53 protein-coding genes and 3 riboswitches (1 of these 56 running past the window's edge) are annotated in these 56,183 nt (G+C 73.8%); of the genes, 20 read left to right on the plus strand and 33 right to left on the minus strand.

Annotated elements, in window-relative coordinates:
* Positions 1-80: 80 nt before the first annotated feature.
* The 3 genes from ABT093_RS21860 to ABT093_RS21870 all read right to left on the minus strand — a co-directional run bounded on the left by ABT093_RS21860 (position 81) and on the right by ABT093_RS21870 (position 2,326).
* On the minus strand, positions 81-470 hold the full coding sequence (locus ABT093_RS21860) for an SCO2097 family morphological protein (protein ID WP_350566687.1): 390 nt from the start codon (positions 468-470) through the stop codon (positions 81-83).
* A gap of 429 nt (positions 471-899) precedes the next feature.
* On the minus strand, positions 900-1,652 hold the full coding sequence (locus ABT093_RS21865) for a methyltransferase domain-containing protein (RefSeq protein ID WP_350566689.1): 753 nt from the start codon (positions 1,650-1,652) through the stop codon (positions 900-902).
* A gap of 89 nt (positions 1,653-1,741) precedes the next feature.
* Positions 1,742-2,326 (minus strand): SAV_6107 family HEPN domain-containing protein, encoded by a 585-nt coding sequence (locus ABT093_RS21870; protein WP_350566691.1) that lies wholly within the window; start codon positions 2,324-2,326, stop codon positions 1,742-1,744.
* 480 nt (positions 2,327-2,806) lie between these two features.
* Here ABT093_RS21870 and ABT093_RS21875 point away from each other — a divergent pair, with 480 nt between their 5' ends.
* Positions 2,807-3,439, plus strand: coding sequence for a DUF4126 domain-containing protein (locus ABT093_RS21875; RefSeq protein ID WP_350566693.1), 633 nt, complete (start codon positions 2,807-2,809; stop codon positions 3,437-3,439).
* A 25-nt stretch (positions 3,440-3,464) separates the two neighbouring features.
* On the plus strand, positions 3,465-4,970 hold the full coding sequence (locus ABT093_RS21880; RefSeq protein WP_350566695.1) for a phytoene desaturase family protein: 1,506 nt from the start codon (positions 3,465-3,467) through the stop codon (positions 4,968-4,970).
* A gap of 156 nt (positions 4,971-5,126) precedes the next feature.
* On the opposite strand, the gene ABT093_RS21885 is transcribed toward ABT093_RS21880, so the two are convergent.
* Together ABT093_RS21885 and metF are read right to left on the minus strand one after the other, a co-directional pair.
* Positions 5,127-5,984: a hypothetical protein gene (locus tag ABT093_RS21885; RefSeq protein ID WP_350566697.1), complete on the minus strand. Its 858-nt coding sequence runs from the start codon at positions 5,982-5,984 to the stop codon at positions 5,127-5,129.
* Between the two features lie 144 nt (positions 5,985-6,128).
* Complete coding sequence (gene metF, locus ABT093_RS21890; RefSeq protein ID WP_350566699.1) at positions 6,129-7,043, minus strand: methylenetetrahydrofolate reductase [NAD(P)H]; 915 nt, start codon at positions 7,041-7,043, stop codon at positions 6,129-6,131.
* 241 nt (positions 7,044-7,284) lie between these two features.
* Here metF and ABT093_RS21895 point away from each other — a divergent pair, with 241 nt between their 5' ends.
* The gene (locus ABT093_RS21895; protein ID WP_350566701.1) at positions 7,285-8,391 is read left to right on the plus strand and encodes a polyprenyl synthetase family protein; all 1,107 of its coding nucleotides are present in this window, start codon (positions 7,285-7,287) and stop codon (positions 8,389-8,391) included.
* Positions 8,392-8,434: 43 nt separating this feature from the next.
* On the opposite strand, the gene thiE is transcribed toward ABT093_RS21895, so the two are convergent.
* From thiE to ABT093_RS21910, 3 genes are read right to left on the minus strand one after another with little or no spacing between them, the layout of a single operon-like run.
* A complete protein-coding gene (thiE, locus tag ABT093_RS21900) occupies positions 8,435-9,109 on the minus strand; it encodes a thiamine phosphate synthase (protein ID WP_350566703.1) in 675 nt (224 codons plus the stop codon).
* Complete coding sequence (locus ABT093_RS21905; protein WP_350566705.1) at positions 9,106-9,471, minus strand: Rv2175c family DNA-binding protein; 366 nt, start codon at positions 9,469-9,471, stop codon at positions 9,106-9,108. Before ABT093_RS21905 ends, thiE begins: the two co-directional genes overlap by 4 nt.
* 48 nt (positions 9,472-9,519) lie before the next feature.
* On the minus strand, positions 9,520-10,749 hold the full coding sequence (locus ABT093_RS21910) for an NAD(P)/FAD-dependent oxidoreductase (RefSeq protein ID WP_502884279.1): 1,230 nt from the start codon (positions 10,747-10,749) through the stop codon (positions 9,520-9,522).
* 113 nt (positions 10,750-10,862) lie between these two features.
* Positions 10,863-10,976, plus strand: a riboswitch (TPP riboswitch).
* Here ABT093_RS21910 and thiO point away from each other — a divergent pair.
* From thiO to pknB, 4 genes are all read left to right on the plus strand, one after another.
* The gene (gene thiO, locus ABT093_RS21915; RefSeq protein WP_350566709.1) at positions 10,967-12,130 is read left to right on the plus strand and encodes a glycine oxidase ThiO; all 1,164 of its coding nucleotides are present in this window, start codon (positions 10,967-10,969) and stop codon (positions 12,128-12,130) included. It overlaps the preceding riboswitch by 10 nt.
* Positions 12,127-12,345 (plus strand): sulfur carrier protein ThiS, encoded by a 219-nt coding sequence (thiS, locus tag ABT093_RS21920; protein WP_350566711.1) that lies wholly within the window; start codon positions 12,127-12,129, stop codon positions 12,343-12,345. The genes thiO and thiS overlap by 4 nt, the downstream gene beginning before the upstream one ends.
* A 3-nt stretch (positions 12,346-12,348) precedes the next feature.
* Complete coding sequence (locus ABT093_RS21925) at positions 12,349-13,146, plus strand: thiazole synthase (protein WP_350566713.1); 798 nt, start codon at positions 12,349-12,351, stop codon at positions 13,144-13,146.
* A 139-nt stretch (positions 13,147-13,285) separates the two neighbouring features.
* Positions 13,286-15,076, plus strand: a complete 1,791-nt coding sequence (gene pknB, locus ABT093_RS21930) for a Stk1 family PASTA domain-containing Ser/Thr kinase (RefSeq protein WP_350566907.1) — start codon at positions 13,286-13,288, stop codon at positions 15,074-15,076.
* A 15-nt stretch (positions 15,077-15,091) separates the two neighbouring features.
* On the opposite strand, the gene ABT093_RS21935 is transcribed toward pknB, so the two are convergent.
* Positions 15,092-15,721 (minus strand): sulfite oxidase-like oxidoreductase, encoded by a 630-nt coding sequence (locus ABT093_RS21935; RefSeq protein WP_350566715.1) that lies wholly within the window; start codon positions 15,719-15,721, stop codon positions 15,092-15,094.
* Positions 15,722-15,968: 247 nt separating this feature from the next.
* Between ABT093_RS21935 and bfr the strand changes: the two genes are divergently transcribed.
* A complete protein-coding gene (bfr, locus tag ABT093_RS21940; RefSeq protein WP_350566717.1) occupies positions 15,969-16,448 on the plus strand; it encodes a bacterioferritin in 480 nt (159 codons plus the stop codon).
* A 33-nt stretch (positions 16,449-16,481) separates the two neighbouring features.
* Here the strand turns inward: bfr and ABT093_RS21945 are convergent, their stop codons facing one another.
* On the minus strand, positions 16,482-16,751 hold the full coding sequence (locus tag ABT093_RS21945; protein WP_502884280.1) for a (2Fe-2S)-binding protein: 270 nt from the start codon (positions 16,749-16,751) through the stop codon (positions 16,482-16,484).
* Positions 16,752-16,936: 185 nt separating this feature from the next.
* Positions 16,937-18,274, minus strand: a complete 1,338-nt coding sequence (locus tag ABT093_RS21950) for a class II 3-deoxy-7-phosphoheptulonate synthase (RefSeq protein WP_350566720.1) — start codon at positions 18,272-18,274, stop codon at positions 16,937-16,939.
* Between the two features lie 301 nt (positions 18,275-18,575).
* Here ABT093_RS21950 and ABT093_RS21955 point away from each other — a divergent pair, with 301 nt between their 5' ends.
* The gene (locus ABT093_RS21955; RefSeq protein WP_350566722.1) at positions 18,576-20,519 is read left to right on the plus strand and encodes an anthranilate synthase family protein; all 1,944 of its coding nucleotides are present in this window, start codon (positions 18,576-18,578) and stop codon (positions 20,517-20,519) included.
* A 42-nt stretch (positions 20,520-20,561) separates the two neighbouring features.
* Here ABT093_RS21955 and ABT093_RS21960 read toward each other — a convergent pair whose 3' ends face one another.
* From ABT093_RS21960 to ABT093_RS21970, 3 genes are read right to left on the minus strand one after another with little or no spacing between them, the layout of a single operon-like run.
* Positions 20,562-21,260 (minus strand): response regulator, encoded by a 699-nt coding sequence (locus tag ABT093_RS21960; RefSeq protein WP_350566724.1) that lies wholly within the window; start codon positions 21,258-21,260, stop codon positions 20,562-20,564.
* 55 nt (positions 21,261-21,315) lie between these two features.
* On the minus strand, positions 21,316-22,587 hold the full coding sequence (gene macS / locus ABT093_RS21965; protein WP_502884281.1) for a MacS family sensor histidine kinase: 1,272 nt from the start codon (positions 22,585-22,587) through the stop codon (positions 21,316-21,318).
* A gap of 37 nt (positions 22,588-22,624) precedes the next feature.
* On the minus strand, positions 22,625-23,452 hold the full coding sequence (locus ABT093_RS21970; RefSeq protein ID WP_350566912.1) for a lysophospholipid acyltransferase family protein: 828 nt from the start codon (positions 23,450-23,452) through the stop codon (positions 22,625-22,627).
* Positions 23,453-23,719: 267 nt separating this feature from the next.
* Here ABT093_RS21970 and ABT093_RS21975 point away from each other — a divergent pair, with 267 nt between their 5' ends.
* Together ABT093_RS21975 and ABT093_RS21980 are read left to right on the plus strand one after the other, a co-directional pair.
* Positions 23,720-24,514, plus strand: coding sequence for an alpha/beta hydrolase (locus ABT093_RS21975; protein WP_350566726.1), 795 nt, complete (start codon positions 23,720-23,722; stop codon positions 24,512-24,514).
* A 10-nt stretch (positions 24,515-24,524) separates the two neighbouring features.
* Positions 24,525-25,286: a hypothetical protein gene (locus tag ABT093_RS21980; RefSeq protein ID WP_350566728.1), complete on the plus strand. Its 762-nt coding sequence runs from the start codon at positions 24,525-24,527 to the stop codon at positions 25,284-25,286.
* Between the two features lie 248 nt (positions 25,287-25,534).
* On the opposite strand, the gene ABT093_RS21985 is transcribed toward ABT093_RS21980, so the two are convergent.
* The 5 genes from ABT093_RS21985 to ABT093_RS22005 all read right to left on the minus strand — a co-directional run bounded on the left by ABT093_RS21985 (position 25,535) and on the right by ABT093_RS22005 (position 29,766).
* Positions 25,535-26,296, minus strand: a complete 762-nt coding sequence (locus tag ABT093_RS21985; RefSeq protein WP_350566729.1) for an endonuclease/exonuclease/phosphatase family protein — start codon at positions 26,294-26,296, stop codon at positions 25,535-25,537.
* 126 nt (positions 26,297-26,422) lie between these two features.
* A complete protein-coding gene (locus tag ABT093_RS21990; RefSeq protein ID WP_350566731.1) occupies positions 26,423-27,367 on the minus strand; it encodes an ROK family glucokinase in 945 nt (314 codons plus the stop codon).
* 192 nt (positions 27,368-27,559) lie between these two features.
* Positions 27,560-27,934 carry a DUF5304 family protein gene (locus ABT093_RS21995; protein ID WP_350566733.1) on the minus strand — a complete coding sequence of 125 codons (375 nt, stop codon included), beginning with the start codon at positions 27,932-27,934 and terminating at the stop codon, positions 27,560-27,562.
* 165 nt (positions 27,935-28,099) lie between these two features.
* On the minus strand, positions 28,100-29,275 hold the full coding sequence (locus ABT093_RS22000) for an ArsA family ATPase (protein ID WP_350566735.1): 1,176 nt from the start codon (positions 29,273-29,275) through the stop codon (positions 28,100-28,102).
* A 35-nt stretch (positions 29,276-29,310) separates the two neighbouring features.
* Positions 29,311-29,766, minus strand: coding sequence for an SRPBCC family protein (locus ABT093_RS22005; protein WP_350566737.1), 456 nt, complete (start codon positions 29,764-29,766; stop codon positions 29,311-29,313).
* A gap of 340 nt (positions 29,767-30,106) precedes the next feature.
* On the opposite strand from ABT093_RS22005, the gene ABT093_RS22010 reads away from it, so the two are divergent.
* On the plus strand, positions 30,107-31,900 hold the full coding sequence (locus ABT093_RS22010) for an AMP-dependent synthetase/ligase (RefSeq protein ID WP_350566739.1): 1,794 nt from the start codon (positions 30,107-30,109) through the stop codon (positions 31,898-31,900).
* A 115-nt stretch (positions 31,901-32,015) separates the two neighbouring features.
* On the opposite strand, the gene ABT093_RS22015 is transcribed toward ABT093_RS22010, so the two are convergent.
* On the minus strand, positions 32,016-33,152 hold the full coding sequence (locus ABT093_RS22015; RefSeq protein WP_350566741.1) for a glycosyltransferase family 4 protein: 1,137 nt from the start codon (positions 33,150-33,152) through the stop codon (positions 32,016-32,018).
* Positions 33,153-33,406: 254 nt separating this feature from the next.
* Between ABT093_RS22015 and ABT093_RS22020 the strand changes: the two genes are divergently transcribed.
* Positions 33,407-34,846, plus strand: a complete 1,440-nt coding sequence (locus tag ABT093_RS22020; RefSeq protein WP_350566742.1) for a glycosyltransferase 87 family protein — start codon at positions 33,407-33,409, stop codon at positions 34,844-34,846.
* Positions 34,847-34,874: 28 nt separating this feature from the next.
* On the opposite strand, the gene ABT093_RS22025 is transcribed toward ABT093_RS22020, so the two are convergent.
* The 6 genes from ABT093_RS22025 to ABT093_RS22050 all read right to left on the minus strand — a co-directional run bounded on the left by ABT093_RS22025 (position 34,875) and on the right by ABT093_RS22050 (position 42,255).
* Positions 34,875-35,819 (minus strand): hypothetical protein, encoded by a 945-nt coding sequence (locus tag ABT093_RS22025; RefSeq protein ID WP_350566744.1) that lies wholly within the window; start codon positions 35,817-35,819, stop codon positions 34,875-34,877.
* Positions 35,820-36,055: 236 nt separating this feature from the next.
* Entirely contained in the window at positions 36,056-37,120 is a 1,065-nt protein-coding gene (locus tag ABT093_RS22030; RefSeq protein WP_350566746.1) for a C40 family peptidase, read from the minus strand.
* Positions 37,121-37,370: 250 nt separating this feature from the next.
* Entirely contained in the window at positions 37,371-38,558 is a 1,188-nt protein-coding gene (locus tag ABT093_RS22035) for a C40 family peptidase (protein ID WP_350566748.1), read from the minus strand.
* A 10-nt stretch (positions 38,559-38,568) separates the two neighbouring features.
* Positions 38,569-38,721: riboswitch (cyclic di-AMP (ydaO/yuaA leader) on the minus strand.
* Between the two features lie 346 nt (positions 38,722-39,067).
* Positions 39,068-40,111, minus strand: a complete 1,044-nt coding sequence (locus ABT093_RS22040) for a C40 family peptidase (protein ID WP_350566750.1) — start codon at positions 40,109-40,111, stop codon at positions 39,068-39,070.
* Between the two features lie 210 nt (positions 40,112-40,321).
* The gene (locus ABT093_RS22045) at positions 40,322-41,854 is read right to left on the minus strand and encodes an NYN domain-containing protein (protein WP_502884286.1); all 1,533 of its coding nucleotides are present in this window, start codon (positions 41,852-41,854) and stop codon (positions 40,322-40,324) included.
* Between the two features lie 137 nt (positions 41,855-41,991).
* Positions 41,992-42,255, minus strand: a complete 264-nt coding sequence (locus ABT093_RS22050) for a hypothetical protein (RefSeq protein WP_350566752.1) — start codon at positions 42,253-42,255, stop codon at positions 41,992-41,994.
* Positions 42,256-42,456: 201 nt separating this feature from the next.
* Between ABT093_RS22050 and ABT093_RS22055 the strand changes: the two genes are divergently transcribed.
* On the plus strand, positions 42,457-43,305 hold the full coding sequence (locus tag ABT093_RS22055) for a rhomboid family intramembrane serine protease (protein WP_350566754.1): 849 nt from the start codon (positions 42,457-42,459) through the stop codon (positions 43,303-43,305).
* Positions 43,302-43,583, plus strand: a complete 282-nt coding sequence (locus ABT093_RS22060) for an Lrp/AsnC ligand binding domain-containing protein (RefSeq protein WP_350566755.1) — start codon at positions 43,302-43,304, stop codon at positions 43,581-43,583. The genes ABT093_RS22055 and ABT093_RS22060 overlap by 4 nt, the downstream gene beginning before the upstream one ends.
* Positions 43,584-43,612: 29 nt before the next feature.
* On the opposite strand, the gene ABT093_RS22065 is transcribed toward ABT093_RS22060, so the two are convergent.
* From ABT093_RS22065 to ABT093_RS22075, 3 genes are all read right to left on the minus strand, one after another.
* A complete protein-coding gene (locus tag ABT093_RS22065) occupies positions 43,613-45,025 on the minus strand; it encodes an aminotransferase class V-fold PLP-dependent enzyme (protein WP_350566757.1) in 1,413 nt (470 codons plus the stop codon).
* Between the two features lie 51 nt (positions 45,026-45,076).
* Positions 45,077-45,194: riboswitch (SAM riboswitch) on the minus strand.
* A gap of 107 nt (positions 45,195-45,301) precedes the next feature.
* Positions 45,302-46,378 carry an anthranilate phosphoribosyltransferase gene (gene trpD / locus ABT093_RS22070; protein ID WP_350566759.1) on the minus strand — a complete coding sequence of 359 codons (1,077 nt, stop codon included), beginning with the start codon at positions 46,376-46,378 and terminating at the stop codon, positions 45,302-45,304.
* 148 nt (positions 46,379-46,526) lie between these two features.
* The gene (locus tag ABT093_RS22075; protein ID WP_350566760.1) at positions 46,527-46,952 is read right to left on the minus strand and encodes a DNA-binding transcriptional response regulator; all 426 of its coding nucleotides are present in this window, start codon (positions 46,950-46,952) and stop codon (positions 46,527-46,529) included.
* 392 nt (positions 46,953-47,344) lie between these two features.
* Between ABT093_RS22075 and ctaE the strand changes: the two genes are divergently transcribed.
* From ctaE to ABT093_RS22100, 5 genes are all read left to right on the plus strand, one after another.
* Complete coding sequence (ctaE, locus tag ABT093_RS22080; RefSeq protein ID WP_350566761.1) at positions 47,345-47,965, plus strand: aa3-type cytochrome oxidase subunit III; 621 nt, start codon at positions 47,345-47,347, stop codon at positions 47,963-47,965.
* Positions 47,966-48,152: 187 nt separating this feature from the next.
* Positions 48,153-48,962, plus strand: a complete 810-nt coding sequence (gene qcrC / locus ABT093_RS22085) for a cytochrome bc1 complex diheme cytochrome c subunit (protein ID WP_350566763.1) — start codon at positions 48,153-48,155, stop codon at positions 48,960-48,962.
* Positions 48,959-50,029, plus strand: a complete 1,071-nt coding sequence (gene qcrA, locus ABT093_RS22090) for a cytochrome bc1 complex Rieske iron-sulfur subunit (RefSeq protein WP_502884283.1) — start codon at positions 48,959-48,961, stop codon at positions 50,027-50,029. Before qcrC ends, qcrA begins: the two co-directional genes overlap by 4 nt.
* Positions 50,026-51,687, plus strand: coding sequence for a cytochrome bc1 complex cytochrome b subunit (gene qcrB / locus ABT093_RS22095; RefSeq protein ID WP_350566767.1), 1,662 nt, complete (start codon positions 50,026-50,028; stop codon positions 51,685-51,687). The genes qcrA and qcrB overlap by 4 nt, the downstream gene beginning before the upstream one ends.
* Positions 51,688-51,805: 118 nt before the next feature.
* On the plus strand, positions 51,806-52,189 hold the full coding sequence (locus tag ABT093_RS22100; RefSeq protein ID WP_350566769.1) for a GntR family transcriptional regulator: 384 nt from the start codon (positions 51,806-51,808) through the stop codon (positions 52,187-52,189).
* Between the two features lie 46 nt (positions 52,190-52,235).
* Here ABT093_RS22100 and ABT093_RS22105 read toward each other — a convergent pair whose 3' ends face one another.
* The 4 genes from ABT093_RS22105 to ctaC all read right to left on the minus strand — a co-directional run.
* The gene (locus tag ABT093_RS22105) at positions 52,236-53,495 is read right to left on the minus strand and encodes a L,D-transpeptidase (protein WP_350566771.1); all 1,260 of its coding nucleotides are present in this window, start codon (positions 53,493-53,495) and stop codon (positions 52,236-52,238) included.
* 171 nt (positions 53,496-53,666) lie between these two features.
* A complete protein-coding gene (locus ABT093_RS22110; protein WP_350566773.1) occupies positions 53,667-54,083 on the minus strand; it encodes a cytochrome c oxidase subunit 4 in 417 nt (138 codons plus the stop codon).
* Entirely contained in the window at positions 54,083-55,858 is a 1,776-nt protein-coding gene (ctaD, locus tag ABT093_RS22115; RefSeq protein WP_502884284.1) for an aa3-type cytochrome oxidase subunit I, read from the minus strand. The genes ABT093_RS22110 and ctaD overlap by 1 nt, the downstream gene beginning before the upstream one ends.
* Positions 55,855-56,183, minus strand: the end of a protein-coding gene (gene ctaC, locus ABT093_RS22120; RefSeq protein ID WP_350566775.1) for an aa3-type cytochrome oxidase subunit II. The gene runs 526 nt beyond the window's last position; the window shows 329 of its 855 coding nt (coding positions 527-855); its start codon lies off the right edge, out of view; it ends in the stop codon at positions 55,855-55,857. Before ctaC ends, ctaD begins: the two co-directional genes overlap by 4 nt.

Here is a 56,183-nt window from a genome sequence, read left to right on the forward strand (position 1 = left end):
CGCCCGCGACGAGGGCGGGCAGTCGCTCGACTGCCCGCCCTCGTCGCGTCCGTACCGTCCGCCGGTACGGGCGGGAGGTCTCAGAATCCGCCGGTCTGCTCGTCCCGCCGGCGCTGCCAGCGCTGCTCGACCCGGTCCATCATCCCGGCCTTGCGGCGGGGCGCGGCGGCCGGACCACTGGCACGCTGCGCCTGGCCCGCGGGCCCGCGGCGCCAGCCCGTCACGGCGAAGACTGCGCACCCGAGCATCACCAGGAAGCCCACCACACTGACCCAGATCTGGTCGACGACCATGCCGCCCATCAACAGGCCGATGCCGACCACGAAGCCGCCGATGGCCAGATAGACCCGTCGACGGGTGTAGGTGCGCAGACCGGTTCCCTCAAGCGCCGACGCGAATTTGGGATCTTCGGCATACAGCGCTCGCTCCATCTGGTCGAGCAGTCGCTGCTCGTGCTCCGAGAGCGGCACGGAGTCCTCCTACTCGTCGGTCGCCGGTGCGACCGGTCCGCCGCCCCGGTCGGGGTGGCAAGTCCAATCAGCCTTCAGAACACGCGGTCGGACGCCTGTGCGGGGGCCCGGGCCCGTGTCGTCCATATGCCCCGAGCGTCCGGCGGTCATGCTTTCCGGCTTTACCCAGATCATACGGTCCACGGGCCCTTCGCGGAGTGGTCGACCACGCGTGGGCCCGGCCACTTCGGCGGCTCCTCGCCGCACCCTCCTCAACGCGGAGGGGTGCGGACAAGTGCCCGATCCGTTGGAATCGGCCCGGACCTGGGGAGATCCCGAGGAGAAGGCGGGGAGACGAGTGGAAGACGCGCCGACGGTGCGCCGGCGAACGGCGGGAATTCCGTCGGCGAACGGCCGGAGGTCGGCCGGCGAACGGCGGTGGCCGGCCGGTCAGCCCAGGGTGGCCAGCAGGTGGAGCTGGGTCGCCACCGCGTGGAAGGCCGGCTGCCCGGCGGCGGCCTCCTCCAGCTTCAGCAGCGCGTCCAGCGCGCCCGGCTCGGTGTCCACCAGGACGCCCGGCACCAGGTCGGCGAAGACCCGCACGCCGTGCACCGACTCCACCCGCAGACCGGCGCCGGCCGCCAGCCGGTCCAGCTCCTCGCCGGTGAAGCGGCGCGGCATCGGGTCGTTCGCGCCCCAGCGGCCGTCGGCGGCGCCCAGTACCGCGCGGGCGTCGTCGAAGTGACCGCCGAGCGCGCGGGCGAGCACGGCGCCGTTGCGGTTGGCGGCCAGCAGGCTCACGAAACCGCCCCGGCGCAGGGTGCCGGCCAGGCTGCGGAGCGCCTCGGCCGGGTCGTCGACGACCTCCAGCACGCCGTGGCAGAGCACCGCGTCGACGGTGCCGGGCGCGACCAGCTCGGGGAGCGTCTGGGTGTCGCCCTGCACGGCGCGGACCAGGTCGGTCACGCCGGCCTCGGCGGCCCGCCGCTCCAGCGCGAACAGCGCGTCCGGGCTCGGGTCGACCACGGTGACCCGGTGGCCCAGCCGGGCCACCGGCACGGCGAAGTTGCCGGTGCCGCCGCCGGTGTCGACCACGTCGAGCACCGGCTGGTCCAGCTCGGCCACCCGCTTCTCCAGGGCGGCGCGCACCACCTCCCACACCACGGCGGTACGCAGGGCGCTGCGGGGACGCGTCGGGTACAAGGCGGAACTCCTTGGCACGTGCAGTGTCGATCAGGTTGTCTCCACCTTAGGCCCTCTGCACCCCGGCCCCCGCTCGGCCGCCCCCGCGCTCACCCGGCCACGCGTGCCTCCCCCTGCTGCCCGTCCAGGCCGTCCAGCGGGAGCCGCGGGGCGGGCGGGGCCGCGTGCAGGCCGAGCAGGCGCTCGACCAGGCGGAGGAACAGGGCCGAGTTGCGGACCAGGTCGTCCGCGTCGCGGGCCGAGGCCGCGCCCCGGATGCCCGCCTCGGCGGCCGCCCGGCGGCGCGCGCCCGCCGCGAAGTACGGCGCCCACTCGGCGAGCTCGGGCGCCACCTCGGGCAGGACCTCCCAGGCGCTGCGGATCGCCCGGCGGCGCCGTTCGCTCTTCTCCGGGCGCCCGCGCACGGCGAGCACCGCCGCGACGCTGCGCAGCGCCGCGAGGTGCGCGGCGGCGTACCGCTCCAGCGGGTCCTCCAGCGAGCGGGCCCGGGTGAGGGTGCGGTGGGCCTCGGCGAGCAGGTCCAGCGCGGCGGGCGGGGCGGCGGCCCGGCGCAGCACCGGGTGCACGTCGGCGCCGGCGGACGGCCGGTGGGCGGAGGAGCGCGGCGCGCTCCCCGGTCGGTGGGCGGCGGAGTGGAGGCGGGCGGTGACGGGCTCAGGACGGCTGACGGTCATGGTCTCCCCCGTTCCGAGGCAGCGCACGGTCCGGGTGGTCCGTGCCCCTCCATGGTGAACGGCACCACTGACAATCGGGCCGGGCGGTGGTCCCGGACCCCTCCCGACCGCTCACTTCCGGCCGGTCCCGCCCGGCGGCCGAAGCGCCGCCCCCCACGGACGGCGCTTCGGTACGCCCGGTCCCCCCGGAGTCGCCGGTCCCCCCGGGGCCCCGCTCCGCCGCCCCGTGCCGGCGGTGCGCGGCCGCCCTGACCGGCGCCGGGGCGGGGCGCCCGACGCGCCGCCGTCCCGGTGCCCACCACTGTGGCGTCCGCGCGGGCCGCGGGACATCCGCGCCGGTACTCAACCGGCCGTCTGAGTATCCGTACTCAGACGACCGGGACCGGGAACCGCCGCTCCCGCCGCCGGCGTCCGGGTACGGTACGGCGAGCCGGGCCGAATCCGGCGGGGACCACGAGCAGGAAACGGACGGGGAGACGGATGACGATCGTCCCGCTGATCTTCACCAGCGGACTGGCCAGCGGGATCAACGCCTACGCGGTGGTGCTGCTGCTCGGTCTGCTGGGCCGGTTCGCCGGGGCCGACTCGGTGCCGGCGGCCCTGGAGCGCACCGACGTGCTGCTGGCGGCCGCCGCGCTGTTCCTGCTGGAGGCGGTGGCCGACAAGATCCCGTACGTGGACAGCGTCTGGGACGTCGCCCACACGGTGATCCGGCCGGTCGCGGGCGCGACCGTCGGCGCGCTGATCGCCTCCACCGACCCGGGCTCGCTGGGCGAGGTCGCGGCGGGCGCGATGGGCGGCACGACGGCGCTGGTCAGCCATCTGGTGAAGGCCTCGCTGCGGATGGCGGTCAACACCTCGCCCGAGCCGGCCAGCAACATCGCGGTCTCGCTGGCCGAGGACGTCTCGGTGGCCGGGCTGGTCACGCTGGCGATCTTCCACCCGTGGCTGGCCGCCTCGATCGCCACCGTCCTGCTGCTGATCGGCATCCTGCTGGTGTGGTTCGCGATCAACCGGATCCGCGCCTTCCGCGCCCGCCGCCGCGAGCGCCGGGCGGCCCGCGCGGCCCGGGCCGGCGAGACCTCGGCCGGGCAGCCACTGGCCGGAGGATGAACCCGGCGGATCTAGGATCGGGACCATGGCACGGATCGTCATCATCGGCGCAGGTATGAGCGGGCTCGCGGCGGCTTCCCGGCTGGCGACCCTCGGGCACAAGGTGACGGTCTGCGAAGCACGCGGCACCTACGGCGGCATGGTCGGCCGTTACGAGCGCGACGGCTTCGCCTTCGACACCGGCCCCGGGCTGCTCACGCTGCCCGCCGTCTACCGCGACCTCGCGCTGAAGACCGGGCGCGAGCCGCTGGAACAGCTGGTCGAGCTGGGCCCGGTCGACCCGGAGAGCCGGCACCTGTTCCCCGACGGCACGGCCGTCTCGCTGCCCAACGCCTCGCGGGGCGGCGTGATCCAGGCCCTCGACGGGGCCTTCGGCCCGGGCGCGGGCGAGCAGTGGGCCGGTGTGCTCAACCACGGCCGTACGGTCTGGGAGGCCACCCGCCGCCCGCTGCTGGAGGAGCCGCTGCCCGCCGACCCGTCGCCGCTGCACGATGATCCCTACCCCGTGCCCGCCCCGGCCCGGCGCGGCCTGTTCGGCCGGCGGCGCGGCCCGCGCCAGTGGACGCTCACCGACGTCGCAGCCGAACAGCTCGGCGGGCACCCGGGGCTGACCGCCCTGCTGCACGAGCACGCGCTGCGGTTCGGTCTCGACCCGCGCACCACCCCCGCCGGGGCGACCGTGCTGCCGTACATGGAGCAGTCCTTCGGCGTCTGGTACGTCAGGGGCGGCCTGCGCGCGCTGGCCGACGCGGTGTACCGGCGCTGCGAGCAGCGCAAGGTGGAGTTCCGCTTCGAGACGCCGGTCGCCAAGGTGATCGTCCGCGACGGGCGGGTGTGCGGGGTGCAGACCAAGGGCGACCGGATCGACGCCGACGCGGTGGTCTCCTCGATCGACGCCCGGGTGCTGCACACCCAGTGGATGAGCGCGGCCGAGAGCTCGGACGAGTGGCCCGCCGCCGCCGAGCGGCTGCACGGCGTGCCGGGGCGGGTCAGCGTGCTGCTCGCACTGCGTGGCGCACGTCCGCAGGACACGGCGCACCGCACGGTGGTGCACGCCGGCGACCCGGCCGCCGAGCTGGCGGGCGTCTTCGACCCGGGCGCCCCCCTGACCGACCGGCCGACCGTACAGGTGCTGCGGCCGGACGACCCGTCGCTGCACCCGGAGGGGCACGAGGCCGTGGTGCTGACCGCGACCACGCCGTCCCTGGACCTGGACTGGGGCGCCCCCGGCGTCGCGGACGCCTTCGCCGACCGGATGCTCGACCACGTCGACGCGGCCGGCCTGAACCTGCGCGAGCGGCTGCTCTGGCGCGTGGTCCGCACCCCCGAGCACACCGAGCGCGAGACCGGCTCCTTCTTCGGCTCCGTCCCGCCCCCGGCCCTGGCCGGCCTCGACGGCGCCCTCCTCCAGGCCCCCAACGCGGACCACCCCGGCCTCTACCTCACCGGCGGCGCCGCCCACCCCGGCGGCGGCCTCGCCCGCGTCGGCATGTCCGCCTGCATCGTCGCCAACCTCATCGGCCCCGCCTGACCCCCGGCCCGGACCGGAAAGTCGGCCCGCGACACGGAGCGTCATCGCACACAGCTGACCGCGCCGCCACGCACCACCCCCACACGCGGAGCAGGAAGTCGGACCGGCCGGCTTCCTGCTCTCAGGGCGCGGCGTCCGGGGCGGGACGGCTCGGGGTCAGGGCTGTTGCTGCCAGGTGGGGTGCTGCTGCTGGTAGCCGTACTGGTCGTACTGGGGCTGCTGGGGGATGCCGTTGACGGGCTGGTCGGGCTGGTCGGGCTGCTCGGGCTGCTGCTGCCACTGCTGCTGCTGGTCGTAGCCGTACTGGGGCGTGGGCTGCTGCTGGTAGCCGCCGTAGGGGTCGGGCTGCTGCTGGTAGGTGCCGTACTGCTCCTGCTGCGGGTAGCCGCCGTAGCCCTGGTCGTAGCCGTACTGCTGCTGCTGCCACTGCTGCTGCTGGTCGTAGCTGTACTGCTGCTGCTGCGCCGGGTCGTAGTAGGCGTCCTGCTGCGGGACGGCCTGGAGCACCTCGGTCTGCTGCTGCTCGTAGTACGCCGGCGCGTACACGCCGTCGGCGGCCAGCTCCTGCATCTCGAACGCGGCGGTCTGCTCGACGGCCGTCTCCTCGTCCGGCACCCCGGCGGCCGGAGCCTCCTCCACGGCGCCGACCTCGCCGACCTGCTTCACCGCGACCACCGCCGCGGCCACCGCTCCCCCACCGGTGAGCGCGCCCAGCAGCGGCACCTTGGCGAGCGGCCCGGGCAGGCTCCCGTCCGCCGCCCGCAGCGACCACCCGGCCGCGTACCCGCGCTTCACCGACAGCGTCACGAAGGTCTGCCCGAGCGCGAACATCGCCGCGCCCCCGCCGATCACCGGCACGGAGCCGACCACCATCCCGCCGGCCACCGCGAGGAAGCCGGCCAGGGCGAGTCCGCGCCAGTGCAGCGGAGCCCGGTTCTGGAACAGCAGCTCGGCGACCAGCCAAAGCGCCACCACCGCCAACGCGGCGTACAGCAGCAGGTATCCGATGCCCATCCCGCCCGCTACCTCCAGTCGCGTGCCCGCGCCCGCCGCGCGTGTGCGGCGACTGTACCGGTTCAACGGCCCGGGTACCGCATCGCGTTCCCGTCCGCCGGACCAACCGCCGCGGCGGCCCCGGCGGACGGGACGCGCCGCAGCTCAACGCTGGTGCAGGCCGAGGTTCTGGTAGATCTCCAGGGTCGCCGTCGAGTGGTTCAGCGTGATGAAGTGCAGCCCGGGGACGCCCTCCGCCAGCAGCCGCTCGGACATCGCGGTGGCGTGCTCCATGCCGACCGCGCGCAGCGCCGCCGGGTCGTCGACCACCGCCCGCAGCCTGGCCTCCAGGTCCGGCGGGAAGGCCGAGCCGCTCAGCTGCGGGAAGCGCTCCAGCTGCTTGGCGTTGGTGACCGGCATGATCTCCGGGATGATCGGCGTCTCGCAGCCGGCGGCCACCACCCGGTCGCGCAGCCGCAGGTAGTCGTCGACCTCGAAGAACATCTGGGTGATCGCGTAGTCGGCGCCGGAGCGGACCTTCGCCACGAAGTGGCGGATGTCGTCGTCCCAGTCGGTCGAGCGCGGGTGCATGTTGGGCGAGGCCGCCACGCCGACGCAGAAGTCGCCGATGCCCTTGATCAGCTCGACCAGCTCGTACGCGTAGGTGACGCCCTGCGGGTGGCTGACCCACTCGCCCATCGGGTCGCCGGGCGGGTCGCCCCGCACCGCGAGGACGTTGCGCACGCCCTGGTCGGCGTACTGGCCGATGATGTTGCGCAGCTCGGCGACCGAGTGGTCGACGGCGGTCAGGTGGGCCACCGGGGTGAGCGTGGTCTCGGTGGCGATCCGCCCGACCATGTTCACGGTGCGCTCGCGCGAGGTGCCGCCGGCGCCGTACGTCATGCAGACGAAGTTGGGGTCGAGCGGTTCGAGCCGCCGGATGGCGTCCCAGAGCTTCTGCTCCCCGGCCTCGCTGCGCGGCGGCATGAACTCGAAGGAGAAGGACCGCTTTCCGGCCGCCAGGAGGTCGCGGACCGTCTGCGCGCGGTCCGGTCTGGTCGAAGCGATACCGAGTGCCATGATGGCAGGTTAGCCGTCGGCGCAAGGGCGCGAACAACTCGGTCCCAGTCCGTGAGACGCCGGATGGATGCCCGGTGGACTCCGGATGGACCGTGGCGGGACTCCGGGTGGACGGCGCCCGCTCCGGGCGGGGCGAACGGACGAACAGGAGTCCGAGGGCCCACCCGGAGCTCGTCCGTACGGCTGTTCCCCGCCGCCCCGGATACGCTTGCTGCACCCCAGCTACCTCCGGAGCCCCATCGTGACCTCGTCCAGCCACCGGCCGGCCAACCCGATTGACGTGGAGGACGTGCGCGAGCGCGTCAACGCCGCCCTCGTCGGCTTCATGGACGGCCAGTCGGCCCTGCTCAGCAAGGTCTCGCCCCAGTTGGAGCCGGTCACCGAGGCGCTGCGCGACTTCCTGCTGGACGGCGGCAAGCGGCTGCGCCCGGCGTTCTGCTACTGGGGCTGGCGGGGGGCCGGCGGCCCGGCGGCCGGCGAGGGGATCGCCCGGGCGGCGGCGGCCCTGGAGCTGCTGCAGGCCAGCGCGCTCGTCCACGACGACCTCATGGACCGCAGCGACACCCGCCGCGGCCTGCCCTCGGTGCACCGCCGCTTCGAGGCGATGCACCGCGAGCGCGGCTGGCGCGGCGACCGCGAGCAGTACGGCGCCTCGGCGGCGGTGCTGCTCGGCGACCTGCTGCTGATCTGGTGCGACGAGCTGTTCCTGAACTCCGGCCTGGACCCGGCGGCGGTGCTGGCCGCCAAGCCGATGTTCGACCTGATGCGCACCGAGGTCATGGTCGGCCAGTACCTGGACGTCCTGGAGCCGGTGGCCGGGGACTCCACCGACCACGGCGCGCTGGAGCGGGCGCAGACCGTCCTGCACTACAAGTCGGCCAAGTACACCATCGAGCGGCCGCTCCAGGTGGGCGCGCTGCTGGCGGGCGCCCCGCCCCGGCTGGTGGAGGCGTACGGGGCGTTCGGCCTGCCGCTGGGCGAGGCGTTCCAGCTGCGGGACGACCTGCTCGGCGTGTTCGGCGACCCGGCGGTCACCGGCAAGCCGGCCGGCGACGACCTGCGCGAGGGCAAGCGGACGCTGCTGGTCGCGCACGCCATGCGGGGTCTGCCGGCCGCCGAGGCGCGGCACCTGGACGAGCGGCTGGGCGCGCCGGACCTCACCCCCGGCGAGGTCGCCGGGCTGCGTGACCTGGTGGCCCGCAGCGGCGCGCCGGAGCGGGTGGAACAGCGGATCGAGGTGCTGCTGCGCCAGGCGCTGGCCGCGCTGGAGGCGGCCCCGCTGGCGGACGCCCGGGCCCGCGGGACGCTGCTGGCACTGGCCGAGGCCGCCACCGTCCGCAAGTACTGACCCGTTCGCACGGGCCAGGACGGACGGCGGCGGCCCCGTTCGCTCAGAGCGCGCGCAGCCGGCGGGCGAACTCGGCGGCCGCGGCCCCCGGGTCGTCCGCGGCGGTGATGGCCCGGACCACCACGACCCGGCGGGCGCCGGCGGCCAGCACCTCGTCCAGGTTGCCGAGGTCGATGCCGCCGATGGCGAACCACGGCCGCCCGGTCCCCAGCTTCGCCGCGTACTCGACCAGGCCCAGGCCCGGCGCGGGCCGGCCCGGCTTGGTCGGGGTCGGCCAGACCGGGCCGGTGCAGAAGTAGTCGACGCCGGGCTCGGCGGCGGCCGCGTCCACCTCCGACTCGGCGTGGCAGGAGCGCCCGATCAGCACGTCCTCGCCGATGATCGCCCGGGCGGCGGGCACCGGAAGGTCGTCCTGGCCCAGGTGCAGCACGTCCGGGCCGGCCGCGTGGGCGACGTCCGCGCGGTCGTTGACGGCGAGCAGCTTGCCGTGCCGGCGGCAGGCGTCGGCGAAGACCTCCAGCGCCGCCAGCTCCTGCCTGGCCTCCAGGCCCTTGTCCCGGAGCTGGACGATGTCCACGCCGCCGGCCAGCGCGGCGTCCAGGAACGCGGCGAGGTCGCCGCGCTCGCGCCGGGCGTCGGTGCACAGGTAGAGCCGGGCGTCGGCGAGCCGGGCCCGCCGGTCGGTCACGGCCGGCGCGGTCGTGGCCGGGTCGGTCACAGCGCCATCGCCTGGGCGCGGCGCTTGACCTCGGTGGCCCGGTTCTCCTGCAGCGCCTGGATGGGGGTGCCGGGCAGCGACGGGTCCTCGGTGAACATCCACTCGAGGATCTCCTCGTCGCTGAACCCGCTGTCGCGCAGCACCGTCAGCGTGCCGACCAGGTGCTTCACCGGGCCGGTCTCGTCGATGAACGCCGCCGGGACCTGCAGCGACTTGTTGGGGCCGCGGCGGACGGCGATCAGGTCACCCTTCTTGACCATGTTGCGGACCTCGGTGACCACCAGGCCCCACTTCTCGGAGATGTCGGGGAGGTACAGCCACGCGGGGACCAGGTCTTCAATCTTGGCTTCGATCTCACTCACGCCACCAGACTGCCACCTCGGCGGCCCGCCGCGCACCAATCGGGTCCGCTACCCGGCGGCGACGGCCGCCTTCAGCGGGACGGCGGGGTCGGCGGCGCGGGCCGCGTCGAGCACCGCGCCGCGCTCGATCAGCCGCCGGCCCTGGGTGAGGTCGCGCGGCCGGTCGACCGCGAGCAGCGCGCGCAGGGCGCCGTCGCGCAGCCAGAGCACCGACCAGTCGGCGTCGCCCGGCGCGCCGCGCCACAGCAGCTCGTCGCCCTCGCCGTGCCGGCCGGCGTACTGCACCATCCGCCCGAACTGCTCGGACCAGAAGTACTGCACCGGGTCGTACGGCTGCGTGTCCGTCCCCAGCACGGTGGCGGCGACCGCCTCGCCGGACTGCAGCGCGTGGTCCCAGTGCTGGACGGTCAGCCGGCTGCCGGAGCGGGCCGAGGGGTAGCCGACGCAGTCGCCGGCCGCGAGCACGCCCGGCACGGTGGTGCGCAGCCGCTCGTCGACCAGGACCGCGCCGGCCGCGTCCAGGGCGACCCCGGTGCCGGCCAGCCAGCCGGTGGCAGGGCGGGCGCCGATGCCGACCACCACCTCGTCCGCGGGCAGGTGCGAGCCGTCGGCGAGCAGCACCGCGCCCGGCTCGACGGCGGCGACGCCGGTGCCGCAGCGCAGCTCCACCCCGGCCTCGGCGTACCAGGCGGCCATCGCCCGGCCGATCGCGGTGGGCAGCGCGCCGGGGACGGGCGCCGGGCCGGCCTCGACCACGGTCACCTCGCAGCCGGCCGCCCGGGCGGCGGTGGCCACCTCGGCGCCGATCCAGCCCGCGCCCACCAGCACCAGGCGCAGGCCCGGGCGGAGCAGGGCGCGCAGCGCGAGCGCGTCGTCCAGGGTGTGCAGCAGGTGGGCGCGCTCGGCGCCGGGCAGCGCGCGGGGCTCGGCGCCGGTGGCGATCACCAGCGTGCCGTACGGCTCGTCCCCGGCGTCGGTGTGCAGCACGCCCGCGCCGCCGGGGCCGCCGGGGGTGAGGCCGGTGGCGCGGCGGCCGGTGAGCAGCTCGACGCCGAGCTGCGCGAAGTCGAGGTCGAGGGCGGTGCTGTCGGTCTTGCCGAGCAGGACGTCCTTGGAGAGCGGCGGCCGGTCGTACGGCGCGTGCGGTTCCTCGCCGACCAGTGTGATCCGCCCCTGCCAGCCGTCGCGCCGCAGCACCGCGGCGCACTGCGCCCCGGCCAGCCCGGCGCCGACCACGACCACCCGGTCCGTCCGTCCCGTTCCGCTCAGTTCAGCCACGCCCGTCACTGTACTGAGCCCGGTCCCGGGCCCCTGGACCTAGGCCGCCCCCGGGCCCCGGGCCGCCCCCGTCCGGGCACCTTCAGGGGGCGCGGCGCCCGGAGTTAAGGTGGGGGCACCATCACGGGAGCCCGGCGGACCGGGCTGAGAGGCGGGCTGGCACGGCCTGCGACCGTCCGAACCTGATCCGGGTCATACCGGCGAAGGGAGAGCAGCTTTGACACGCTCGGCACCGGGCGCCCACGCCGATGTGCTGGTCATCGGCGGTGGGATCATCGGACTCGTGGTCGCCTGGCGGGCGGCCCAGCGCGGACTGCGCGTGGCCGTGGCCGACCCCAGGCCCGGCGGCGGCGCCGCCCAGGTGGCGGCGGGCATGCTCGCCCCGGTCACCGAACTGCAGTACGGCGAGGAGCCGCTGCTGCGCCTCGGCATGGCCTCCAACGAGCGGTACGCGGCCTTCGCCGCCGAGCTCACCGAGGCGAGCGGCGGCCTGGACACCGGCTACCGGCAGTGCGGCACGATCGCCGTCGCCCTCGACTCCGACGACCGCGAGGAACTGCGCGAGCTGCACGCCTTCCACCGGCGGCTCGGGCTGGACTCGCAGTGGCTCACCGGCCGCGAGGCCCGCCGGCTGGAGCCGATGCTCGCCCCGGGCGTGCGCGGCGGCCTGCACGTCACCGACGACCACCAGGTGGACGGCCGCCGGCTGGCCGCGGCTCTGGTGGAGGCCTGCGAGCGGGCGGGCGCGGTGCTGCACCGCTCCGAGGTCACCGAGCTGCTGGTCGGGAACGACCGCGCGACCGGCGCCCGGCTGGCCACCGGCGGGAGCGTCACCGCCGAGCGGGTGGTGCTCGCGGCCGGCTCGCGCAGCCACCTGCTGCCCGGCCTGCCCCCGGGCGTGCTGCCGGCGATCCGCCCGGTCAAGGGCCAGGTCCTGCGGCTGCGGGTGCCCGGGGCCTACCGGCCGTTCCTGTCCCGCAACGTGCGCGCCGTCGTGCGCGGCGGCCACCTCTACCTGGTGCCGCGCGAGAACGGCGAGCTGGTGGTCGGCGCGACGACCGAGGAGCAGGGCCACGACACCACGGTCACCGCCGGCGGGGTGTACGAGCTGCTGCGCGACGCGCACGAGCTGGTCCCCGGCATCACCGAGCTGCCGCTGGTGGAGACCGGCGCCGGGCTGCGCCCCGGCTCGCCGGACAACGCGCCGCTGCTCGGCCCGACCGCGCTGCCCGGCCTGGTCGCCGCGACCGGCCACTACCGCAACGGCGTCCTGCTGACGCCCGTCACCGGCGACCTGGTGGCCGAGTACCTGGCCACCGGCACCCTGCCGGAGCTCGCCCGCCCGTTCGCCCCCACCCGATTCACGAAGGTCCCGGCATGAGCCCCCGCACCGACATCCCCCTGAGCGTCAACGGCGAGCCCCGCGAGGTGCCCGCCTCGACCACCCTCGCCGAGGTGGTCGCCACCCTCAGCCAGGCGCACTCCGGCGTCGCCGCCGCCCTCAACGAGGCCGTGGTGCCGCGCACCGAGTGGTCGCGCACCCCGCTGTCGGCGGGCGACCGGATCGAGATCCTCACCGCCGTGCAGGGGGGCTGACCGATGGCCGACGACCTTCTCACCATCGCCGGGACGTCCTTCTCCTCCCGGCTGATCATGGGCACCGGCGGCGCCCCGAGCCTGGAGGTCCTGGAGCAGGCGCTCCAGGTGTCCGGCACCGAGCTGACCACCGTGGCGATGCGCCGGGTGAACGCCACCACCCAGGGCTCGGTGCTCGACGTGCTGAGCCGCAACAGCATCCGCGTGCTGCCCAACACGGCCGGCTGCTTCACCGCCGGCGAGGCCGTGCTGACCGCCCGGCTGGCCCGCGAGGCGCTCGGCACGGACTGGGTGAAGCTGGAGGTGATCGCCGACGAGCGGACCCTCCTGCCGGACCCGATCGAGCTGCTGGACGCCGCCGAGACCCTGGTCGACGACGGTTTCACGGTGCTGCCGTACACCAACGACGACCCGGTGCTCGCCCGCAAGCTGGAGGACGTCGGCTGCGCGGCGATCATGCCGCTGGGCTCGCCGATCGGCTCCGGTCTCGGCATCCGCAACCCGCACAACTTCCAGCTGATCGTGGAGAGCGCGGGCGTCCCGGTGATCCTGGACGCCGGCGCCGGCACCGCCTCGGACGTCGCGCTGGCGATGGAGCTGGGCTGCGCCGCGGTGATGCTGGCCTCGGCCGTCACCCGCGCCCAGGACCCGGTGCTGATGGCCGACGCGATGCGGCACGCCGCCGAGGCCGGCCGCCTCGCCCACCGGGCGGGCCGGATCCCGCGCCGGTTCCACGCCGAGGCCTCCTCCGCGATGGCCGGCCGCGCCGACCTGGACACCCGCGAGCACCCCGCCTTCTGAGCGGGCCCCGTGGGCGGGCCGCATTCCGGATCGTTCCTGCGATCATCGGCCCGGTGTCACAAACCGGGCACAGAGCGGCCCCGGGGGCGGTGTCCCCCGGGGCCCGCGCACGGCCACGCCCTAGACTCGCCGGGTGGACATGGCACTGCGCGACCCCCTGATCGGTACCCTGCTCGACGGCCGGTACCGGGTCGAGCGGCGGATCGCCGCGGGCGGGATGTCCACCGTCTACCGGGGCACCGACACCCGGCTCGACCGGGTCGTGGCGCTCAAGGTGATGCACCCCTCGCTGGCCGGGGACACCGCGTTCACCACCCGCTTCATCCGCGAGGCCAAGGCCGTCGCCCGGCTCGCCCACCCCAACGTCGTCAACGTCTTCGACCAGGGCGCCGACGGCGGGACCGTCTTCCTCGCCATGGAGTACGTGCCCGGCGGCACCCTGCGCGACCTGCTGCGCGACCGCGGCGCGCTGTCCATCCGGGCCGCCCTGGACATCCTGGAACCGGTACTCGCCGCGCTCGGCGCCGCCCACCGGGCCGGCCTGGTGCACCGCGACGTCAAGCCGGAGAACGTCCTGATCACCGACGACGGCCTGGTCAAGGTCGCCGACTTCGGTCTGGTCCGGGTGCTGAACGCCGCCGACGGCGCCACCACCTCCACCACCGCGACGGCCGGCACCGTGCTCGGCACCGTCTCCTACCTCGCGCCCGAGCAGATCCGCCCGGGCGCCGAGACCGACCAGCGGGTGGACGTCTACGCGGCCGGCATCCTGCTGTACGAGATGCTCACCGGCTCGCGCCCGCACACCGGCGAGAACCCCGTCCAGGTGATGTACCGCCACCTGCACGAGGACGTCCCGGCGCCGTCCGCGACCGTCCCCGGCGTGGTGCCCGAGCTGGACGCCATAGTGGCGGGCGCCTGCGCCCGGGAGCGCGCGGACCGTCCGTTCGACGCGGTGGAACTGCTCGCCGCCCTGCAGCGGGTCCGCCCCCGGCTCACCCCGGCCCAGCTGGACGCCGAACCGCCCGCCTCCACCCGCCCCAGCCCGCAGTACCCCACCGGCGAGGCGACCTCGGTGCTCACCCCGGTGCTGATGCCCGCGCCCCCGGTCGAGCGCACCAGCGTGCTGGACGTGCCGCCGGACGTCATGGACCAGCTGCTCACCGAGCCGCGCCCGTACGACGAGCCGCCGCCGGAGCGCGCGCCCCGCGCCCGGCGGGCCCCGCGCGCCCGCTCCGCCGCCCGCCGGCTGCCGCGCGGGCCGCTGATCTGGGCGGCCGTGGTCACCGCCCTGGTGCTGCTGGTCGGCGGGGCGACGTTCGCGATCTCCGGCGCGGTGTACGGCACGGTGCCGGGCGTGCTCGGCAAGGACCGCCGCGAGGCGGAGCGGATCCTGGACGCCGCCGGCATGCACGGGCGGGTCTCCGAGGCGTACAGCGAGTCCGTCCCGGCCGGCCAGGTGATGGCGGCCGACCCCGGCGTGGGCACCCGGACCAGGAAGAGCGACGCCGTCACCCTCACCGTCTCGCGCGGGCCCAAGCGGATCGCCGTCCCCGACGTGGTCGGCCGCCCGTCCGCCCAGGCCGCCTCGGCACTGACCGGGGCGCAGCTGGCGGCCGGCACGGTGACCGAGACCTACAACGACTCCGTCCCCGAGGGCTCGGTGATCAGCAGCTCACCGGCGGCCGGGCAGCAGGTCGCGGAGAACACACCGGTCGCGCTGGTGGTCAGCAAGGGCATGGTGCCGGTCCCGGACGTCACCGGGATGTCCAAGGAGGCCGCGGAGAAGGCGCTCCAGGCGGCCGGTTTCACCATGCAGAGCAGCGGGGTCAACCTGTTCGGCACCGGCAAGGTGACCGGCCAGTCCCCGGCGGCCGGCGAGCGCCGTCCGCAGCGCTCCGTGGTCACGGTCACCCTGCCGTTCCTCTAGGCGCGCCCGGCCCGGTCAGCGCAGCGGGCCGTCGCCCGGCTCCTCCTGGTAGGAGTAGCGCTGCTCCCGCCAGGGGTCGGCCCGGTTGTGGTAGCCGCGCTCCTCCCAGAAGCCGCGCCGGTCGGCCCGCATGTACTCGACCGCCCGGACCCACTTGGGGCCCTTCCAGGCGTAGAGCCGCGGGACGACCAGCCGGACCGGGAAGCCGTGCTCGGCGGTGAGCGCCTCGCCGTCGCGGTGGGTGGCGAGCAGGGTGTCGGGGGCGGCGAAGTCCTCCAGCCGCAGGTTGGCGCTGTAGCCGTACTCGGCCCAGACCATGACGTGGGTGACGCCGGTGTCCGGCGGCTCCAGGTCGAGCAGGAGGGCGGCGGACACGCCGGTCCACTCGCCGTCGAGCACCGAGAAGCGGGTGACGCAGTGCAGGTCCGCCCGCACGGTGGTGCGGGGCAGGGCGCTGAAGCCCTCGAAGTCCCAGCTGCGCTTCTCCGCCGAGGCGGTCGCGCCGAACACCTGGAGTTCCCAGGTCAGCGGCTTGAAGCGGGGCACCGGGCCGTAGTGCAGGGCGGGCCAGCCGCGCTGCACGCGCTGGCCGGGCGGGAGCCGGGGGTCAGACGGCGACGACGGTTCTTGTTCGGACTGACCCATGGATCCATGGTGACAGACGGCGGACGACGGCCACCGCGCGCCCCTTCCCAGGCTCGCGCGCCCCGCTCGTACGGGCCAACGGCGGGGCGTGGGCTTCCCCGTGCGCGGGGCAAATCGGATATTCCGACACATGTCCTAGTGAGTGTGAACTTACTGGAATTTCTTCCCACAGCGGTGCCAGGATGCTGCAACCGGAGCCGGAGGGTGAACGGCCCTGATCCCGCACGCAGAGCAGGAAGGCAGCGCCATGAAGGGCGACGCAGAGGTCATCGAGTTCCTCAACGAACAGCTCACCGCCGAGCTGACCGCAATCAACCAGTACTTCCTGCACGCCAAGATGCAGGAGAACTTCGGCTGGACGAAGCTCGCGAAGTACACCCGGCACGAGTCGTTCGACGAGATGAAGCACGCCGAGGTGCTCACCGACCGGATCCTCTTCCTCGACGGACTGCCCAACTACCAGCGGCTCTTCCACGTCCGGATCGGCCAGACGGTCAAGGAGATGTTCGAGGCCGACCGGCAGGTCGAGGTGGAGGCGATCGACCGGCTCAAGCGCGGCATCGTGGTGATGCGGGCCAAGAACGACGTCACCTCGGCCAACATCTTCGAGGCGATCCTGGAGGACGAGGAGAAGCACATCGACTACCTCGACACCCAGCTCGAACTGCTGGAGAAGCTCGGGGAGGCGCTCTACATCGCCCAGCTCATCGAGCAGCCGGAGTCCTGAGGCGGCCGCGGGGCCCCGGAAGCGGGAGGCCGGTCAGGCGACGCGCAGCCGCGCCGGCGCCCGCACCGGGGCGGCGGGAGCGGGAGCGACCTCGGCCGCCGCCGGGTCGGCCAGGCCCAGCCTGGCGGCGAGCCGGGCGGTCGGGCAGGGCCGGGCACCGTGCTCGCCGAGCAGGGCCTGGATCCGCCGCACGCAGGAGCCGCAGTCGGTCCCGGCCTTGCAGCCCTTGGCGATCTGGCGCGGGGTGCTGGCACCGTCGTCGATCGCCCGCTTCACCTGGTCCTCGGTGACCGCATGACACATGCACACGTACATCGCGGTCTCTCCCGGGGGTGAAGCGGTGAAACGGAGTGGATCTTGACTAAGGCAAGCCTTAGTTCACTAAGCCTCACCTTACCTGCCCGGACGGGTACGCAAAAGCCTCTCCGGCCCGGGGAAACCCCGGGCCGGAGAGGCTTTTGTCACATCCGCCGCGCCGGCGGCACCGTTCAGTTGCCGCCGCGGTACATCTCGGCGACCAGGAACGCGAGGTCCAGCGACTGGCTGCGGTTGAGCCGCGGGTCGCAGGCCGTCTCGTAGCGCTGGTGCAGGTCGTCGACCAGCACCTCGTCGCCGCCGCCGACGCACTCGGTGACGTCGTCGCCGGTCAGCTCCACGTGGATGCCGCCCGGGTGGGTGCCGAGCGCGCGGTGCACCTCGAAGAAGCCCTTGACCTCGTCGAGCACGTCGTCGAAGCGGCGGGTCTTGTGGCCACTGGAGGCCTCGAAGGTGTTGCCGTGCATCGGGTCGCAGATCCAGACCGGCTGCGCGCCGGAGGCGGTGACCTTCTCGACCAGGGTGGGCAGGTGGTCGCGGATCTTGCCCGCGCCCATCCGGGTGATGAAGGTGAGCCGGCCGGGCTCGCGCTCCGGGTCCAGCTTCTCGATCAGGGTCAGCGCGTCGTCGACCGAGGTGGTCGGGCCGAGCTTCACGCCGATCGGGTTGCGGATCTTCGAGGCGAACTCGATGTGCGCGTGGTCCAGCTGGCGGGTGCGCTCACCGATCCACACCATGTGGCCGGAGACGTCGTACAGCTCGCCGGTGCGCGAGTCCACGCGGGTCAGCGCGGTCTCGTAGTCCAGGACCAGCGCCTCGTGGGACGAGAAGAACTCGACCGTCTTGAACTCCTCCGGCGCCACGCCGCAGGCGTTCATGAACGCCAGCGCGTTGTCGATCTCGCGGGCGAGCTGCTCGTAGCGCTGGCCGGCCGGCGAGTTGCGCACGAAGTCCTGGTTCCAGGCGTGCACCTGGCGCAGGTCGGCGTAACCACCGGTGGTGAAGGCGCGGACCAGGTTGAGCGTCGCGGCGGACGCGTTGTACATCCGCTTCAGCCGCTCCGGGTCCGGGATGCGGGACTCGGGGGTGAACTCGAAGCCGTTCACCGAGTCGCCCCGGTAGACCGGCAGGGTCACGCCGTCGCGGGTCTCGGTCGACTTGGAGCGCGGCTTGGAGTACTGGCCGGCGATGCGGCCGACCTTGACGACCGGCACCGAGGCCGCGTAGGTCAGCACCGCCGCCATCTGCAGCAGGGTCTTCAGCTTGTTGCGGATGTGCTCCGCCGAGACGCCGTCGAAGGCCTCGGCGCAGTCGCCGCCCTGCAGCAGGAACGCCTCACCACGGGCCACGGCACCGAGCCGGGCGCGCAGCTGGTCACACTCGCCGGCGAAGACGAGCGGCGGATACGAGGCGAGCTCGGCAAGGGTCTTGCGCAGAGCCTCTTGGTCCGGCCATTCAGGCTGCTGCGCCGCGGGCAGGGACTGCCAGGTGTGGAGATTCGTCACGGTCACGCGCTCAAGGCTACGGGGTGCGGCAACCGATTTGTGACCACCGCCCGAGGGGTGAGACACCCCGCGGACAATCGGGTGACGGGCCTCACTTCCGGCCGGGGATCCGCTAGGCTCGGCTCCGTGAACACGCCGCACACCTGCTCCTGGTGGTGGGCCGACCCCCTGGGTGGCCCACAGCCCGCGCGTTCCTAGACGCAGACGACCGGCCGCCCCTCGGGGCGGCCGTCGGCGTTTCCAGCCGGCCGACAGCCCTCCCGGGAGCGGAACCCCACCGCCGCAGAAGCCCCCCGGAAGGAACTCCGTGACCGTGACCAGCGCCGCCGACCTGCTCGCCCGCCTCACCGCCGCCGACGCACCGGCCTTCGCCCTGCTCCACCGCCGCACCCCGCGCACCGCCCCGGACACCGTCGAGGTCCTGATCGGCACCGTCACCAGCCACGACCGGCTGGCCGACCTGCCGGTCCGCCACGGCGTGCCCGCCGACGGCCCCGTGCACGACCTGCTCGCGCTCGTCCCCTACCGGCAGATCCGCGAACGCGGCTTCGAGGCGCACGACGACGCCACCCCGCTCCAGGCCCTCGCCGTCACCGAGCAGTACGCCCTGCCGCTCGCCGAGGTCACCGAGGCGCTGCCGCACCTGCCCGTCGGCCTGACCGGCGGCGCGTTCGACATCGACGACGCCGAGTACGCCGCGATCGTCCGCCGGGTGATCGCGGAGGAGATCGGGCGCGGCGAGGGCGCCAACTTCGTCATCCGCCGCGACTTCACCGCGACGCTCGAAGACTTCTCCCCCGCGCTCGCGCTCACCCTGTTCCGCCGGCTGCTGGAGCAGGAGCGCGGCGCCTACTGGACCTTCCTGGTGCACACCGGGGAGCGCGTCCTGGTCGGCGCCTCCCCCGAGGTGCACGTCCGGCAGAGCGGCGGGACGGTCGTGATGAACCCGATCTCCGGCACCTACCGCTATCCGGCCGCCGGCGCCGGCCTCGACTCGCTGCTCGACTTCCTCCACGACCCCAAGGAGCTCGAGGAGCTCACCATGGTGGTCGACGAGGAGCTCAAGATGATGTGCACCGTCGGCGACCTCGGCGGCCAGGTGCTCGGTCCCCGGCTCAAGGAGATGTCCCACCTCGCCCACACCGAGTACGAACTGCGCGGCCGCACCTCGCTGGACGTCCGCGAGGTGCTCAGGGAAACGATGTTCGCCGCCACCGTCACCGGCAGCCCGGTGCAGAACGCCACCCGGGTGATCAAGCGCTACGAGCGCGGCGGCCGGGGCTACTACTCCGGCGCGCTCGCCCTGATCGGCCGCTCGGCCAGCGGCGGCCAGCTGCTCGACTCGCCGATCTGCATCCGCACCGCCGACATCGACCCGGCCACCGGCCGGCTCGCCGTACGGGTCGGCGCCACCCTGGTGCGGCACTCCGACCCGCTCTCCGAGGTCGCCGAGACGCACGCCAAGGCCGCCGGGGTGCTCACCGCCATCGGCGCCCGCCCGGCCCCCGCCCGCGCGGGCGGCCCGAGCGGCCCGCGGCTGGCCGACGACCACCGCGTCCAGGCCGCGCTGGACGCCCGGCGGGCCGGCCTCGCCCCGTTCTGGCTGCGGATGCAGCAGCCGGCCCGGGCCACCGAGGCGCTGGAGACCCTGGTCGTCGACGGCGAGGACACCTTCACCGCGATGCTCGCCCACCTGCTGACCTCGCTCGGCCACCGGGTCACCGTGGTCCGCTACGACGAGCCGGGCCTGCGCGAGCGGGTCGCCGCCCACCCCGGCCCGCTGGTGCTCGGCCCCGGCCCGGGCGACCCGGCCGCCGGGGACGACCCCAAGATGGCCGTGCTGCGCCCGATCGTCGAGGACGCGCTGGCCGCCGCCCGGGACGGCCGGCGCACCGCCCCGCTGCTCGCCGTCTGCCTCAGCCACCAGTTGCTGTCCGCCGCGCTCGGCCTGCCGCTGGCCCGCAAGGCGGTGCCGTACCAGGGCGCGCAGGAGAGCGTCGACCTGTTCGGGACGCAGCGCACGGTCGGCTTCTACAACGCCTTCACCGCCCGCTGCTCCGACGCCGACGCCGCCCGGCTGGCCGGCCAGGGCGTCGAGGTGGCCCGCGACCCGCTGACCGGGGACGTGCACGCGCTGCGCGGTCCGGGCTTCGCCGGGCTGCAGTTCCACCCGGAGTCGGTGCTCACCCGGGAGGGCGTGGAAATCGTCGCCGGGCTGCTGCGCGGCGCGGTGGCCACCGCCGCCCGCTAGGGGCCCGGCCGGGCGGGGCGCGGTCGGCGCCCCGCCCGGCCGTCAGATCTCGTCGTCCAGGCCCTGCTCGATCGCGTAGCGGACCAGCTCGACCCGGTTGTGCAGCTGGAGCTTGCCCAGGGTGTTCTGGACGTGGTTCTGCACCGTGCGGTGCGAGAGCACCAGCCGATCGGCGATCTGCTTGTACGACAGGCCCTTGGCGACCATCCGCAGCACCTCGGTCTCCCGGGCGGTCAGCTGCGGGACGACCGGCGCGGCCGGGGCGGGCGGCTCGGCGGCCAGCCGGCGGAACTCGCCGAGCACCAGGCCGGCCAGGCCCGGGGTGAACACCGCGTCACCGACGGCCGTGCGGCGCACCGCGTCCAGCAACTCCTCCCGCCCGGCCGACTTGACCAGGTAGCCGGTCGCGCCGGACTTCACCGCCTCCAGCACGTCCGCGTGCTCGCCGCTCGCCGAGAGCACCAGGACCCGCACCGTCGGGTCCTGCGCGACCACCTGGCGGCAGACCTCGGCGCCGGAGAGGCCGGGCAGGTTGAGGTCGAGCACCACGACCTGCGGGGTGCAGGCGCGGGCCCGGCGGACGGCCTCCTCGCCGTCGCCGGCGGTGGCCACCACGTCCAGCCCGGCCTCGGCGAGGTCGCGGGAGACGGCGTCGCGCCACATCGGGTGGTCGTCCACCACCATGACCCGCACCGGCGGCTCGGCGGGCGCCTGATGGTCGATCGGCTGCTGGGTGGTCATGCTCGGGCCCTTTCGCGAGGGGTTTCGGGGGCAACGGGCTTCGGCGCGGACGGCGTCACCGGCGCCCGGCCGGGGCGTCCGAGCCGGCGCGCGGGACCCGCAGCTCCACCTCGACGCCCTCGCCGGGCGCCGAGTACAGCTCGGCGGTGCCGCCGAGGTCCCGCAGCCGGCCGCGGATCGACTGGGAGACGCCGAGCCGCCCGGCCCGCTCCGCCTCGCCGAGCCGCCCGGGCGCGAAGCCGGGACCGTCGTCACGGATCGAGACGGTGACGGCCTGCGGCTCGTCCTCCACCAGGATCCAGGCGCGCGCCGCGGGCCCGGCGTGCCGGCGGACGTTGTCCACCGCGGCGCCGACGGCCGCCGCCAGCTCGCCGGCGGCGGGGGCCGGCAGCAGCACCGGGGTGCCGGGGGCGGACAGGGTGACCCGCTCGTCCGCGTACGGGGCGAGCAGGGTGCGCAGGTCCTGCGGCTGCTCCGGCCGGTCCGGCTCCGTGCCGCGCGGGGCGGGCAGCGGGCCGCCGCTCATCAGCGCGCGCAGGGCGCGTTCCTGCTCGCCGGCCAGCCGGCCCAGCTCGGCGAGGTCCGCCGCGTCGGACGAGCCGGCGGACCCGGCGGACGGCGCGGCGGACCCGGCGGACGCGGCCTCGCCGCCCCGGCGCTGGACCAGCGCGAGCACCTGCAGCACCCCGTCGTGGATGTCCCGGGAGAGCCGCTCGCGCTCCCGGGTGGCCGCCTCGACCTGCAGCGCCCGGGTGAGCGTCGCCTCGCTGGCGCGGGCGATCTCCATGACGTAGCCGATCGCACAGCCGGCCACCATCAGCAGCACGATGTTGTGGATGTTGTCGCCGCTCGGGCCGCCGTGGCCGAGGATGTTGGCCACCCCGATCACCGAACCGGCCGCCGCCGCCCAGCGCCAGCCACCGCGCCCGGCGAAGCCGAGCACGGTGCCGGCCGCCCAGATGGTGGGCAGGGTCGGCGCGCCGTGGCCGACCCGGGACGGCGCGTCGATCATGCCGCTCATCACGATGCCGGTGACGACGAGGACGAGGTCGGTGGCCAGCACGTACCAGGTGCAGCGCTGCGGGCCGGAGAAGGCCCGGGTCGAGGCGAGCGTCCAGAGGGTCAGCGCGCCGAGGTAGATCCAGCCGGCGACCGGGTGGACGAACTGCAGGTAGGAGTCGAAGTACCGGAGCACCGCGTAGCAGAGCGCCAGCACCCGGAAGAGCGAGATGGCCCGCCAGAGCGGCAGTTCGACGGACATGCCGCCCGCCGCCACCGCCGCGCCGACCGCCCCCGGGCCGGGCCCGGTTCTGCCGCCGTCCGTCATCCCTGCCGTCCTCCCCCGGATGCCCGGCCGGCCCCGCTCAGGCCTGCCCGGTCTCCTTCTGGTCCTGCGCGGCCTTCTCCGCCTCGGCCTTCGCCGCCTTCTCGGCCTCCGCCTTCTCCTCGGCCTTCTCGGCCTTGGCGGCGGCCTGCTCGGCCTTCTGGACGGCCTTGCGCTCGGCGTCGGCCTTCTTCTTGTCCTCGGCGATCTGCCGCTTGGCGGCGGTCGCGTAGACGTCCACGTACTCCTGGCCGGAGAGCCGCATGATCTCGTACATCACCTCGTCCGTCACCGAACGCAGGATGAAACGGTCGTTCTCCATGCCCTGGTAGCGGGAGAAGTCCAGCGGGCGGCCGATCCGGATGCCCGGGCGGATGCCGAAGTTCGGGATCACCTGGCCGGGCGGCTGGACCTTCTCGGTGTCGATCATCGCGACCGGGATGACCGGCGCGCCGGTCGCCAGCGCGACGCGGGCCAAGCCGCCGACCTTGCCCCGGTAGAGCTTGCCGTCGGGCGACCGGGTGCCCTCCGGGTAGACGCCGAACAGCTCACCGCGGTCCAGCACGGCGATCGCCGAGCGGATCGCCGCCTCGCCGGCGCCGCGCACGCCCGAGCGGTCCACCGGGAGCTGGCCGACGCCCTTGAAGAAGGCGGCGGTCAGCCGGCCCTTGATGCCCGGCGTGGTGAAGTACTCGGCCTTGGCGATGAAGGTCACCCGGCGCTTGATCAGCGCGGGGAAGAAGAAGGAGTCCGAGAAGGACAGGTGGTTGCTCGCGATGATCGCGGCACCCTCGGTGGGGATGTTCTCCTCACCCTCGATCCACGGCCGGAAGAAGATCCGCAGCAGCGGCGCGACGATCATCTTCATCAGTCGGTAGAACAACCCGGGCCTCCTGTATTGCGGACCGGTCGATCCTAATGCCCTTCGGCGTCCGCCCGTGCCCCGCCCCGCCCCGCCGGGGTGTCCCGCCCCCGCGGTGACGGGCCGTCGGGCCGCGTTCCCGGCGGGGGTGTACGCAGCGGGCGGGCACGTGGGACGATGCGAATTCCGCAGCCTCCCCTACCGGTCCGCCCCGCACGCCCCCGTCCGTACCAGCATCACCCTCCAACGTCGTCGCCCGCGAAGGAGTCCGCCATGCCGCTGCTGCCCGGCGCCGAACCGTACCGCCACCGGGGCGGGCCGGTGGGCGTCCTGCTCTGCCACGGGTTCACCGGCTCGCCGCAGTCGCTGCGGCCGTGGGCGGAGGACCTCGCCGCCGCCGGGTACACCGTCGCGCTGCCGCTGCTGCCGGGCCACGGCACCCGCTGGCAGGACATGCAGCCGACCCGCTGGGAGGACTGGTACGCCGAGGTCGAGCGGGAGCTGCTGGACCTGTCCGCGCGGTGCGAGCGGGTGTTCGTCGTCGGGCTGTCGATGGGCGGCGGACTGGCGCTGCGGCTGGCCGCGGTGCACGGGCCCGCGGTCGCCGGGCTGGTGCTGGTCAACCCGTCGGTGCGCTCGGACAACCCCGCGAGCGTCCTGCTGCCGGTGCTGCGCCACCTCCTGCCGAGCCTGCCCGGGGTCGCCAACGACATCGCCCGGCCCGGTGCGGTCGAGCTGGCCTACGACCGGACGCCGCTGCACGCCGCCTGGTCGCTGGCCCGGCTGTGGAAGGACGTCCAGGCGCGGCTGCCGGAGGTGACCCAGCCGGTGCTGCTCTTCCACAGCCCGCAGGACCACGTGGTCTCCGCGGCCAACTCCGAGCTGGTGCTGGCCCGGATATCCTCGACCGATGTGACGGAGCGGCTGTGCCAGCGCAGCTACCACGTCGCGACGCTGGACCACGACGCGGCGGAAATATTCGCGACCGCCCAGGACTTCATCCGACGGCTGGCTCCCGCGCACGCGGCGGGTGTCACCCCGGTGAAACCCGACCACCACCAAGGCTGAAGGGCCGGAAGTGCACGAGAGCAGCACGGCGGGCGGCGAGGACGAGACGCCCCGCGAGGAGGGTGCCACCACCGGCGGCGCACGGCCGGGCGCCGGGCGGGCGGACGGCGAGCAGACGGGCCGCGGGCCGTCCGGCGAGAAGGCCGCCGACGTTCCCGGCTCCGGCGACGCCCCGGCGGCCGGCGAGGCGGTGGCGGGCGAGGGCGGCGCGGGCACGGCCGGCCAGTCCCGGGCCCGGCGCGCGCCCGAGCGCAGCCAGGCCGAGCAGGACGAGATCTTCGCCGCGCTGGTCGCCCAGTTCGACGACCCGGTCGACCTCAACAACCCGAACTGGCCGGAGATCGAGAACCTGCGGGCGCGCGGCGAGCTCAAGGGCTACAAGGACCGCGGCGACGGCCTCCCCGGCGACGCCGACGACCTCTCCGGCCTCGCGCCCCAGCCGCGCCCCCGCTCCGGCCGCCCGGTGATGCCGGCCGCCGGCTCCGGCCCGCGCGACTTCGAGCTGGCCGAGGAGACCGACGAGGGCCACTTCGAGCCGCCGGAGCCGCCGCCGCTGCCGGAGGCCGACACCACCGCCAAGTTCGCCTGGCTGGCGGTGCTCGGCGGCCCAGCGCTGCTGCTGTTCGACGCGGTCGTCTGGCGCGAGGTGTCCGGCTGGCCCGCCTGGGTCGGGGTGGCCGCCTTCCTCGGCGGCTTCGCCACGCTGGTGGTCCGGATGAAGGACCGCGACGAGGACGAGCCCGAGGACCCGCACGGCGGCGCCGTCGTCTGACCCCCTCGCGCACCGGGGCGGTGCGGGTTTCCCCCGGGCGGGGTCACTCCCCGGGGTGGAGTTCGGCGGCCTGCGGGTGCGGCGGCCTGCGGGTGCGGCGGCGCTCGCCGCGCCCGGCGACCTGGATCCGGCCTTCGGCGCGGGCGGGAGGGCGACCACCGGCTTCGGCGGCCCCGGGAACGACCGGCTGCCCGTGGAACGGCTCCTTCGCGGCGCGGCACCTCCCGGGTGTCGCGCCGCGAGGCGTGTCAGCGCCCGGCGGGCTCCTGACGCGCGGGCAGCTGCAGGACGGCGAGCACCGGGAGGTGGTCGGTGGCGGCCCGCAGGTCCGCCCCGGTGACGCCGGGCAGCCCGTGCGGGACGCCGCAGGCGAGCACCTCGATGCCCGGCGTGACGAACACGGCGTCCAGCCGCTGGTAGGGGTTCTCCGGGACGGACGTCATCTCGCCGCCCCAGGGCGCCACCCCGTGGCCGTCCTGCAGCCGCCCGGCCAGCGCCTGCCAGCCCGGCCCGTCCGGGTGCTCGTTGAAGTCGCCCGCGATCACGCCGAGTTCGGCGTACCGCAGCTGACCGGCGAGCAGGTCGAACTGCCGTCGGCGCTCGGCGGCGTCCAGGCTGAGGTGACAACTGGTGACGGTGAACGGCGCCGCGCCGGGCAGTTCGAGCAGCGCGGTGGCGAAGCCGCGCGCGTGCAGGCCGCGGGTCTTCGGCAGCAGCCGGTCGTGGACGGCCCGCACCCGGACGCCGGGGCGGCCCAGCAGCAGCGGTCCGGCGGCGGCCCGGCCGCCGCCGGCGAGGACCGCGGTACCGGTCCGCCGGGCGAGCCAGGCCGCCTGCCCCTCGGGGCGCCAGTAGCGCGGCGCCTCCTGGACGCAGACGAGGTCGGGCGCGCAGGCCCGGATCACCCGGACCAGCGCCCGCCGGTCGTCGCGCAGCGAGCGGATGTTGTAGCTGAGCAGCCGCAGCCGACCGGGCGCGGGCGGCGGCAGTTCGGCCGGTGCGGTGGTCATCGCGGTTCCTCCCCTGGACGTCCTCGGTGACGACCGTACGGCAGGACGGGGCCGGGGTGGGGGGAACGCGGCGCGGCCCGCCCCTCCGGGGTGGAGGAACGGGCCGCGCCGGTCAGGCGGTGGCGGTCAGACCGTGCGGGCCAGGTCGGCCGCACCGGCGATGCCGGCGGCCGAGCCGGTCGAGGCGAGCACCACCTCGGCGCGCGGGCGGTGCACCCCGCCGGTCAGGTAGTGCTCGAACGCCTTGGCGACCGGGTCGAGCAGCAGCCGGCCGGAGTCGGAGACCCCGCCGCCGAGCACGAAGACGCCGGGGTCGAAGAGCGCCGCGAGGTCGGCCATCCCGCGGCCCAGCCAGTCGGCCAGCTCCGCGTAGCACTCCAGGGCGAGCGGGTCGCCCTCTTCCGCGGCCTGGGTGATGTGGATGCCGCGGATCGTCTCGGCGACGCCGTCGTTGAGCTCCAGCATCCGCTTGCCGCGCAGCGGGTCGGCGGCGGACCGCTCGCGGCCGTAGCGGCGCAGCGCCCGGCCGGAGCCGTACTGCTCCCAGCAGCCCTTGCCGCCGCAGCCGCAGGGCAGGCCGTCCGGAACCATGTTGAGGTGGCCGATCTCGCCGGCCACGCCGAACCGGCCGCGGTGCAGCCGGCCGTCCAGGACGAGGCCGCCGCCGATGCCGGTGCCGACGGTGATCAGCACCATGTCGGCGTGGCCGGCGCCCGCGCCGAACCGGTACTCGGCCCAGGCGGCGCAGTTGGCGTCGTTCTCGATGACCGCGGGCAGGCCGGTGAGCTCCTCGACGCGGCCGCGCAGGGGCTCGTCCTCCCAGTCGATGTTGGGGGCGAAGATCACCGTCGAGCGGTCGCGGTCGACGAAGCCGGGGGCGCCGATGCCGGCCGCGGTCACGTCGGGGTACTGCTCCTTGAGCTCGCGCACGGCCTGCGCGATCGCGTCGACCGCCCACTGCGGGTCGGCCGGGGTGGGCACCCTGGTCCGGGCGAGGATCTCGCCGCCCTCGTCGACCACACCTGCCGCGATCTTGGTCCCGCCGACGTCGACGCCGATGGTCAGAGCCATGTGTCCCTCAGCTATTCACTCGTTCCCGCTGGACGGAACGCTACCGCCCAACCATGCCCCCGTACACACCGCCGCCTACATTAACCGAAGACAATCCGCCGCCAACCCGGCCGAGACTGTTCAAAAGTCGTACCTTTTCACCGGTCGCATCACAGGGTGAAGCCGGAGCGTGACCGCAAGAGCATCAGGGGTTCACTGCTTGTCGGACGGCCCTTCAGGCGTGTCGTCCAGGTCCACCCGTTCGGTGCGGGCCGGGGCGCCGGCGGTCCAGCGGTGCTCGTGGCCGCTGACCGCGGCCCGGTAGGCGGCCAGCAGTTCGGCGCCGGCGGCGGCCAGGCCGGTACCGGCGGCGGTGAGGTGGCCGTAGACCTCGGGCTGCTTGTCGCGCAGGCGGTCGGCCAGGCCGGCCAGCGAGAGCAGCGTCTCGGCGCTCGCCTCCTGGGCCTTCTCGCCGACGACGGCGGCGAACCGGCGCACTTCGTCCACCAGCGGGCCCAGCTCCGGGCCGAACGGGTGCCCGCTCCCGTCCTGCTCGGCGGTGGGCTCGGTCCGGTCCGTGGTGGTCATCTCGCGCAGGCCTCCTCAGCAACGGCGGCCGCACCCACGGCCGCCCGCCCCGACGCTACCGGACCGGCCGTCACCCTCCGGACGGCGAGCGGGCCGGACCGACCCCGCCCTCGCGGGCGAGCCGGAGGGGCGCGCGGCCGGGGCGTCCCGGCGGGAGGATCCGGCTCAGGCCCGGGGCCACAGGGCCGGGTCCGGCGCGAAGCGGACGGCGAGGACGCCGTCGTGCAGGCCGGCGCCGGCGACGGTGCAGCGGCGCAGCGCCGAGGGCAGCGCGAGCACCCGCCGGTGGGCGCCGAGGCCGATCACCAGTTCGTCGCCGCGCCGCACGAGGTCGAGGTCGGCGCGCTCGGCGCCGGGCAGGGCGAGGTGCCAGACCAGCAGGCCGTCCGCGGCCAGCCGGTCCTCGACGGTCCACGGTCCGGCCGGGCGCGGCTCAGGGCCGGGGCCGGCGCCGTAGAGGCGGTCGGCGACGGCCTCCAGGGTGGCCTCGGCGGGCCCGGTGGTGAGCACCGGGACGTCCGCGCAGCCGGCGGCCAGCGCGTCCAGTTCGTCCCGGCGGCGGCGGGCCAGCGCGGCCAGCCACGGGTCGGGCGAGTCGGCGGCGGCGTCCGGCAGCACGCCGTGCACCACCACGGCGTCCGGGCGGTGGCCGTGCAGGGCCAGTCCGGTGCGGATCCGGCGCAGCTCGTCGAAGGGGTGGGCGTCGGCCGCGGTGACCAGGCGGACGCTGGTGCCGGGCGCGGTGATGGCGGCGCGCGCGGCGGCGAGCGCGCCGGTCGCCTTGGCGCGCGCCTCGTACAGCCAGTCGGCGGGCATCGGCACCCCGGCGAGGCCGGCCAGCAGCGGGCGCAGCGCCCGGGCGGCCTGGCGCTGCTCGGGGACGAGGCGGGCCAGGTAGCGCTCCAGCTGTTCGGGCAGGGCGAGGGTGGCGATGAGGTCGGCGGGCGGCGGGGCGAGCACCACCAGGACGTCCGCGTCGGCCGCGGGCAGCGCGCGCAGCAGGGCGAGCCGGGCGGTGCCGGGGAGGGCGGTGAGCTCCTCGGGGTCGAGCGGATCGGCGCCGAGCAGGTCGAGGGCGGGCTTCAGCCGGCCGCCGATCTCGCCGAGGGCGTGCCGGAAGGCGGCCTGCTCGTCGGTCCGGGCGACGCTCAGACCGGGCGCGTACGCGGTCGGCCCGGCCTCCAGCCGGACGCCGAGGGCGGCGTCCAGGGTGCGGTGCGGGTCGTCGGCCGCCAGCAGCAGGGTGCGCGCACCCCGCCCGGCGGCGTGCAGCGCGGTGGCGGCGGCCACCGCGGGCGCCGCGTGGTCGCCGCTGACCAGGATGGTGCGTGTCGCCGTCATGCCGTGCCGCCCCCGTTCCTCCGTGCCGCCGTGATTCAGAGTGCCTTGCCCGCGGTGGTGTCCTCGACGCGCTTCTTCAGGCCGGCCAGGGCCCGGTCGATGATGACCTTCTCGGCCTTGCGCTTGATCATGCCGAGCATCGGGATCTTGACGTCGACGGCGAGCTGGTAGGTGACCTCGGTGCGGCCGGCGCCGAGCGGGGCCAGGGTGTAGGAGCCGTCGAGCGAGCGGAGCATCTGGCTGCGCACCAGGGTCCAGGCGCACTCGCGGTCGCCGTCCCAGGTGTAGGCGAGCACGTGCTCGTCGCGGATGGCGCCGGCGTCGAGCACCAGGCGCACCTGGGCGGCGCGGCCGTTCTCCCCGGCCTCCAGGACCTCGACCTCCTTGACCTCGCCGGTCCAGGCCGGGTAGGCGGCGAAGTCGGCGATCACGGCCATGACCGTCGCCGGGGTCGCGTCGATGGTGATGCTCGACCTGGTGTGCTCCGCCATGGAATGGCCCTCCGCGTCGTCCCGTGCTGCTGGTCCGGCCGAGCCTGCTCGGCCGGGTGCGCCCGGAGCAGGCTATCGCGCCCCGCGATCCGGCCGGTCCCTCGGTGCGCCCCGGAGCGGGCCCGGGGGCCGCCGCGCGCGGCCCGCGGCGGCGGGCGCCGCGGGCTACCAGCCGGTACCCGACCGCTGCCGTAGGGTGCCATTCGAACGACCCGGTCCCGACCTGGTCGGACGGGTCAAGGTGTGACACTTCGAACACCCGGGCCGACCCCCCTGGTCGAAGCTGCCTACCGGGCAGTAACGTCCTGCCGTCCCGCAGCGTCGCGAACGAGGAGCAGTCTTGCTCGACTTCAGCCTTCCGGCCCTCTACCAGGTACCGAGCGGCGGTAACCTCTCCGACCTCGTGGTCCAGAACGCCGAGCGGCACCCCGACGTCGCGGTGCTCAGCCGCAAGGTGGACGGCCAGTGGCAGGAGTTGACCGCCGCGCAGTTCCTGGTCGAGGTGCACGCCGCCGCGAAGGGCCTGATCGCCGCGGGCATCGAGCCGGGCGACCGGGTGGGCATCATGTCCCGGACCCGCTACGAGTGGACGCTGCTGGACTTCGCGATCTGGACGGCCGGCGCGATCACCGTGCCGGTGTACGAGACCTCCTCCGCCGAGCAGGTCGAGTGGATCCTCGGCGACTCGGGAGTGGTCGCCGTGTTCACCGAGACCTCGACCCACACCGCCGTGGTCGCCGAGGTCGGGGAGCGCCTGCCGGAGCTGAAGCACACCTGGCAGATCGAGGGCACCGCGCTCGCCGCACTGACCGAGTCGGGCCGTGAGGTCACCGACGGCACGGTCGCCGAGCGCCGCTCGGTGGCGGGCCCCGACTCGATCGCCACCATCGTCTACACCTCGGGCACCACCGGCCGCCCGAAGGGCTGTCAGCTGACGCACGGCAACTTCCTGGCCGAGTGCGGCAACGTGGTGGAGCGCCTGGCCCCGCTGTTCCGCACCGGCGAGAGCTCCGTCCTGCTCTTCCTGCCACTGGCCCACGTGTTCGCCCGGATCGTCGAGATCGCCCCGGCGATGGCCCCGATCAAGCTCGGCCACGTCTCCGACGTCCGGGACGTCACCACCGAGCTGGCCGCGTTCAAGCCCACCCTGATCCTGGGCGTGCCCCGGGTGTTCGAGAAGGTGTACAACACGGCGCGGGCCAAGGCGCAGGCCGACGGCAAGGGCAAGATCTTCGACAAGGCCTCCGACACCGCGATCGCCTACAGCCGGGCGCTGGACGCGGGCGGCCCCGGGCTGCTGCTCAAGCTCAAGCACGCCGTCTTCGACAAGCTGGTCTACAGCAAGCTGCGGGCCGCGCTCGGCGGCCGGGCCACCCACGCGATCTCCGGCGGCGCCCCGCTCGGCGAGCGGCTCGGCCACTTCTACCGGGGCATCGGCTTCACCGTGCTGGAGGGCTACGGCCTCACCGAGACCTGCGCGGCCACCGCCTTCAACCCGTGGGACAAGCCGAAGATCGGCTCGGTCGGCCAGCCGGTCCCCGGCGCCTCCGTGCGGATCGCCGAGGACGGCGAGGTCTTCTTCAAGGGCCCGCACGTCTTCACCGGCTACTGGAACAACCCGCAGGCCACCGCCGACACCCTCAAGGACGGCTGGATCGCCACCGGCGACCTCGGCTCGCTGGACGACGAGGGCTACCTGACCATCACCGGCCGCAAGAAGGAGATCATCGTCACCGCGGGCGGCAAGAACGTCGCCCCGGCCGTGATCGAGGACCGGATCCGGGCGCACGCCCTGGTCGGCGAGGTCATGGTGGTCGGCGACCGCAAGCCCTTCGTCGCCTGTCTGATCACCGTCGACGAGGACTTCTTCCCCAAGTGGAAGGAGCTGAACGGCAAGCCCGCCGGTGCCACGGTGGCCGACCTGCGCGAGGACCAGGACCTGCTGGCCGCCCTCCAGTCGGCGGTGGACGACGGCAACGCGGCCGTCTCGCACGCCGAGGCGGTCAAGAAGTTCCGCCTGCTCGACACCGTCTTCTCCGAGGAGAGCGGTCATCTGACGCCCTCGCTCAAGCTCAAGCGCAACGTCGTGCTGAAGGACTACGCGGCCGACATCGAGGGGATCTACCGCAAGTAGCCCCTCCCCCCGGACCGCCGGTGCGGCCCACCCCTCGGAACGGTGGGGCGGGCCGCACCGGCACAGACCCTCCGGTACGGGTCGGAGCGGACCTGGGCCTTCTCCCGGAGGAGGCCTAGCCGGCCAGCAGCGAGGTCAGCCGCCCGGCCAGCAGGTCCCAGCGCCAGGAGCGGTCCACCCAGCGGCGCCCGGCCTCGCCCATCCGCCGGCGCAGCTCCTCGTCCTTCAGCAGCCGCACGATCCGCTCGGCCGCCGCGGCGGGCGTGCCGCCCGGCACCACGTAGCCGGTCTCGCCCTCCAGCACCGCGTCCGGCGCTCCGCCGGAGTCCCCCGCCACCACCGGCAGGCCGGTCGCCGAGGCCTCCAGGTAGACGATGCCGAGCCCCTCGACGTCCAGTCCGCCGCGCCGGGTGCGGCAGGGCATGGCGAAGACGTCCCCGGCGCCGTAGTGGGCGGGCAGCTCCTCCCACGGCACCGCGCCGGTGAACCGGACGGACGAGCGCACGCCGCGGGCGTCCACCAGCTTCTCCAGGTCCGCCCGGTAGGGGCCGCCGCCGACGATCAGCAGCACGGCGTCCGGCACGTCGGCGAGGATCTGCGGCATCGCCTCGATGAGGGTGTCCTGGCCCTTGCGCGGCACCAGCCGGGAGACGCAGACCACCACCGGCCGGTCGGCCAGCCCGAGCCGCTCGCGCACCGCGGCACCGCCGGAGTCCGGGTGGAAGCTCCGCTCGTCCACGCCGGGCGGCAGCTGGACCATCCGCGCGGCCGCCTGCGGGCCGACGGCGGCGGCGATCCGGGAGCGGGTGTACTCGCCGAGGTAGGTGAGCACGTCGGTGCCCGCGCCGATCCGGCGCAGCAGCTGCCGGGCCGCCGGAAGCTGGGCCCAGGCGGCCTCGTGGCCGTGGGTCATGCCGAGCAGCCGCCCGGCGCCGGCCCGGCGCAGCGTGGGGGCCATCAGCCCGAGCGGCGCGGCGGCGCCGAACCAGACCGAGTCGCAGCCCTCGGCGCGCAGGATCTCGGCGGCCCGCCGGGTGACCCGCGGTGTGGGAACCATCACCTTCGTCCGGTCGCGGATCACCGGGAACGGCTGTTCCGCGTCGAAGCGCGCCACCTCGGTGCCGTCGCGCCAGGTGGAGGCGTACACCACGACGCTCCCTGCGGGCTGACGGACGGCCATGTTGTGGACGAAGGCCTGGATGCCCCCGGGCCTCGGGGGGAAGTCGTTGGTCACGATCAAGGTCTTGTGCATCAGGCCACGGCTCGCTCGGTCGGGGGGTGCTCGGTGTACCGCTGGGTGATCCGTACGATAGGTCAACACCACGACCCGCCGGGAACGGATCCGCGTACGGCAACCGTTCCACCCCCGGGTCTGTCCTAGTACCGGGTGGTCGGCACGGCCGGTCCGGCCCCGTGGCGGCAGCCCGGCCAGGACCCGCCCGGACCGCCCGGGCGCCCGTCGCGCGGCGCCGCCGGCGGGACGTCCGAGACGAACGAGGGAGCGCAGTGGAGTTGGCCCCGGCCACCGAGTCCGGTACATCCAGCGGCGCCGAGGGCTCCGGCACGGCGCTCGCCGTCCGCCGCGAGCCGGCGCCGAGCACCACGCGCCCCTCCGGCCGCTCGGGCGCCCTCCTGGCGCTGGGCGGGACCTGGGTGGCCACCCGGACGCTCCTGCTGCTGCTGGTGACCGGCGTGCTGCGGATGCCCGGCGGGGACATCACCGCCGACGTCTGGCTGATCTACCACGGCTGGTACGGCGTGCTGCAGACCGGCACCTTCCCGCTGGACGACGTCACCTGGCAGTACCCGCCCGGCGCCGCCCTGGTGATCATGCTCCCGGGCCTGCTGCCCTGGTCGTACCTGGTGTCGTTCTGGGTGATCTGCGGGATCGCCGACGCGGTCGCGATGGCCCTGCTGGTCCGCACCGGGCTGCGCAGGGGCCGGGCGCTGACCGGTGCCTGGGTCTGGGTGGCCGGCGTCCCGCTGCTCGGTCCGATGATCTACAACCGCTACGACGTGATCGTCACCGCGATCGCGGTGGCCGGCCTGCTGGCGCTGATCCGCCGCCCGGCGATCGGCGGCCTGCTGCTGGGCCTCGGCGGCATCGTCAAGATCTGGCCGCTGCTCGGCCTGATCGGCACCCCGTCCGGTCGGCGCACCCGCCGTTCGTGGACCGCCGCGGCGGCCGCGACCGCGGCGATCGCCTTCCTGCTGGCGGCCGGGATGAACGGCGCGTTCGAGTTCCTGACGTTCCAGAAGGACCGCGGCATCGAGGTGGAGTCGGTCGGCGCGCTGCCGATCCACTTCGCCCGGATCGCCGGGGCCTGGGACGGCAAGGTGATGATGAACTACGGCTCGGTGGAGATGCTCGGGCCGTGGGTCGAGCTGGTCAGCAAGGTGATGCTGGCCGGCACCGTGCTCGGCTTCGGCTGGCTGCTGCTGTGGCGGTTCACCGCCCGGCGCCGCAACGCCGCCACCATGTACGACGCGGCGCTCGCCGCGCTGCTGATCTTCACCGTGACCAGCCGGGTGATCAGCCCGCAGTACCTGGTCTGGCTGGTCGGCGTCTCGGCGGTCTGCCTGACGGTGCGCGGCAGCAGCCAGCGGCCGGTGGCGCTGCTGATCCTGGCCGCGACCCCGCTGACCCTGGTGGAGTTCCCGCTGGTCTTCGGCGACGTGGTCGCCAGCAAGCCGGGCGCGATCGCCGTGCTGACCCTGCGCAACCTGCTGCTGCTGACCGCGACCGGGCTGTCCTGCGTCCGGCTCTGGCGCTCCACCCGGCGCACCGAGCGGCTCGCGGAGACCGTGGTGCTGCCCCGCCCGGAGCCGGTGCCGGCGGCCGCGTTCTCGGTGCGCCCGGGCATCGCGTACGAGCAGGACCTGCTGGACGGCATCGACCGGCCGCGCGGCGCACCCGGCGACCGGCGCCAGGGCGCCCGGCCCTGACTCCGCGCCGGGAGGCGCGCAGCCCCTCCTAGCGGGCGGCTAGCGCCCGGACCTCGGCCAGCCAGAGGCGGGTGAACTCGGCCAGGCCGAGGCCCAGCCGCTCCCGCAGCAGTCCGTCCAGCCAGGCCGGGCGGTCCGCGCCCGGGGCCGCCGCGCCGACCGCCCGGTAGAGGTCCACCAGCCGCTGCGGCCCGTACCGGCGGGCGATCAGGTCGCAGGCCAGCCAGGCCTGCTCGTAGACCTGGGCGAGCCCCTCCCCGGCGGCGGTGAAGGCGGCGTCCTCGGGCAGTGCCGTGGGCAGCCGCCCGTCGGCGACGTCCCGGGCCAGCTCCGGGGCGATCCGGTGGGCGGCGCGGCCCGAGTCGCGGTAGCCGGTCCAGTCGGCGGCGCCCTCGGAGAGCCAGAGCGGCGTCCAGGCGCGGGTGTCCGCCCGGGTCGCCACGTGCACCGCCTCGTGGGTGACCACCACCTGCCGGCCGAAGTCGCTCAGGCCCGCGTAGGTCTCCGGGTTGACCAGAATCCGGTCGGCCGGGGCGTTCAGCGGCGCGCCGGGCGCCGCCACGGTGACAGCGGCCATCCCGGACCAGCCGGGCCGCTCGTCCGCCAGCAGCCGGGTGAACTGTTCCCCGGTGGCGGGCAGTTCCAGCAGCAGCCGGCCGGCCCAGGCGGTGCCCCAGAGGGCCTCGACGGCGGACACCGCCCGGTCGCCGACGGCGGCGAGTCCGGCGGGGGCGCCCCCGCCGGCCCCGGCGTCCACCCCGAGCACCAGGCAGCGCGCTCCGGCGCCGGCCCGGACGGTGCCGAGGTCCCACAGCGGCGGCGGTCCGCCCGCGCCCTCCTCGCGTTCGACCCGCCAGCCGGCGGCGGAGCGGGCCAGCGCCAGCCGGCGCGGGTGGACGACCGGCTGCCGGTCGTACCCGCTCACCACGACGGTCAGCTCGGCGGTGGCGGCGCACCGCCCGGCCGCGTCCACCGGGCCGAGCAGCAGGTTCCGGTAGCCGGCCCGCAGCGGCAGCGCGGGCGGCCCGGCGGTCAGCGCCCGGGCCCGCTCGTCGAGCAGCGCCAGGACGCCGACGTGCTCGTCCGAGGCCGCGGCGGCGGGCCGCGCCGGGGCGGCCCCGGGCAGCGACAGCTGGGCCAGTCCGCCGGCCGCGAGCAGCAGGGCGGTGCGCCGGGACGGCCCGCGGCCGGCGGCGGTGTCCAGGCGGCTCAGAGCCGGATCACCCCCGAGACCGGCATCGCGGTGACGCTCTCGTAGCGGACCTTGGCACCCGGGTAGGGGGCGTGCACGATCACCCCGCCGCCGGCGTACATCCCGACGTGGTGCATGTCCCGGTAGAAGATCACCAGGTCCCCCGGCCGCGCTTCGGAGAGGCCGACCCGCTGCCCGGCGCGCGCCTGGGCCTGCGAGGTGCGCGGCAGGGTCACTCCCGCCTGCCGCCAGCTCCAGTACATCAGACCGGAGCAGTCGAACGCCTTGGGCCCGGTGGATCCGTACACGTAGGGCGAGCCGATCATCCGCACCGCGGCGGCCAGCGCGGCGGCGCCGCGTTCGGAGGCCGGCGGGGTGCTGCCGAGGTCCAGCCGGTCGGTGCCGCGGGTGGCGCGCTGCTCCGCCTCCCGGGCGTCCTGGGCGGCGAGCCGGGCGCGCTCGGCGGCGCCGAGGCTGTTGAGCAGCCGCTGCGCCTTGGCGAGCCGCTGCTGGACCTCCTGCTTGCTCTCGGCCAGCGCCCTGCGGATCTCCTCCAGCTCGGCGAGCTTGGCGGTGGTCTCGGCCCGGCGCTGGTCGAGCACCCGCTGACGGCCCAGCAGCTCGTGCAGGGTCTCATTCTGCCGCACGGCGGCCTGGTCCAGGGTGCGGGCCCGGGTGAGGTAGCCCTCGGGGTCGGTGGAGAGCATCAGCTGGACGGTCTGCGCCATCCCGCCGCCGCGGTACTCGGCGCCGGCCACGGTGGCGAGGTCGCCGCGCAGCCGGTTCAGCTCGTCCTGGGCGAGGGCGACCTGCTGCTGCAGCGTGCCGGTCTCGCGCTGGAGCCTCTGCTGGGCCTCCTGGGCGGCGTTGAACCGCTCGGAGGCCTGCTCGGCCTCGTCGTAGAGCTGCTCCACCTGCGCCTTGACGTCCTTGCGGTCGGCCGGGGCGTCCGGCGAGCCGGGCGCGGCCCGGGCGCTGCCTGCGGCCGCCACACCCAGCGCGGTGGTCGCCGCCGCGGTGAGCACCAGCGCCCGGGCGAACGCGTGCGCACCTGACAGCGGGGAACGGCGGTGCACGGCCATGCGACGTCGGCTCCGATCCTGGGCCCGGCCCGCCGCCGCACCGGAGCGGGCGGCTGTCGAAGCGGGCGTCCGGTGGCAGACGTTAGCGAGTCAGGGCAACCGATTCCAAACCCCTCCGAACCCGAATATTCGGACACTGATCGGACATCAGATCGGTTCGCGGACCGAGCGTCCCGGCGGGGCCGGGAAAAGCCGCAGGCCCGGCCTCCCTCGGGGGAGACCGGGCCTGACGGGGCGTTCCGACCGTCGGTCAGAGGCGCACGATGGTGTTGACCGGCATGTTGGACGCCGACTCGTAGCGGACCGACGCGCCCGGCTTCGGGGCGTGGATGACCTGGCCACCGCCCACGTAGATGCCCACGTGGTGGCGGTCGCCGTAGAAGATCACCAGGTCGCCGGGCTGGGCCTTGGAGATGTCCGAACCGATCTGGGTGCCGGCGGTGGCCTGCGCCTGCGAGGTGCGCGGCAGCGACACACCCGCCTGGGCGTACGCCCAGCCGGTGAGGCCCGAGCAGTCGAAGGAGTTGGGGCCGGTGGCGCCGTAGACGTACGGGGCGCCGAGCTTGCTCTCGGCGGCCGCGATCGCGGCGGCACCGCGCGAGCTGTTGGCGGCCGGCGCGGCCGGCGCGGCCGGCTTGGACGCCGCGGCGGCCGGGGCCGAGGCCGGGGCCGAGGAGGGCGCGGACTGCGCGCTCAGGTTGCTGCGGTTGGTGTCGCGGGAGGCGCGCTCGGCGTCGGCCTTCTCCTTGGCGGCCTTGGCGGCCTCGGCCTTGGCGGCGTCCGCCTTCGCCTTGGCCTCGGCGGCGGCCTTCTCCTCGGCGGCGCGGATGGCCTGGCGCTCCTGCTCGGTGAGCGTGTTGAGCAGGTCCTGGGCCTTCTGCAGCTTGCCCTGGACCTCCTCCTTGGAGGTCTTCAGCTGCTGGGTGGTGGACTCCAGCTCGGCGAGCTTGGTCTGGGTCTCGGTGCGGTCCTGGTCGAGCCTGCGCTGCTGCTCCTGGAGCTCCTTCAGCGCGCCGGACTGGGTCGAACCGGCCTGGTTCAGGGCGTCGGCCTGGTTGAGGAAGTTGTCCGGGCTGGCGGAGAGCATCAGCTGGACGGTCTGCGATATGCCGCCGGTGCGGTACTGCTCACCGGCGATCTCGGCGAGGCCGCCCTGCGCCTCGATCACCACGGCCTGCTGACGGGCCACCTTGTCCTGCAGCTCGGCGACCTGCTTCTGCAGCTCCTGCTGCTTGGCCTGGGCCCCGTTGTACTTCTCGGTGGCGACCTCGGCCTGCTCGTTGAGCTGGTCGACCTGCTCCTTGACCTGGTCCTTGGTCGGCGCAGGGTCGGCGTGGGCGCCGGACTGCGCGGACAGGGCAACGGCAGCGGCGGCGACACCGGTCAGGATCGAGACACGGGCGCGGCCGGCGGGCTTGGGACGACGATGGGACGCCACGAAGGCGGACTCCTTCTTCCTCATCCGCCTACCGGGTGAGCTGACGGGTTCGGGCGGAAGCGTGCCCTACGACGCCTCACCCGCCGCTCGCGCGGCCGGCCTGGCGCCGATTCACCCCGGAGGAACGTGGTTCCCCGGCTCCGTTCCACAGCGGACCCCGGACTGCGGGGCCCTCGTTCGGACGGGCTACCCGAAGCCCCGTCCCGCTGCTTCGCGAACTCGGCGGCGAACCCCGCCGCCACCCAGGCTGGGTGATCGACTGTGCGTGGTTCGAGGCACGACCCTAGTAACAGATCCGTGATCCGTTCAAATCCTTGTCAGAAAAAAGCCGGAAGAATGCCCAAGTTCCCTTGTGAATATGACCGAATGTGATCACACCCCCACGGCGGGCTGATCATTGTCCGTCAGATGGTCGAAAGCGCGCTCGAAACGCCGACGCCACCTCCGACCGGAGGTGGCGCTGATCACAGGAGCCCCAGCGGGCCCCTCGGGCGTGTCGTGGCGACCCGTCAGACCCGGCGGATCGTGTTGATCTTCATGGCGTCGGCCTTCATCACCTTCACCACGTCACCGGTGCGCGGCGCGTGGACCACCATGCCGTTGCCGATGTACATGCCGACGTGGCTGCGGTCGTCCCGGTAGATGACCAGGTCGCCCGGCTGGGCCTCGGACAGGGACGGCACCCGGGTGCCGTAGTTGCCCTGCGCCTGCGAGGTGCGCGGCAGCGAGACGCCGGCCTTGCCGTACGCCCAGACCATCAGACCGGAGCAGTCGAAGGTGCTCGGGCCGACGTCGCCCCAGCCGTAGGGCGAGCCCTGCTTGCTCATCGCGAGGGCGACCGCGGAGCCCGCCTTGCCGCTCGCCTGCGGCAGGCTGCCCAGGTCGGTGCGCTCGGAACCGCGGGAGGCGCGGTCGGCCTGCTGCTGCGCCGCCTTCAGGGCCGCGCGGTCCGCGGCGCTCAGCGAGTTCAGCAGCTCCTGGGCCTCCCGGAGCTTCTTGTTGACCTCGGCCTTGGTCTGGTTGAGGTCCTTGGTGGTGCTGTCCAGCGAGGCCAGCACGGCGGCCGCCTCGGCCTTCTGCTGGTCGAGCCGGCGCTGCTGCTCCTGCAGGCCCTTGAGCGCCTCGGCCTGGCTGGAGCTGGCCTGCTGCACGCTGGAGGCCTTGTCCAGGTAGCCGGACGGGTCGGAGGTGAGCATCAGCTGGACGGACGGGTCGATGCCGCCGGTGCGGTACTGCTCGCCCGCCACCTCGGCCAGACCGGCCTGCAGCTGGGTCATCTGGTCCTGGCCGCGGGCCACCTGGTCCTGGAGCTGGTCCGCCTGCTTGCGCAGCTGGTCGGCCCGCTCCTTGGCGCCGTTGTACTTCTCGGTGGCCTGCTCGGCCTCCTCCTGCAACTGGTCGATCTGCGCCTTGACGTCGTCCTTCTTCGGCGACGGGCTGGGCGCGGCGTGGGCGGCGACCTGCGCGGAGAGAGCGACCGCGGTCGCAGCGGCAGCGGTGAGCACGGAGACCCGCGCGCGGCTCGGCTGCTTGGGACGGCGGTGGGAGGCCAAGGGACCGGCTCCTTCTTCCAATGGCCTCACCCGAACGGGTGAGAATCCGGAAAATAGGTTTGACGCCAGACCCTAGTGAAGATCCACGTTTCGCGCCACTCCCCCGTTCGCGTGAACGCGAACCGCCCCTCTGACTTCACCGAATTCGCACAACATCGCAATCGGGCCGCTGACCAGCCGTCATACCGACCGGCTCACACCCCGGAAGGGTTACGGGCGGGCCAGCCGGTTGAGCAGCAGCACCGACGCGACGGGGCGCGCGCCGGCCTTCCGCACGCCCTCCGCGACCTCCCGGTCGGTGGAGACCACCACCACCGGGCGCCCCTGCGGCTCGGCCCGGACCAGCCGGCGGATCAGCTCGTCCGCCGTCTCCCCGGTCCGGCTGAACCGCACCCGCACGCCGCGCGGAGGCGCCATGATCACCGGTACGTCCAGGTCCTGACCGTCGAACACACAGGTGACTTCCGCCTGGGTGCGCTGCGCCAGCATCGCCAGCCCGCCCAGCAGCCGGATCCGCTGCTGCTCCAGCGGCAGCGTCGGATAGCCGGTCTTGGTCACGTTGTAGCCGTCCACCACCAGATGGACCTGCGGGATCGCCAGCAGCTGGTCCAGCAGCGCCGGATCGTCCTCGGCCAGGCCCCGGCGCGCCACGTCGTGCGGCGAGGCCGAGCCCGGCACCACGGCCTCCACCAGGTCCGCCGGGCGGATCTGGGACACCGGCAGCGCCAGCTCCCGCTGCAGCCCCTGCGCCGACTGCAGCACGGTGTCCAGCAGCAGCCGCAGCCGCATGTCCTCGACGCTGCGCCCCTCGCGGGCCGAGCGGCGGCCCTGCTCGGCGGCGTTCTCCAGCTCCGTGACCCGGTGCCGGAGCCGGCGCGCCTCGCTCTCCGCCGCGCTCCGCTCGGCCGCCGCCTGCGCCCGGGCCGCCTCCAGTTCGGCGGCCAGCTTGCGGGCCTGCGCCTGCGCGCGGCGGGTGTCGCTCTCCAGCGACCGCAGTCTGCGGCGCAGCGAGTCCGCCTCCCGGCGGACCTCCTCCGACTCGGTCCGCTGGCGCTCCAGGTCCGCCCGCGCCGCGGAGCGCACCTCGGCCAGCTCGCCCTGCAGCTTCTCGACCAGCCGGGCCGCCTCGGCCGCCGCGCCCTCGGCGCCCGCCCGCTCGGCCTCCTCGCCGGCCTCCGCCACCAGCCGGCTCCACCCGGCGGAGCGCACCAGATAGGCGGCGGCCGCCACGTCCATCGGGTCGGCGGCGCCCGGCACGGTGCCCGACTCCAGCGCCCTGACCAGGTCCGGCTGGCCCAGCCGCAGCCGCTCCGCTATCCGCGAGCGGAAGGCCGGCTCCGCCTCCAGGGCGGCCGCCAGCGCGGTCGCCGCGTACTTGGCCCGGCGGGCGGGGGTGAACTTGGCGTACTGACGCAGCGACTGGGGCAGTTCCGCGAGCGGCAGCCCGCCGAGCGCGTCGGAGGCGAGCCCCACCACGCGCCGGCGCACGCCCTCGGGCAGCGGCCGGTCCAGCGTCTCGGCGCCGCCCGCCGCGCCGTTCCCGGCGTCCCTGGTGCCCCCGGCGTCCCGGACCGAACCGTCGACGGCTGCCGCCGGATCGTCACCGCCGCCGGACTCCTCGCCCGCGGCCGCCTCGGCCGGGGCGCCGGTGCCGGAGGGGGCGGCCCCTGCCGCGTCCGGCGCCTGCGCGTCCACAGCGGGCTGCCGCCCCTGCGGCCCGGCGGGCTCCTTCGCTGCGTCCACCACGTCCTCGGCTCCGATCCTGGTCCAGCGGGGTACGGCCCCGGCCGCCACCCCCGTCACACTCCGTGCGTTCTCTCTGTATTGTCCCGTGCGGCGGTCGGCCACGCCCTGCACCGCCCGCCGCACGGTTCAGGCGGTCAGGCCTGCCCCGGGGCCCCGGCGTCGTCGGCCGCGCCCGGGCGGGCGACCAGCTCGACCTGGTCGACCGCGTTGCACCAGCGGCAGCGCACGGACTCGACCGTCTCGCTGAGCACCTGGGTCTCCTCGATCTTCGACTCGCCGGCCAGGTCGAAGTGGAGGAACTCGGTGACCCGGGCGGTCCGGGTCACGTCGAAGCGGGTCAGATTGCCGCAGAGCGTGCAGCGCCAGCGCGTCTCGGCGGTCAGGGCGGGGACGGTCATCGGGGGTCCTCTCGGGTGGTCCCGGAACGGGCTCAGGCGCTCCCCCCGGAGCCCCGGCGTCGGCGGCGGGAGGCGGGATTGCCCGCCCCAAGCCTATTGCCTGGGGCAACCTTCGCGGTCACCGGCCGACCGGCCCCGGCGGTAGCCCACCTGCCGTAACCGCGCGCGGTGCCCGCTCGGCGACGGGGGATGCTGGGGCCCATGGCGATCCCGGTCCTCCCCGTCCACCCCGGGCCGCGCCGCGGCCGGCCGGCCGCCACCGCCCCGGCCGTCTGCTACGCGCTGATCGCGCTCAACACCGCGGTCTTCCTGCTCGGTCCGGCCGCCGGGCTGAACCCGCTCTACGGCCGGGGCCAGAGCCGGGTCTGCGCGGAGCAGCGCTACGAGCAGCGCTGGGGGGCCGTGCCCGTCGAGCTGCTGACCGGGCGCCCGCTGACCACCGGCCAGCTCGCCGAGGCCCCCGAGCCGGTGCCCGGCTGCCCGGCCGCGCCCACGCCGGGCAAGCAGCCGGCACTCTCCGTGCTCAGCGCGCTCTTCCTGCACGGCGGCTGGCTGCACCTGCTCGGCAACCTGCTCTTCCTGCACGTCTTCGGGCCCACCGTGGAGCGGCGGCTGGGGCGCTCCCGGTTCGTCCTCTTCTATCTGGCGTCCGGGGTGCTGACCACCTACGGCTTCGCGCTCGCCGAGGCGCACTCGGCGGACGCGACCCGGGTGCTGATCGGCGCCTCCGGGGCGATCTCGGCCGTCCTCGGCGCCTATCTGCGCTTCCACCCGCGGGCCCGGGTCACCACGCTCGTCCCGCTGCTGCTCTTCCTGCCGCTGCGCTTCCCGGCCTGGCTGGTGCTGGGGCTCTGGTTCGTCCTCCAGTGGTGGTCGGTGCACTCCGCCGGGCCCGGCGTGGCGTACCTGGTGCACGTGATCGGCTTCGCGGCCGGGTTCCTCTACGCCTGCACCCTGGCCGAGCGCCGTCCGCGGGCCACCCGCCCCCGCGACGGTGCGGCCGGCTCCCGATACCCTGGCGGCACCTCACAAAGGAGTACGCCACCGTGATCACCGCCATCGTCCTGATCAAGACCAGTGTCGACCGCATCCCGGAGATCGCCGAGGCGATCGCCGCCATCGAGGGCGTCAGCGAGGTCTACTCGGTGACGGGCGGCTACGACCTGGTCGCGATGGTGCGGGTGGGCCGGCACGACGACCTCGCCGAGGTGATCCCCGGCCGGCTGAACAAGGTCCCGGGCGTGGCCCACACCGAGACCCAGATCGCCTTCCGCACCTACTCCCAGCACGACCTGGAGGCCGCCTTCGCGATCGGCCTGGACGAGTAGGACGCGCCCCCGCCCGGCCGCTGCCCCGCTCAGCCCTCGCGGCGGGTGTCCGCGACGCAGCGGCCGCCCTCGTTGCGGTAGGTCCAGGCGGCGCCGTCCGTGACCAGCTCGCGGACGGCGGTCAGGAACCGGTCCACGTGCTCGTCCGGGGTGCCCGCGCCGAAGCTCACCCGGATCGCGTTCAGGCTGCGCTCGCCGGGCAGCGACGGCTCCGGCGCGCCGCACTCCGAGGGCGCGGCCTCCTCGTCGCCGAGCAGGGTGCGCACCAGCGGGTGGGCACAGAACAGACCGTCGCGGACGCCGATGCCGTACTCGGCGGACAGCGCGGCCGAGAAGTGCGAGCTGTTCCAGCCCCGGACGACGAAGGAGAGCACGCCCACCCGGTCCGAGTCGGCGCCGAACAGGTTCAGCACCCGGACCTCGGGGATCTCGGCCAGCCCGGCCTTCAGCCGCGCGACCAGCGCCCGCTCGCGGGCCTCCAGCGCGTCGAACCCGGCCTCGGTGAGCGCCCGGCAGGCCGAGGCGATCGCGTAGGCGCCGATGACGTTGGGCGAGCCGGCCTCGTGCCGGGCCGGGCCGGTGTGCCACTGCACGGCCACCGAGCCGTCGGTCTCCCGGGCCACCGTGCGGGTGGCGCCGCCGCCGGCCAGGTACGGGTCGGCCGCGTCCAGCCAGTCCGCCCGGCCGGCCAGCACCCCGGCGCCGAACGGCGCGTACAGCTTGTGGCCGGAGAAGGCGATCCAGTCGACGCCCAGCTCGCGCACCGAGACCCGGTGGTGCGGGGCCAGCTGCGCGGCGTCGAGCACCACCCGGGCTCCGTGGCGGTGGGCGGTGCGGGTCAGCTCGGCGACCGGCCAGAGCTCACCGGTGACGTTGGAGGCGCCGGTGACGCAGAGCAGCTTCGGGCCCTCGGGGGCCCCGGTCAGCGCGGCGTCGAAGGCGGCGACGGCCTCGGCGTGCGAGCGGGGCGCGCGCAGGTAGGTGACGGGCAGGCCGGCGTGCGCCCAGGGCAGCAGCGAGGCGTGGTGCTCGGTCTCGAAGGCGAACACCTGGGTCCCGGCCGGGACCGCGCCGGCCAGCAGGTTGAGCGAGTCGGTGGTGGCGCGGGTGAAGACCACCTGGTCGCCCTCGCGCAGGTCGAGGAACTCGGCGATGGTGCGGCGGCTCTGCTCGAACAGGTCGGTGGAGAGCTGCGAGAGGTAGCCGGCGCCGCGGTGCACGCTGCCGTAGTAGGGGGCGTAGGCGGCGACGTCGTCCCAGACCCGCTGGAGCGCCGGGGAGCTGGCGGCGTAGTCGAGCGCCGCGTAGCCGACCTTCTCGCCGTTGGCGAGCGGGACCTGGACGTCGTGGCCGAGCACGGCGAGGGGGGCGCACGGGAGGGGCTGTGCGGAGCTCGCCGAAACAAGGGTGGCGGCGGGCGACGGGTGGGAGGCCAGAGACATGGGGATGCACTCCTGTACGGGTCAGGGACCCCGGGAGTGCGATCAGTCCGGCGTCCGCGCTTGCCACGCGGACGGCTCGCCACGTGACCCGGTCCTCACCCAGGGCACCCCGCCACGGACGGAGGGTTGCCGGACAGCCAGCTGGGGCTTGACGCTGTCGCTCATGACCTGGCGAAGACTCTAGGTCGCGTCCGGCCCGTGGTCAAACAGCCGTCCGTATCCCGGACATGCGCGAGGGCCCACCGGGAGGACTCCCGGTGGGCCCCAACGGCCGCGTCAGGACCGGGCGGTGGCCTCCGACCAGTGCTTCAGCAGATCGCCCGCGGCACCCGAGTCGATGGCCGCAGCGGTGCGCCGCATGGCCGACTCCAGCTGCTCGGCGAGCGGCGCGTCGGTCAGGTCGAGCGCCACCAGCGCGGCCGCCGAGTTCAGCAGCACCGCGTCGCGCACCGGCCCGTGCTCGCCGGCCAGCAGCCGGCGCGCGACCTCCGCGTTGTACGCCGGGTCCCCGCCGCGCAGCGCCTCGATGCCGACCGGCTCGATGCCGACCTCACGCGGGTCGAAGGAGGTCTCGGTGACGGCGCCGCCCCGGACCACCCAGACCCGCGAGGTGGTGGTGATGGTCAGCTCGTCCAGCCCGTCGTCGCCCCGGAAGACCAGCGCGCTCGCCCCGCGCCGCGCCAGCACGCCGGCGATCAGCCCGGCGAGCCGGGTGTCGAAGCAGCCGATGGCGTGCGCCGTCACCCGGGCCGGGTTGGTGAGCGGACCGAGGATGTTGAAGGCGGTGGGCACCCCGAGCTCGCTGCGGGCCGGACCGGCGTACCGCATCGACGGGTGGAAGGTGGCCGCGAAGCAGAAGGTGAGCCCGACCTCCTCGGCGACCTCGGCGACCCGGCTCGGCCGCAGGCGGAGGTTGATGCCCAGCTTCTCCAGCACGTCCGAGGAACCGCTGGAGGAGGAGGCCGCCCGGTTGCCGTGCTTGACCACCTTGGCGCCGGCCGCCGCGGCGACGATCGCCGACATGGTGGAGATGTTGACGGTCTTGGCCCGGTCGCCGCCGGTGCCGACGATGTCCACCGCCGGGCCGGGGATGTCCAGCGGCTCGGCATGGGTGTACATGGAGTCGACCAGGCCGGAGATCTCGTCGACCGTCTCGCCCTTGGCCCGCAGCGCCACCATGAAGCCGGCGATCTGCACCGGGGAGGCCTCCCCGCTCATGATCCGGTCCATCGCCCAGGCGGTGGCCGAGCGGTCGAGGTCCTCCCCCCTCAGCAGCGCCGACAGGATGTCCGGCCAGGTGCGGACCACCTGCGCGGGCTCGCTACCGCCGTTCGCAGGGTGCGCGTTCACCATGGCTGACTCCAGCTCTCGCTCCCCGGGGACCGGGGAAGGACGTAGGGACGAAAGTCAGCCTATCGAGCGGTGGGGTGCCGGGGCCGTGCCGTTCACCCTTCTTCTCTGCTGTTGAGACGCGGGATGAGACGGCGGGGCGGGAAGACCCTCAGCGGGTGGCCGGCGCCCGCTTCGCCTGCCGGGCCCGCAGCAGGGTGGCGACGGCCTCGGCCAGCGCCACCGGGTCCACCGGCTGGGAGATCGCCGCGTCGGCCCGGCTCCAGGCCGCCAGCCAGGAGTCCTGCGGCCGGCCGATCAGCACCAGCAGCGGCGGGCAGCCGTAGATCTCGTCCTTCAGCTGCCGGGCGAGCCCGAGCCCGCCGGCCGGAACCGCCTCGCCGTCCAGGACACAGAGGTCGATGCCGCCCTTCTCCAGCGCCTTGAGCACCGCGGGGGTGGTCGCGCACTCCAGGTAGTCCAGCTCCGGCAGGTCCTCCGCGGGCCGCCGGCCGAGAGCGGTCAGCACCTGCTCGCGGGTGGTGCGGTCGTGGCTGTAGACAAGGACGGTCAACGTCCCGTCGGTCGTGTACGCCATGGGCCTGCTCCCTCACGTGTGATCCGGACCACGTTCGCCTCTCCCCGGATGCTACTCCCGATCACCCGCCGCCGAGCCCTTCCGGAGAGATCCGTCCGGAGCCGTCGGGCCGGCGACTGGTCCGGGCGGAGCACGGCGCGTCACCCCCGCCCGCGCGGACCACCCGTACGGCGGACGGGTGGTCTCTCCCCTTACTACCCGGCGCCCCGCGGGCCCGCCGCGACACGCCGCCGCAGGCCCGGAAGAAGCCCTTCAGGAACCGTCAGAAAAGGGACACGCCGCTGCTCGGCAAGGGTATGGACGGCCCGTCGGCCGCCAAGGGGGCATACCGCACGCACCGGACACTCCGAGGGAGACCCCCCGGCGTGAAGACGGAATAAGGGACCGACATAATGTCCGTCGTGGCGACAGCAACAGCAGTAGAAACCGGGCACGCGCACGGATCGGTCAACCGGCCGAACATGGTCAGCGTCGGAACGATCGTCTGGCTCAGTTCCGAGTTGATGTTCTTCGCGGCCCTCTTCGCGATGTACTTCACGCTCCGCTCCGTCAAGGGGCCGGAGTTCTGGACCGAGAAGGCGCACGCCCTCAACGTGCCCTTCTCCTCGGTCAACACCACGATCCTGGTGCTCTCCTCGCTCACCTGCCAGCTCGGCGTCTTCGCCGCCGAGCGCGGGGACGTGAAGAAGCTCCGCTCGTGGTTCATCATCACCTTCGTGATGGGCGCGATCTTCATCGGCGGCCAGATCTTCGAGTACACCGAGCTGGTCAAGAAGGACGGCCTCTCGCTGTCCTCCGACCCGTACGGCACGGTGTTCTACCTGACCACCGGCTTCCACGGTCTGCACGTGACGGGTGGTCTGATCGCCTTCCTGCTGGTCCTGGGACGGACGTACGCAGCCAAGCGCTTCACGCACGAGCAGGCCACCGCCGCGATCGTCGTGTCGTACTACTGGCACTTCGTCGACGTCGTGTGGATCGGCCTGTTCGCGACCATCTACCTGATCAAGTAACCAGCTGATCAGGTCGCTGGCCACCGGCCTCGGGTCCCGCCCTCACCGGCGACGGCCCGATTTCGCCGGTGCCGACGCTCCCACCGACCGACCGCGCGCGCAGCCCTAGACAGGCAGCCTCGTGCCGGCCAGACCGGCCGCCGGGTGCACCCACCAGTCGACCAGATCCTGACACCGGGGTTATTCCGTGAAAAAGCTCTCCGCACGACGGCGCCACCCACTGGCGGCGCTGGTCGTCCTACTTCTCGCCCTGGCGGCAACCGGGGGGCTGTACGCCGCGTTCGCGCCCGCCGACAAGGCGCAGGCCGACGTCGCCGCGCAGTCGCTCGCGATCGACGAGGGCAAGAAGCTCTTCGCCGTGGGCTGCTCCTCCTGCCACGGCCTGAACGGCCAGGGCAGCAGCGACGGCCCGAGCCTGGTCGGCGTCGGCTCCGCCGCGGTCGACTTCCAGGTGGGCACCGGTCGCATGCCGGCCCAGCAGCCCGGCGCCCAGGTGCCGCGCAAGCCGAACATCTACTCGCAGGCGGAGATCGACCAGCTCGCCGCCTTCGTCGCCTCGCTCGGCCCCGGCCCGGTGACGCCGACCGAGGAGCAGGTCACCTCGACCAACCCCGAGGACCTCGCCAAGGGTGGCGAGCTGTTCCGCACCAACTGCGCCCAGTGCCACAACTTCGCCGGCCAGGGCGGTGCCCTGACCCAGGGCAAGTACGCCCCGTCGCTGGAGGGCGTGGACGCCAAGCACATCTACGAGGCCATGCAGACCGGCCCGCAGAACATGCCGTCGTTCCCGGACAGCATCATGCCCGAGGAGCAGAAGAAGCAGATCGTGGCCTTCGTCCGCCACACCACCAACGATGAGCCCAACCCCGGCGGTCTCACGCTCGGCAGCCTCGGTCCGGTGACCGAGGGCCTGTTCGGCTGGATCTTCGGTCTCGGCGCGCTCATCGCGGTCGCGATCTGGGTCGCCGCCCACACCACCAAGGCCAAGAAGTCATGAGCCACGACATGTCAGAAGAGAAGCTCCCGGAGTCCCACGGCTCCGCCGGGCACCACGAGGTGGCCGCCCACGGCGACCCGTTCGCCGACCCCGGCCTGCCGGCCCACGAGCCGCGCCGCACCGACATCGACGAGCGGGCCGCCAAGCGGGCCGAGCGTCAGGTGTCGCTGATGTTCGTCGTGTCGATGATCGCCACCATCGGCTTCATCGCCTCGTACGTGGCCATCGACCCGGACAAGATCGTCTACATCTGGCCGCTGGGCAACGTCAGCGCGCTGAACTTCGCGCTCGGCATGACCCTCGGCGTCGCGCTGTTCCTCATCGGCGCGGGCGCGGTCCACTGGGCCCGCACCCTGATGTCGGACCACGAGATCCCGGCCGAGCGTCACCCGATCGAGGCCGACGACGAGGTCCGCGCGGACGTCATCGAGCAGTTCAGGACCGGCGCCGCCGAGTCCGGCTTCGGCCGCCGCAAGATGATCCGCAACACCCTCATCGGTTCGATGGCGCTGGTCCCGCTCTCCGGCGTGGTCCTGCTCCGCGACCTGGGCCCGCTGCCCGAGGACAAGCTGCAGCACACCGGCTGGGACGAGGCCACCGAGGCCAAGCCGCTGCAGCTGATCAACATGAACACCAACCTGCCGATGAAGGCCGAGGACATCATCCAGGGCTCCCTGGTGTTCGCGATGCCCGAGGGTCTGACCACGCACTCCGAGGACTTCCAGGTTCGCATCGCGAAGGACGCCCTCATGCTGGTGCGCATCGCGCCGGAGGACATCAAGGACGAGAAGTCCAAGGAGAAGGGTTTCGAGGGCATCCTCGCCTACTCCAAGATCTGCACCCACGTCGGCTGCCCGATCAGCCTGTACGAGCAGCAGACCCACCACGCGCTCTGCCCCTGCCACCAGTCGACCTTCGACCTGGCGGACGGCGCGCGCGTCATCTTCGGCCCGGCCGGCCACCCGCTGCCGCAGCTGAAGATCACCACTGACGAGAAGGGCTTCCTGGTCGCCCACGGCGACTTCGACGAAGCCGTCGGCCCGAGCTTCTGGGAGCGTGCTCGATGAGCAGTGCGAGCAGCACCACCTCCGGCGCCGCCAAGCCGGCCAGCACGCGCGCCAAGCCCGCGAACAAGTGGGAGCAGGCGGCGGACTGGACGGACGGCCGGCTGGGGATCTACTCCCTCGCCAAGGCCAACCTGCGCAAGATCTTCCCGGACCACTGGTCCTTCATGCTGGGCGAGATCTGCCTCTACACCTTCATCATCATCATCCTGACCGGCGTCTACCTGACGCTGTTCTTCAAGCCCTCGATGGGCGAGGTCATCTACGACGGCTCGTACGTGCCGCTCAAGGGCATCCCGATGTCCGAGGCCTACGCGTCGACGGTCGACATCAGCTTCGAGGTGCGCGGCGGCCTGCTGGTCCGCCAGATCCACCACTGGGCCGCCCTGGTCTTCGTGGCGGCGATGTTCGTGCACATGCTGCGCGTCTTCTTCACCGGCGCGTTCCGCAAGCCGCGCGAGATCAACTGGGTCTTCGGCTTCCTGCTGCTGGTCCTGGGCATGTTCGACGGCTTCTTCGGCTACTCGCTGCCCGACGACCTGCTCTCCGGCACCGGTATCCGGTTCATGGAGGGCGCCGTCCTGGCGACCCCGCTGATCGGCACGTACATCCAGATGTTCCTGTTCGGCGGCGAGTTCCCCGGACACGAGATCGTGCCGCGGTTCTTCACCATCCACGTGCTGCTGATCCCGGGCATCATGCTCGGCCTGCTGGTGGCGCACCTGATCCTGGTCTTCTACCACAAGCACACCCAGTGGGCGGGCCCGGGCAAGACCGAGAAGAACGTCGTCGGCATGCCGCTGATGCCGGTCTACATGGCCAAGGCCGGTGGCTTCTTCTTCCTGGTGTTCGGCCTCATCGCCGTCGTCTCGGCGATCGCCACGATCAACCCGATCTGGGCGTACGGCCCGTACCGTCCGGACCAGGTGTCCACCGACGCCCAGCCCGACTGGTACATGGGCTTCTCCGAAGGCCTGATCCGCATCATGCCGGGCTGGGAGATCAGCATGTGGGGCCACACCCTCAACCTGGGTGTGATGATCCCGCTGATGGTCGTCTTCCCGCTGGTGCTGGTCTCGATCGCCGCCTACCCCTTCATCGAGGGCTGGATCACCGGCGACAAGCGCGAGCACCACATCCTGGACCGTCCGCGCAACGCCCCGGTCCGCACCGCGCTGGGTGCCGCCTGGATCAGCCTCTACCTGATCCTGCTGGCGGCCGGTGGCAACGACCTGTTCGCCACCCACCTGCACCTGTCGATCAACTCCGTGACGTACTTCGTCCGCGTGGGCATGTTCGTGGTGCCGGTGCTCACCTTCATCATCACCAAGCGCTGGTGCCTCGGCCTCCAGCGCCGTGACAAGGAGAAGGTGCTGCACGGCCGCGAGACCGGCGTCATCAAGCGCCTGCCGCACGGCGAGTTCATCGAGGTGCACGCCCAGCTCCCGCAGAAGGACCTGCACAAGCTCACCGCTCACGAGCAGGTCCAGCCGTTCGAGCTGCCGGCCGAGACGGACGAGAACGGCGTGGCCCGCAAGGCCGGCGTCATCACCCGCACCCGGGCGAAGCTCTCCCGCGGCTTCTACGGCGAGGGCAGCCAGATCCCCAAGCCGACCTCCGAGGAGCACCACGAGATCACCAGCGGCCACGGCCACCACTGATCCCGTACGCACCCCCGCGTCGCACCCGAGGGCCGCTGACCAGAGTTCTTCTGGTCGGCGGCCCTCGGGCTTTGCCGTACCCGCCTCCCCCGCCCGCAGCGAACGTCAGGAGCCCACCGTGCAGCTGTCCGTCGACCCGGCCTCGGCCACTCCCCCGTACGAGCAGATCCGCGCCCAGATCGCCGAGCAGGCCCGCACCGGGGAGCTGGCGACCGGGCTGCGGCTGCCCACCGTCCGGGCGCTGGCCGAGCAGCTCGGGCTGGCCGCCGGGACGGTCGCCCGTGCCTACCGGGAGCTGGAGGCGGACGGGGTGGTGGAGACGCACGGCCGGCGCGGCACCCTGATCGCCGCGGCCGGGGACTCCGCGCACCGGCTGGCGGCGGCGGCAGCCGCCGAGTACGCCGAGCGCGCCCGGCGGCTCGGGGTGCCCCTGGCGGACGCCCTGGGGGCCGTGGACAGCGCGCTGCGGGTGGCGTACCGGGACGGGGCCGCGGCGGGCTGAGCGGGCCGCCGCGGCCCCGTCCCGGGGCGCTCTCGGCCCGGGACGGTCAGAGCTGCGGGGCGATCATCCCGGTGGCCGGCGCGCGGGTGGCCGGGGCGGTGGTGTTCACCGGCTGCCCGAGCGCGCTGTGCCTGATCCACTCGCTCCAGGCGATGTTCCAGTCGCCGAAGCCGTTGCCGAACGGCTCCATGGACTTGCCGCGGCTGTTCACCACCGTCACCAGGTCCCCCACCCTGGTGTTCTGGTAGAACCAGCGGGCGTTCTCGGTGCTCATCCCGGTGCAGCCGTGGCTGACGTTCTCCACGCCCTGGGAGCCCACCGACCAGGGCGCGGCGTGCAGGTACTCGCCGCTCCAGGTGACCCTGGTGGCCCACTCGACGTCGAGGTCGTAGGCCTCCTGGCTGCCCGCCGCTATGCCGATCGTCTCGCCGCTCATCCGGACCTTGCGTTCCTGGCCCAGCACCACCTTGACGCCGTTGCGGGTGTCGAAGCCGGGCTTGCCGGTGGTCACCGGGATCGTCCGGACCGCCTGGCCGGAGCGCTTGAGGGTCAGCTCGTGCGCGGCCGCGTCCACCACCGACTCGACGCGCTCGCCGATCCGCAGCGCCAGGGCGGCGCGGTCGCCGCCGTACAGGCCCTCGGAGATCCGGCTGCCGGTGGCCTCGAAGGCCAGGCTGACGGTGGTGCCGGTGGGCCAGTACTCCTCGGGGCGGAAGTGCAGGTTCCGGTCGTCCACCCAGTACCAGCCGCCGCTGACGGCGGGCTGCGAGACCACCGCGAGCGCGCGCTCGACCTCCTGGCGGGCCTGCGGGTCCTTGACCGCCTCGGAGAGCTCGACGGTGAGCGGCTGGCCCACGCCGTAGACGCCGCTGCCGGAGGAATCCGGGCCGAGCTTGGCGGTCAGCAGGTGCTGGGCGGCCAGGGTGGAGAAGCCGGCGGTGGTCTCGCCGCGGCCGCCGCGGCCGTCGTCGGCGGCGATCCGCACCGTGTAGGCGGTGGCGGCCTTGAGCCGTCCGGTGGTCTGCCAGCTGCGCTGGTCCTCGGAGAGCCTCCCGGCGACCACCCGCCCGTCCGGGCCGACCACGGTGACGTCGGTCAGCCGGCTGCCCGGCTCGGCGGTCACCGTGAGCGGCTGGGAGGGGTCCGCCCGCTCGGTGGCGGACAGGTGCACCAGTTCGGCGGCGTCGACCTTGCGGACCACCTCGGCGTCCCCCTTGCCGCCGGAGGTGCAGCCGGCCAGCGGGACCAGTACGACGAGGGCCAGCGTGATGCCGCCGAGGCCCGCGATTCCGCGCTTGTCGGCCATGACCGCCTCCCGGGGTTTCGCACGATTGGTCAGATCGTAGGAACGGCGCCCGGCGGAGGGACAACCGAACGGGGCGCCGTTGGGCCGCCAGGGTGAGGCCGTCACTCCGGGGACGCAACAGGGCCGGGCACCCCGTGCGGGATGCCCGGCCCTGTGGGAGGGAGCCAGTGCCTACTGGTTCTGGTTCTCGCCCCGGTAGAACTCGAAGACCCAACCGAACAGACCGATCAGGATGATCGGCAGCGACCAGAACATCAGCCACCAGCCGAAGATCACACCGAGGAAGGCGAGCGCGCCGCCGACCGCGAGCGAGAGCGGCTGCCAGCTGTGCGGGGCGAAGAAGCCCAGCTCGCCGGAGTCGTCCGCGACCTCGGCCTCGGGGTTGTCACCCGCGCCGCTGTCCACCCGGCGGGCGGTGAAGGCGAGGTAGTAGCCGATGAAGGCGCACAGAGCGAAGGCGAGGAACAGCGCGGTGGTACCGGCGGCCTCGATGCCGTGCTCGGAGCTGTTGGTCCACAGGCCGTAGGTGATCGCCATCGCCAGCACGAAGACCGACAGGCCCAGGAAGATCTTGCCCTGCTCCTTCATCAGACGTCACCCTCCTTCTTGCCCTTGCCCAGCTGCGGCGCGTCGTACTTCGCCGGGGTCACACCGGCGAGGTGCTTGGCCGGCTCGCCGTGGTTCTCCAGGTAGTCCAGCGCCGCGATCTCCGGGTAGTGGAGGTCGAAGGCCGGGGATTCGGAGCGGATCCGGGGCAGCGTGAGGAAGTTGTGCCGCGGCGGCGGGCAGGAGGTCGCCCACTCCAGCGAGCGGCCGTAGCCCCACGGGTCGTCGACCTCGATCTTCTCGCCGTACTTGGCGGTCTTCCAGACGTTGTAGAGGAACGGCAGGATCGACAGACCGAGCAGGAACGAACCGATGGTCGAGACGGTGTTCAGGGTGGTGAACCCGTCGGCGGCCAGGTAGTCCGCGTAGCGGCGGGGCATGCCCTCCGCGCCGAGCCAGTGCTGCACCAGGAAGGTGGTGTGGAAGCCGAAGAACAGCGTCCAGAAGGTGATCTTGCCGAGGCGCTCGTCCAGCATCTTGCCGGTCATCTTCGGCCACCAGAAGTGGAAGCCGGCGAACATCGCGAAGACGACGGTGCCGAAGACCACGTAGTGGAAGTGGGCGACGACGAAGTACGAGTCCGAGACGTGGAAGTCGATCGGCGGGGAGGCCAGCAGGACACCCGTCAGACCACCGAAGAGGAAGGTCACCAGGAAGCCGACCGTCCACAGCATCGGGGTCTCGAAGCTCAGCGAGCCCTTCCACATGGTGCCGACCCAGTTGAAGAACTTCACACCGGTCGGGACGGCGATGAGGAAGGTCATGAAGGAGAAGAACGGCAGCAGCACCTGGCCGGTGACGTACATGTGGTGGGCCCACACCGTCACGGACAGACCGGCGATCGCGATGGTGGCCGCGATCAGGCCGGAGTAGCCGAACATCGGCTTGCGGCTGAAGACCGGGATGATCTCCGACACGATGCCGAAGAACGGCAGCGCGATGATGTACACCTCGGGGTGACCGAAGAACCAGAACAGGTGCTGCCAGAGCAGCGCACCGCCGTTGGCCGGGTCGAAGACGTGTGCCCCGAACTTGCGGTCCGCCTCCAGGGCGAACAGCGCGGCGGCCAGCACCGGGAAGGCCAGCAGGATCAGCACCGCGGTCAGCAGGACGTTCCAGGTGAAGATCGACATCCGGAACATCGTCAGGCCGGGGGCCCGCATGCAGATGATCGTGGTGATGAAGTTGACCGCACCCAGGATGGTGCCGAAGCCGGAGAAGGCCAGGCCCATGATCCACATGTCGGCGCCGATGCCCGGCGAGCGGACCGCGTCCGACAGCGGCGCGTAGGCGAACCAGCCGAAGTCGGCGGCACCCTGCGGGGTGAGGAAGCCGGCGACGGCGATCAGCGAGCCGAACAGGTACAGCCAGTAGGCGAACATGTTCAGACGCGGGAACGCGACGTCGGGCGCGCCGATCTGCAGCGGCATGATCCAGTTCGCGAAACCGGCGAACAGCGGCGTCGCGAACATCAGCAGCATGATCGTGCCGTGCATCGTGAACGCCTGGTTGAACTGCTCGTTCGACAGGATCTGGGTCCCGGGACGAGCCAGCTCGGCACGCATGACCAGCGCCATGACGCCGCCGATCAGGAAGAACGCGAACGACGTCGCCAGGTACAGCGTGCCGATCGTCTTGTGGTCAGTGGTGGTGAGCCACTTGATGATGGTGGAACCCGGCTTCCGGGTCCGCTGCGCCCCGACCGTGACGGCCCCGGCGCCCCCGCCGGCCGCGGCGGGCTCGTTGAGGATGGTCACTTCTCTTCACTTCCCATGGTCGTGAGGCCGGAGGGAACCGCGCCGGTCTGACCCTTGGCCCGCAGGTCCTTCAGGTGCGCGTCGTACTCGGCACGGTCGACGACCTTCACGTTGAACAGCATGCGCGAGTGGTCGACGCCGCAGAGCTCGGCGCACTTGCCCATGTATTCACCCTTGACGGTCGGGGTGACCTCGAACTTGTTGACCACACCCGGCACGACGTCCATCTTCATCATGAAGTTGATGGGCCAGAAGTCGTGGATCACGTCACGAGAGGTGAGGCGGAACTGCACCGTCTCGTTGACCGGCAGGTACAGGGTCGGCG

Source organism: Kitasatospora sp. NPDC002551 (assembly GCF_040296005.1).
Taxonomy (GTDB): Bacteria; Actinomycetota; Actinomycetes; order Streptomycetales; family Streptomycetaceae; genus Kitasatospora.

Bases quoted from the DNA above. Each gene is read 5' to 3' on its own strand.
- ABT093_RS21870 (WP_350566691.1), bottom strand. From the start codon at position 2,326: ATGACCGTCAGCCGTCCTGAGCCCGTCACCGCCCGCCTCCACTCCGCC.
- ABT093_RS21875 (WP_350566693.1), top strand. From the start codon at position 2,807: ATGACGATCGTCCCGCTGATCTTCACCAGCGGACTGGCCAGCGGGATC.
- ABT093_RS21880 (WP_350566695.1), top strand. From the start codon at position 3,465: ATGGCACGGATCGTCATCATCGGCGCAGGTATGAGCGGGCTCGCGGCG.
- ABT093_RS21885 (WP_350566697.1), bottom strand. From the start codon at position 5,984: ATGGGCATCGGATACCTGCTGCTGTACGCCGCGTTGGCGGTGGTGGCG.
- metF (WP_350566699.1), bottom strand. From the start codon at position 7,043: ATGGCACTCGGTATCGCTTCGACCAGACCGGACCGCGCGCAGACGGTC.
- thiS (WP_350566711.1), top strand. From the start codon at position 12,127: ATGAGCCCCCGCACCGACATCCCCCTGAGCGTCAACGGCGAGCCCCGC.
- ABT093_RS21925 (WP_350566713.1), top strand. From the start codon at position 12,349: ATGGCCGACGACCTTCTCACCATCGCCGGGACGTCCTTCTCCTCCCGG.
- pknB (WP_350566907.1), top strand. From the start codon at position 13,286: ATGGCACTGCGCGACCCCCTGATCGGTACCCTGCTCGACGGCCGGTAC.
- ABT093_RS21935 (WP_350566715.1), bottom strand. From the start codon at position 15,721: ATGGGTCAGTCCGAACAAGAACCGTCGTCGCCGTCTGACCCCCGGCTC.
- bfr (WP_350566717.1), top strand. From the start codon at position 15,969: ATGAAGGGCGACGCAGAGGTCATCGAGTTCCTCAACGAACAGCTCACC.
- ABT093_RS21945 (WP_502884280.1), bottom strand. From the start codon at position 16,751: ATGTGTCATGCGGTCACCGAGGACCAGGTGAAGCGGGCGATCGACGAC.
- ABT093_RS21960 (WP_350566724.1), bottom strand. From the start codon at position 21,260: ATGACCACCCAGCAGCCGATCGACCATCAGGCGCCCGCCGAGCCGCCG.
- macS (WP_502884281.1), bottom strand. From the start codon at position 22,587: ATGACGGACGGCGGCAGAACCGGGCCCGGCCCGGGGGCGGTCGGCGCG.
- ABT093_RS21970 (WP_350566912.1), bottom strand. From the start codon at position 23,452: ATGAAGATGATCGTCGCGCCGCTGCTGCGGATCTTCTTCCGGCCGTGG.
- ABT093_RS21975 (WP_350566726.1), top strand. From the start codon at position 23,720: ATGCCGCTGCTGCCCGGCGCCGAACCGTACCGCCACCGGGGCGGGCCG.
- ABT093_RS21985 (WP_350566729.1), bottom strand. From the start codon at position 26,296: ATGACCACCGCACCGGCCGAACTGCCGCCGCCCGCGCCCGGTCGGCTG.
- ABT093_RS21990 (WP_350566731.1), bottom strand. From the start codon at position 27,367: ATGGCTCTGACCATCGGCGTCGACGTCGGCGGGACCAAGATCGCGGCA.
- ABT093_RS21995 (WP_350566733.1), bottom strand. From the start codon at position 27,934: ATGACCACCACGGACCGGACCGAGCCCACCGCCGAGCAGGACGGGAGC.
- ABT093_RS22000 (WP_350566735.1), bottom strand. From the start codon at position 29,275: ATGACGGCGACACGCACCATCCTGGTCAGCGGCGACCACGCGGCGCCC.
- ABT093_RS22005 (WP_350566737.1), bottom strand. From the start codon at position 29,766: ATGGCGGAGCACACCAGGTCGAGCATCACCATCGACGCGACCCCGGCG.
- ABT093_RS22015 (WP_350566741.1), bottom strand. From the start codon at position 33,152: ATGCACAAGACCTTGATCGTGACCAACGACTTCCCCCCGAGGCCCGGG.
- ABT093_RS22030 (WP_350566746.1), bottom strand. From the start codon at position 37,120: ATGGCCGTGCACCGCCGTTCCCCGCTGTCAGGTGCGCACGCGTTCGCC.
- ABT093_RS22050 (WP_350566752.1), bottom strand. From the start codon at position 42,255: ATGACCGTCCCCGCCCTGACCGCCGAGACGCGCTGGCGCTGCACGCTC.
- ABT093_RS22055 (WP_350566754.1), top strand. From the start codon at position 42,457: ATGGCGATCCCGGTCCTCCCCGTCCACCCCGGGCCGCGCCGCGGCCGG.
- ABT093_RS22065 (WP_350566757.1), bottom strand. From the start codon at position 45,025: ATGTCTCTGGCCTCCCACCCGTCGCCCGCCGCCACCCTTGTTTCGGCG.
- trpD (WP_350566759.1), bottom strand. From the start codon at position 46,378: ATGGTGAACGCGCACCCTGCGAACGGCGGTAGCGAGCCCGCGCAGGTG.
- ABT093_RS22075 (WP_350566760.1), bottom strand. From the start codon at position 46,952: ATGGCGTACACGACCGACGGGACGTTGACCGTCCTTGTCTACAGCCAC.
- ctaE (WP_350566761.1), top strand. From the start codon at position 47,345: ATGTCCGTCGTGGCGACAGCAACAGCAGTAGAAACCGGGCACGCGCAC.
- qcrA (WP_502884283.1), top strand. From the start codon at position 48,959: ATGAGCCACGACATGTCAGAAGAGAAGCTCCCGGAGTCCCACGGCTCC.
- qcrB (WP_350566767.1), top strand. From the start codon at position 50,026: ATGAGCAGTGCGAGCAGCACCACCTCCGGCGCCGCCAAGCCGGCCAGC.
- ABT093_RS22105 (WP_350566771.1), bottom strand. From the start codon at position 53,495: ATGGCCGACAAGCGCGGAATCGCGGGCCTCGGCGGCATCACGCTGGCC.
- ABT093_RS22110 (WP_350566773.1), bottom strand. From the start codon at position 54,083: ATGAAGGAGCAGGGCAAGATCTTCCTGGGCCTGTCGGTCTTCGTGCTG.